Here is a 57,671-nt window from a genome sequence, read left to right on the forward strand (position 1 = left end):
GAGAAGCAGCGCGAGGAGTGGGAGCGCCAGTACGCCGAGGCGCAGACCCGCTTCGAGCAGCACCAGCAGCAGGTCATCAAGTCCCGCGAGGCCGAGGAAGCCGAGGACGCGGAGTCCGACCCGGTCCCGCACACACACGGTTCCCCGGACACGCACCTATACACGACTTACAGCCTCGGCAGTACGGACAGCCTGCCCAACGTGCGGCACTGACACGTCGGTAGGCGCCCGGCGCCTTGGTCGGCCGCCGCACTGCCGTGTCCTGCTCGCCCGCCCACGGAGCGGTGGTCGGGGCTCCCGTGTCAGCCCCGCTTGGCGCTGCGTCGCAGGAGTTCCGCCGCCATGTGTGCGGCCTGCGTGTCCGCCCTGCCGACGCCGTTGAGGACGGCGTGCGCGCGCAACGCGATGACCCTGTCCTGATGGGGGGCGTTTCCGTACAGGGCGTCGAGACGTTCCAGCGCCGTGGCGAGGAGGCGGCGGGCGTAGTCCTGACGGTGCGCCGCCTGGGCGGCACGCGCTGCCAGCAGGTCCAGGCGCGGCAGGACCGGCGCGTGCTGCCCGTACAGGCCGTCCACGGTGTTGCGGGCCTGCTGCAGGGTCTCCAACGCCATGACCGGGCGACCGGCGATGAGATGCGCGTACGACTCCAGGTGCGCCATCCGGATCTGCAGGTGCGGACGCTCGAAGCGCTGTCGCTCGCCGCGGCGCAGGCGAGCGATGCGATCGAGGAGTTCGACGGCTCGGGAGATCGCGCTGTCGTCCGACGGGTATGACATCCAGGGCCACGGGCCCCCGGTGGCGCTCTGGAAGAGCGCCTCGACGAGCAGTTCGGACGCCGACAGCCACAGGTCGAGACGAGCCGCGGGCGCCGGGCCCGCCGCAATCGCCTCAGGGCTTGTGGGACCGAGCCGGGCAAGCGCGGCGGTCGCGGCCTCGACAGCGCTGCGGGGTGACTGGAATCGGAACGGCAGCAGTTCCACGCGGATCAGTTCCAGCGAGCCGCGCAACAGGTCACCGGCGGCCGCCGCCAGGACGGTGCCGATCGTCTCGGAGTCGAGCGCCTGCATCGACTCCCAGGACGGCGGGTCGCCCAGATGCGCCGCGAGCCGGCCGAGGCCCGCTCGGACCCCGTCCAGGCGCCCCGCGGCCAGGTCGATCCGTGCACGTGCCAGCAGCCGCTCGGCGTATCCCATCCGCTCCCGCGCCGGGACGGTTGCTGCCTGAAGAGCCGCCTGTGCCTGGGTGAAGTCCCCCCTTCCGAGGTGGAGTTCGCACATCAGCAGATCGCTCTGCGCCGCGAGGTCGGTACGGCCGAGCAGCCGGGCGGCGTCTGCGGCCTCACTGCCCAGGCCATGGGCGACGGCGAAATCTCCCACGAGCATGCTGGTCCGCTGGGCGGCGACGAGCAGTTCGCTTCGGTAGGCCCCCAACGAGTGGTCGTCGCGATGCAGGCGTGCGACGTCCACGATGTCGCAGGCTGCGGCCCACATTCCCCTGATGCGGTAGTAGGCGTTCCAGCGCAGGGTGAGTTCGGCAGCGGCAGGCAGCAGGTGGGGGGCCGTGGTGCCCAGAGCGAGGCGATGCACCGCTTCGGACTGGGCTCGCAGGAAGATGTACGGCAGCCAGGAGACCTGGGTGACGTCGGGTTCGCGGCACATTCTCAGCAACAGGCCGAGCAGGGCGCGCCGGTATCCGGGGCCCTCGACGGGCGGCTCCGCCGGGGCGGGGTCCCCGGCGGTCGGCATGGCGACGCCGCGCCGGCGCAGTTCGGCCAGCAAGGCGACGTGGAGGCGGTCGTCGAGGCCGAGCACGTGGAAGACCCACCGCCCGAACTCCCCGTCCGCGAGGATGTCCTGGTCGCTCGGCAGAGGGTCGGGCAGCCGTCGGGTGTGTCCGCTCGGGTCCCAGATCCGTACGGTGCCGTCGCGTCCCCCTGTGGCGAGCCTGGGCCGGCCGTCGGCTGCGGTGAGAACAGCCAGGGCCAGGATCGCCGCCTCGTGGCCCAGGAGCGGCTCACCCAGCGGCGTTCCCGTCTCCGGGTCCCACAGCCGCACGGTCCGGTCGTCGCCCGCTGTCACCAGGCACACGCGGCCGTCGGGGAGCGTGAGCGGGGCGATGGCTCGAACCGGGGCGGTGTGGCCGACCAGGGGCCGCAGGGGTTCCCCTGTCTCGGGATCCCAGATCCACACGACCGCGCCGCTTCCGGCGGCGGCCAGCCGGATGTTCCCGTCGAGCGCCGTGTAGCCGCAGAGCGCCAGGGTCGCCCCTGGGTGCTCCGGCATGGGGAGTCCCACACGTCCGGTCGCGGGAGACCACAGGCTCAGCACGCCGTCCTCGTCGGCGACGGCGAGGAGACTGCGGCCGTCCCGGTCCAGGACGACGGCGGCGGCCTGGGCGGTCTCCGTCCGGGTCACCAGGGTTCGGTCGAACAGCCCAGCCGGTCCGCCGACGCGGACGCCGACCGCGTCCTGCGTGATCAGCAGGATTCCCGTCGGCGGGGTCGGCACGGCGGCCAGGACACGGGCGCGGCTGTGCCGGCCGAGCCGGTGGGGGCTGGCCGGGACGCGGATGCCGATATGGGGGGAGGCGCTCGTGCCCGTGCTGGACAGGACGACGGAGCCCTGCCTGGTGTCGGTGCGCCACACATGCCTGCGAGATTCATCGTCCGTCGCGGCCAGATACGCGTCGGCTCCCGCGTGGAAGGCCGCGAGCGCCACGATCTCCCGACTGCCGGGGACCGGAAGGGGGTCGTTCAGTCGGCCGGTCATCGGATCCCACAAGTGCACCAGACCGCCGTCGCGGCCGATGGCGAGCAGCCCTGGCGGGTCGAGCGCCGCCAGCGCCCGGACCGCTTGCCCACCGAAGGCTGCCAGTACCTGTACCGAGGCGTCCGGCACCGGGGGTCGCGGAAGCTCCGCCTCGGCCGAGGTCACCCGGTCGAGCTCGGCCAGGAGGGGGCGCGCAGACGACGCGGGCAATGCCTGGGCGAGTTCCTTGGCCACGCCGCGATGCCGGACGCCGGCACCGCCCAGCACGGCGACGGCGACTTCGGCGAACGGCAGGCTCTGCGCCGGCAGCCGCCACCGGGAGCCTGTGCTGTCGCCGCTGTCCGGCGCCGTCAGCGCGCGGAAGTCCAAGGTGCCGCCGAAGGTGGCGGCCACGTGGCCCGACACCTTCGCCAGCAGGTCGTGCAGGACGTGCAGGGACTGGCTGCGGGTCAGCTCGGCGAGCAGGAGCTGCCGCACGCCGGGGCGGAAGTCGTAGACCACCTCGTCCGGGTCGGCCGCGAGCCGGCGGCGTTCGAGGAGTCCGGAGACGAACAGTTCCGCCAGCTCCGTCTGACCCGATTCGGGCACCGTGGACGCCTGGATCAGCCGCATGACGGGCAGGCTCAGCGGCGCTGCCGCCAGATGGCAGGCCAGCCGGAAGGCGCCGGCGGAACACCCCGCGCGAAACCGTGTGACACGCTCCTCCGCGGATACGGCGGGCGCCTGGGCAGCTTCGGGACCGGGTTTCAGCGGCCTCGGCCGCGATGTCAGCGGGGATGCCAGCAGCCGCACTCCGCCGGGAGCCCGGCCGGCCAGCAGTTCGGCCCACGGGGCGAGCCAGGCTCCGTCGAGTTCCATCACCGGCAGCCAACGCGCCCCCGGACCGGGCTGGGCAAGGTCGGCGGGCATGCGCACGGCGTCCGGACGGAAGTGCGGGGTCTCGCTGACGGCGTCGGGGATCCGTGCGTCGACCCGCGTCGTGTGCAGGGCGGTGCGATGCCACAGGTGCTGCGGCAGAACCTGTAACGCCGCCGTGGGACGCGTGGCCGCCAGTTCGGCCAGTCCTTCCGGCAAGTCGCTGCCGTACCAGGCGGGGTTGACGCCGTCGGTGAGCAGGAAGAGCAGTCTGCGGCCCACCGGGTGTTCCAGGGGGCGTTGCCAGCGGCCCGACGTGGGCGGGGTGGGCTGCGCCCCCCTGCCCGGGTGCCGGCGGAAGGGGGCGAGGCGGGGCGCGGGGTGATCGGTGGCCAGGGACCAGCATCTGACCTCGGCGAATGCTCCGTGCCGCTCCAGGGCGGTCCACAGTTCGCCCGCGAGGCGGTGCCACACTGCCATGGTCGCGCCGGTATCGATCAGCAGGTCGACGGAGAAGCGCCGTCGGCCGGCCGCGCGCCACAACGGCAGCAGGAAGCCGGCTTCGCTGCTGGCCTGTGCGGTGGCCTCCTCGTCGAGCAGTGCGAGCTGTGCCGAGTCGATGGTCTGGCGTAGCGGACGAAGCGCCCTGGCCAGGGCGAGTTTGCCGGACAGCGCCGCGGGCCGGGGCACATGCACCAGGTCGGCCGGGCGGCCGACTCCTCCGATGGTGCCGTGGCCGATGGGATGGACGGATGCTCGGGCGTGTGAGGGGGGCGGGGGCTGCTTCGGCGCGCTCCGGGAGGCGCCAGGGGAGGCGCCCGAACTCTCGGGGGGAACGGGGTCGTAGGGCGCGATACCTCGTCCAGTGGACGGACCGGGTGGCGTGATGGAGCCCTCCGCGGGGAGGGACGGCTTGGGTCCGGCATGCCGTGGGGCCGCGTCCGGATGGGGGCCCGGGACGGCGCGGCCGGTGTCCGCCGCAGGCGGGTGCGACGGCGGCGCGGCGGCACCGGTGTGCGTCGTGAGTGGTTCTCTTCCGCTACCGGGATCCCGCGGGGGCTCCTGCGTCGTGGTGCCGGTCGGATCGTCCGGGGGCGGTCGCCTGGTTACGGCCGCGGGTGGGTCCCCGATGACGGCTGGCCTTGTCTGCACGCGTGTGGGTGGTGGCGGGGCGGGTCGCCCGGGGCGCCCTGCGGTCCCAGGCGTCGGATCCGTTCGCCTTCCAGCCGTAGCGCTCCCGTCTCGCCGGGCGGGCGCATCGGCGTTCGAGTGCGCTTCCGGCTGAGGGGCGTTCCGTCGCCGGCGACCGCGGCCCCGGCCGGTGTCGGCGTTCGGCCGGATCGGTGAAGGCCCGGTCGGTGGGGGCGGTTCGGTGTCGCCGGTCGAGGTGCTCTGCCCCGGTGCGAGGACCGTCTCCTGGGTGGACCGGTCGGCCAGGGTGGCCAAGCGGGTCGTGGGCACCTCCGGCGGTGCGTCGTCGTAGAGGCCCGCGACGTGGGCGATCCACAACACGTCGACGATCTCCTCGGGGAGCGGCCCGTCCCCGGTGGGATTGAGCAACCCGGCCAGGATGGCCCGCAGTTGTGGATCGGGCATGGCCGGTCAGCCCTGGTTCATGGGTCGCAGCAGGACGTTCTCGACCAGTCGGCGGTTCTGGGGCCACAGTCCTCTGCCCGCCATCAGCAGGGCGCTGAGGAGTTGGTCGTTGGCGAGGTCCGCCCCTTCCTCGTTCTGCCGGCGAGTGAACTCCTCGATGAGTTCGTCCATCGCCTCGTCCATACCGGCCCACGGTGTCGCCCCGTCCTCGCGCAGGTGTGCCTCGACGAGGGCACGCAGACGCTTGGGACTGGCGGCGCTCATCTCCAGCCGCAGACACCGACGAAGGAAGGCGGAGGGAAACTCCCGTTCGGCGTTGCTGGTGAGGATCACGAGGGGGAACTGGGCGCAGCGCACCGTGCCTGCGGTCACGGTGGCCATGCGGTGCGGGTCCGCGGTCATGACCTTCTGCGCTCCGGTGCCCAGCCGCGCCAGTTCGGGGATTTCGAACTCGCCTTCCTCGAAGACGTTCAACAGGTCGTTGGGAAGGTCGATGTCGCCCTTGTCGATCTCGTCGATCAGCAGCACCCTCGGGTAGCGCCACGGCAGCAGCGCCGTGCCCAGCGGACCCAGCCGCAGATAGTGGCCGATGTCAGGAGCGGTCCTCCGGTTGAGACGCTGCTCCACCACGCTCGTGCCGCTGCGGATCCCGGCGTCGTGCAGCCTGCCGATCGCATCGTAGGAGTACAGGCCGTCACGGAGCGTGGAACGGCTGGTGATGGGCCATTTCAGCACCGGGCCGAGCTGCAGTTCATGCGCGACCGCGTACGGCAGCGTGGACTTGCCCACACCGGGCTTGCCCGTCACCAGCAGGGGGCGGCGCAGGTGCAGCGCCAGGTTGACCAGATGGACCTCGTTGTCGTCCGCCGCGGCCGCCGCCTGGCCCGTCCGTCCCAGCCTGCGTGCCGTCGCACCGTCAGCGGGTTCCGGTGGGGGCTCGGGCAGGGCCGCGTGGTCGGCCGAGGTGCGTCGCGCCCCGTCGAACCTCCGCCACGCGGGTGCTTCGGGCAATTCCTCGATGCCCCGGTGAGGCACGCCCACGCCCCGGTAGATCCACCACTGCGGGCCCCGCGCGGGCGCCTGCGGTTCGCTGGTCATGTCATCCCCTCGAAAAGCGAGTCCTGTGCGGTGTGCACGCAGTACGGGTCGTCCCACAGCAGCGTGATGTGGCGGCCGACGTCGTCCTGGGGACGGTGACGGCTTTCTCTGCGGACCCAGAGGACCGCTTCCGGCAGTTCCGGCAGGGAGATCGTGTGGCAGCGGCGCAACGCGCTGACCAGCTCCTGGTGATCACCAGAGGTGCGGCGCCACAACAGGACGGGTACGCCCTCCATGAAGAGGGCGTCCTTGACCGCTGTGCGCGCGTCGGGGTGAAGCTCGTCGTAGGGGGCGATCAGGCCCAGGCAGGCGACGTCAGGGTTCTTCAGCAACCAAGCGGCCAGGTCGGCGGGCGACTGCAGTTCCCGCACCGGCCACTGGATCCCGGCGAGTGCGTCGCAGTCCTTTGCCGGTTCACCCTGCCGTGTCGTGCCGTCGCTCGCCGCTGTGTCCACGACGGTGTTTCCGTCGCGGTCTCCCGTCTGCGGCGCGAGGCTGTCCATCAGGCGGTCCCACCGGTGACGCCACGGTGCCGCGTTCATGTAGCGGCTGCGATAGCGCTCCAGCGAGCGCACGACGACCGGGAAGTGCTGCCCCAATGGGGTCTCGTTCGGGTCCAGTTTCCACAACTCCGCCTCGTAGCCGAGTAGTTCCAGTGGCAGGAGAACCTCGAAGCGGACATTGCCTGCGGCTCGGCCCACGTCCGCGGTCAGCTGCTCCCAGCCGACGAGATCCGCGAGTTCCTTGGCGGTCAACTCCCCGCGGGGCACGACCGCGGGCTGGGCGAGGACTCCGGCGGGTTGCAGGTCGGCCCCGGGCCGCTCCTGCCAGTAGTACGCGGCACGGAGCAGCAGGTGCTCGGCGTCGAGGTGGGCGGGTCCTTGGGGTTCGATACGGATCTGGACGATCAGCCGGCTGCCGGCCGGGGCGCGGGCCCCGTGCTGTGCCCGAGTGACCAGGCGCGCTTCCCCCAGGATCTTCGTCAGCTCGTGGGCCAGGGCCGGGGCGGAGTCGGAGAGTTCGTCCGCGACGCCGGCCAGGAACAGCCCCAGGGTGCTCAATCGGTCGGCTCCGTGCCGGTCCACGAGCCGCAACAGCGTGGTGGACAAGGTCGGCCGCTCACCGGTGGATGTGGTGACGGAGCAACGCGCCGCGCACCGCATCACGCGGCTCGGTGGCATCGATCGTTCGGCGTCCCGCCACAGTAACCGCACGGTGCGCAGCACCAGGTCGGCGACCGGCGTCTCGTCCTCCGTCAGCACCAGCACGACGAGTTCGATCCAGGGCAGGACCCGGGACGGGCCCGCCAACTGACTCAGCGCCGTGCACAGGTTCCGCAGGACGACCGTGGGATCGGGGTGTTCGTTGACCGCGCTCAATATCTTGCCGACGTGCTGGCGCGCCGACTGCCGCGCGGCCACGCCGGCGCCGAACCCCTCGGCCTCCGTGCCCGGGGTGCTCATCAGTTCCAGCAGGTCGTAGCGGAATTCCGGGACAGCGACGTCACTGCAGTCGAGGAGGAGTTCCGTCAGCAGGTGTTGTACCGGCAACGACAGGAACGGTGCCGTCCCATCCGAGCTCCCCCCTCGTTCCGCGCGGTTGGCCGTCCACCCTCGCCCAGTCGCGTACACGCCCTGTCTGCCTCGCCCAGCCGTCCTAGTTGTCCTGCCAGCCGCCGGCGGTCCGTGCCACGAGCTCTCTCAGACGTTCCAGCGCGCGGTCGTACGGTACGAGTTCGGTCATCGAGTTGTACAGCGCGCCGAAGGCCCGGCCCTGGGAGTCGTACCGGCTGCACTTCATGACGATCTGCAGGAGGTGCGGGCGAGTAGAGCTGCGCGATTCCACCTCGAAGGCGGACGGCAGTCGAAGGTGTTGACCCATCAACTGCAGGAGGTCGAAGCGGTAGTCGAGCCGGTGCAGATCGGGAAACGCCAGGAGCGCGTCGAGCCACTCGCTGTGGGTCGGCTCGTCCTCCGCCGCGGCCGGTGCGGCCGGCTGCGCCTCCGCGGGGGGCCGCTGCACTTCCGCGAGGGCCGGCTGCGGCGCAGCGCCGTGCCTCGTACCGGAAGGCCGGTCGTGTTCTGCCTCCTGGGGCTCGGTGACGGGCCTGGCCACTTGGACGAACGCGGCGCAGGCCCGGGCGGCCAGGTGCAGGAACCAACGGTGTTCGGCGGCCCACCTGTCGCGGGTGACGAACATCAAGGCGCCCGCCTGCAGAGCGAGGAGGTACTGCGGGTGCCAGTCGGTGAGGGTGTAGTCCCTGCCCCGGTACGAACGCCATGAGTCCGGGGCGGACATCAGCGACGTCAGCGTCGAGGCGAGCGCTCCGGGCAGCATCCCCATGTCCGGCTTCTTCGCCCAGTCGCTGACGAGCACCTCGATGAGTTCCTGCCGCGACCTTTCGCTGAGGTGCTCCAGGAAGTCGCTGACGAGGCAGAGCATGAGATGTACGGGATCACGAGTCAGTACCCCGGCGGGTGTGAAGCGCGAGAGGTCCACCAGGCGGTGTTCCTCCGGCACCAGTTCAGGTTTCGTCTCCACCAGGATGTTGCCGGGGTGCAGGTCGTAGTGGGCTCGGCCCAGAGAGACCGTGGGGGGCTTCAGACCGTTCAGCACCGAATGTTCCGACAGCAGAAAGGGGTTGGGCAGCCTGTCCTCGTGCCCGGTCACCCTGATCCAGGGACGCCCCGCGTCCCCACCCAGCAGTCGGGCCGCCGCCGCGTTGAGCGCGCCGCTGTCCGCGCGGTGGCCCAGGGCGTTGCGCAGGAAGCCGATGCCCGTCATCCGGTGATCGGCCCGCGGGTCCGGATTCCACTCCGTCAGCACCGACCGGATCACGGCGGCAGCGACTTGTCGCCGTGCGTCGGGCGAGGTCATACGGTCGAGCGGACTCAGCTCGTATCCCCGGCGTCCGTCGATCGCGATACGCAGGAACATCAGCCATGTGTCCCCGATCCGCAAGGGCGGGTATTCCTGACGGACCAGACGACGGTCGGGGAACACGAACGGCTCCGCTCCTCGGGAGTAGGCGGGCCCGCAACTCCAGGCGGCCTCCAAGTCATGGGGCTCGTCGACCGCGCCCTCCTCGGGTGCACAGAGCTTCAAGAGCAGCTTGTGCACGGGGTGCCGGGCGTCCCCGGTGTGATAGCAGAGCGCCAGCCGAGCCCCACTGCCACCGTCCGGCAGGACCTCCGCGAGGGTCAGCACGCATCTGTTGTTCTTCTGCCAGACCTCAAGGGCGGCGAACACCTCTTCGCCGAAGCAGCGGACGCCAGGTTCACTCATCGCACCAGTCTGACCGAGCATCATGCTTTCCGGGCAGGTTGTCACAAGATGCCATCGACCGTGGTGCTCCGCAGACGAGCACTGACGCCACGAGGGGGACGGCCCTGACGCCTTCTTCCGCCGCGCCCCGGGGCGCCCCGCTCGCCGGTCGCGGGGACAGCCGGCACGCGCCCTCGCGTCACGGCCTGGGCCGCAGAGGTGTGCGTTCGCCGGGGGGCGTGCCGGCGATGCCCGTGAGCAGGCGGGTGCAGACGTCGCGGAGCTTGAGGTTGGTCTGCTGGGACAGTCGGCGCAGCAGGTCGAAGGCTTGCTCCGCGGTGCACTGCTGTTGTTGCATGACGCTGCCGATGGCCTGGTCGATCACGCTGCGGGAGGCGAGCGCGGTCTGCAGTTCGCGGGTGAAGTCCTCCGCGTCGGCCAGTCGCTGCGCGAGGGCGATCCCGCCGCCTGCCTGTGCGGCGAACAGGGCCAGTATCCGGCGGTCCTCCTCGCGGAAGGCGTGGGGGCCGCAGGCGTAGAAGTTCAGCGCGCCCGCCGTGTGGCTGCGCACGGGGATCGGTACGGACAGCGAGCAGCGGATGCCCAGGTCGGCCGCGAACCGCGGATAGGTCCCCCACCGGGGCTCCTCCAGCACGTCCGGTACGTGCACGGTCTCGCCGGTCCGCAATGCCTGAAGACAGGGTCCGTCGTCCTGGCCGTACTGCTTCTCGTCCAGCTTGTCCGCGACGCCGCCGGTGCTGACGACGGTCAGCGGGCGCCGGTGTCGCTCGATGGTCACGCCACAGCCGTCGGCGCCCGAAGCGCTGACGGCGTCGTCGACCAGGTGCTGCAGGAACTCTCGCAACGAGGTCATTTCCAGCAGCCAGTCGATCATGTCCAGTGCGTAGTCTCTACGGTCGGGCCGATCCACCGCCCGACACCTCCCTCACATACATCTGACGGAACGGGTCGTTTTTCGCTTACCCGCTAACGCCTGTCGTTCGGCACGAACATTTCTGTGCGGCACGACACAAGGCGCCCGTGCGAGACGTCGATGCGATCGGGATGCCCGGCCTCGGGCCATGAGGCCGAGGCCGGGCGCTGCGGAACCCGGGTGAGGTCAGGCTGCCTGAGTCAGTTCGGCCTTGCCGAAGAGGAGGGCGAAACCCGGGGGGAGTTGGGCGATGACACGGGTGACGAGGTCGGGGCCGGCCAGCTGGGCGACCAGGGTGAGGACGGTGCCGGCGTCCCAGCGGGCGGTGGCCGGGGTGCCGCCGGTGCGCGCGGCGAGGTCCTTCACGAAGGCCCAGCCGGTGAGGTGTTCGGTGGCGGGGATCTGAGCGGTGAGGATGCGGGCCGCTTCGAAGGGCAGCCGGGCGGCGAGTTCGACGCGTTCGTCGCCGGTGACCTGGCGGCCCAGTGCGGACAGGACGTGACGAACGGAGGCCTCGGCCCTTTCACGAGTGGGGTACGCGCCTTCGTACCGCACCTTCTCCAGCAGCTGGTCGTAGGTCATGACCGGCTTGGTGCGGGCGGCTTCGGGCTCGGGGAACATCGGTGGCGGGTTGCCTTTCCGGTGCGGGTGTGTGCGGATCACGGAGTCATGGGCGCCTGATGCTGACGGCTCATGCCTGCTGCGGCGCGCCGAACAGCAGGTCGTAGTCAGGGGGAAGCTGGAGCAGGATGCGGCGCATGAGGTCCTCGCCCGCGGCCTCGGCGGCCACGCTGAGGACGGCGCCGACGTCCCATTTCGCGGTCTCTTCGGTGGCTCCCTCGATCCAGGCGGCGGTGGCGCGCACGAACCGTTCGGGGTCCAGCGGCTCTGCGGCCTGGAGGGGGTTCAGCAGGATGACGGCGTAGGTCTCGGGCAGCCGGGCGGCGAGTTCGGCTCGCTCCCCGCCCACGAGGTGGGCGCCGAGCAGGGCGAGAACGACGCGGGCGGCCCTGTCCGCCTCCTGCTGTGAGGGGTACTCGCCGCGTTCGGCGACTGCGTCGAGGAACGCGTCCCATCGCATGTGCACCATGCCCCCTTTCGACGGCAGGGCGTGCGGGGCCGGCCGAGGCGAAGCGGGGCCGGCCCTGCGCGTACCGGTCGGGATCAGCAGGCGTCGGTCAGCCGCTGATCTCCTTGCGCTCGGTGCCTGTGGCGCTGATCGAGATCTTGCGCGGCTTGGCTCGCTCGGCGATCGGGATCCGCAGCGTCAGGACACCTGCGTCGTAGTCGGCCTTGATGTGATCGACGTCCAGCGTGTCGGCCAGCATGACCTGGCGGGAGAAGACGCCGAGGGGACGCTCGGACAGCTCCATCTGCACGCTGTCGGCCTTCGTGACCGGGCGCCTCTCCGCCTTCACGGTCAGCATGTTCCGTTCGACGTCGATGTCGATGGCGTCCGGTGAGACACCCGGCAGATCGAGGGCGATCACGTACTCGTCGCCCTCTCGGTACGCGTCCATCGGCATCGGGGCGGGCCGTGACCATGTGCCGGACGTACCGAGGAGCTGCTGGGTGAGACGGTCGAGTTCACGGAACGGGTCGGTGCGCATCAACATCGGTGGACACCTCCAGTGCTTCCGGCAGTACCTGCCAATGCGCTTCACGTTGACTCCGTTGTAACATGTCATCGGAACGATGACAAATGGAATGTCGTCGAAAGGATGACGAAGCTCGCCTGGAGGTCTCATGGCAGCAGCCGAACGGTCCGACCGGCCCACCTGCGGCGGCCCGCCCGACGGTAAAGGGCCCGGCCCCGCCTCGTTCCTGGCCGCGGCCGCGGCCCTGAGCGCCATCGACGAGGCCGTCCACGCCGCCCACACCGCGCCCGCCGACGAGCCGCCCGGCACGGAGCCGGGGCCGGACCAGGTCCTGGCCTCCTTGTTGCTGCTGCGCGAGGTGCGCGAACGGCTCGCGGGCTGGGAGACGGGTTTGATCGAAACCGCCCGGGAAGCCGGCGCGAGCTGGGCGGATCTCGCCGGGCCACTGGGCGTGGCCAGCCGCCAGGCGGCGGAGCGCCGCTATCTGCGGTTGCGTCCCGGTGCCGCCGGCACCACCGGCGAGCAGCGCGTCAAAGCCACCCGCGACCGCCGAGCCGCCGACCGCTCGGTCACCAGCTGGGCCCGTGACAACGCCGCCGGTCTGCGCCGACTCGCCGGCGAGATCACGGCGCTCACGGATCTGCCCACCGCGGCCCGCCCCTTGATCCGCCGCATCGACGAGGCTCTCGCCGCCGACGACGCGGCCCATCTCGTCGGCCCCCTGACCGAGGCCCAGCACCACCTGCGCCCCGCCCATCCGGAGCTCGCCGCCCGCATCGACACCATCACCGGCCACACCGAGCGCGTCCGTCAGCACAGCGACGCACGGCGCCGCGAGCCTTGATTCCGCGTCCCCGGGTGTGAGTGCCACGTCGTCCGGATGGCTAGGCGCCACCTGACCGGGCAAGGCAACCCGTACCGCGTCGGGTTCGGCAGGGAGCGGCTCGTCCACCGGAGGCACCGCCGGTCGCTCACGGCCGGGCGACGCCGTCCTTGGGCACTTCGGCGAAGAAGGACTCCTCGTCCCAGCCCCGTCCCGCTTCCTTCTTCCCTTCGTCCCGGCCCAGTGCCTGCGGCGGGACGTCTCGGTCGCATGGTCAGCGCGGGGACCGCCATCATCACCAGCGCGGCATTCGCCAGCCGATGATGATGCGGAAGCCTCGCCTGCGGGGTGGGCCACGCATCGCAGTCATGAACACTTCCTTCCACGAATCGCTCGTACGGTGCGATTCGAGTGTTCTTGATGCCCTGTCAGCCGCCGAGAGTGATCGGTACTCGCCTGGACGGGAGAAGTACCTCAAGCCCCGGCGGCGAGATCGACGGTGGCCGGCTGGCTGCGGTGGTTGATGCCCAACTTGCGGTACGCGGCGGACAAGTGCACTTCCACGGTCTTCGTCGTCACGAACAACTGCTGGGCGATCTGCCGGTTGGTGAGTCCCGTCTTCGCCAGCTGCGCCGCCCGCGCACGCCGCCTGAACACAGCCGAGCTGCCCACGCAGAGCGCCGCGCCCACGCGGCTGAGTGGGTCGAGGACGCGCCGCCCGATTGTTCACTGGACCGAACACTCGTTTACCGACCGGGGACCCGCCTATGGTCAGTCGTCGAGTGTCCGGTAGACGGTGGTCCAGAAGTCCTGGTGGAGTCGGGGGGTGTCCGCGCAGTCCATGGCCGTCTGCGTCAGCAGAATCCCGGTGAGCCCTTCCGCCGGGTCGGTGTACGCCGTCGTGCCCAGGCCGCCGTCCCACCCGAACTGCTTCACGGACGCGAGGTCACGGCGATGAGTGCGCACCGCCATGCCGAAGCCGTAACCCCCGTGCCGTCCGAAGAGGTCGCCGAACTGGTCCTTCTCGACTTTCTGCTCCGGCGTCAGGTGGTCCATGGTCATCAGCTCGACCGAGGCCCGGGAGAGGACGCGCTCGCCTCCGTGCCTCCCCTTGTTCAGCAGCATGCGGTGGAACGCGTGGTAGTCGTCGACGGTGGAGACCAGACCGTCACCACCGGCCTCGAACACCGGCGGCCGGCTGTACTTACCGCCGACGGCCTCGTCCCAGGTCGTGAGCTCGCCGGTCTCCGGGTCGTGGGCATAGCTGGTGGGGAGCCGGTGCATCCGGTCGGCGGGCACGTGGAACCCGGTGTCCACCATCCCCAGTGGCTCGAACAGCCGCTCGCGCAGGAACTCCCCGAAGGATCGGCCCGCCACTCTCGAGACCAGGACCCCGAGCACGTCGGAGCCGACGTGGTACTGCCACCGTTCGCCGGGCTGGTACATCAGCGGAAGGGCGCCCAGCTGCTTGATCCATTCGTCCGGTCCGACCGTCGGCCAGTTCGCGGTCCCGTCACCGATGACGCCCCGCTCCCGGACGGCGACCTGGATCGGGTACGTGTCCGGCGGAGCCGGCACCAGACCGAAACCGAAGGTCAGGGTCAGCAGATCGCGCACGGTGATCGAGCGCCGGGCGGGCACGGTGTCGTCCAACGAGGCGTCGATCCGCGTCAGCACTCGCCGGTTCGCGAGCTCGGGCAACCAGGTCTCGACCGGGTCGTCCAGTCGCAGCCGGCACTCCTCGACCAGGATCATCACCGCCGCGGCCGTGACCGGCTTGGTCAGTGAGGCCATACGGAAGAGGGTGTCCCGACGCATGGGCGCACCACCCGGAGCGCCCCCAGGGCGTCGGTCACCGCGTGCAGGGCCGGCGAGGCCGCCCGCCTCCCTGCCGGCCCCACCGCCGTCCGTGGGTCCGCCCTCCGATCCACCGTGGAGTGCGCCGTCCGATCCGCCGCCCGAAGGGCCATCCGATCGAGCATCCGATCGACCAGCCGCATGCAGGGTGCCCAACGCCTCGACGTGCACCTGGTCGCCCCTGCCGACCAGGGCGACCAGTCCGGGAACCGCCCCGGACTCGACGTAACCGGCAAGCACCTCGCGCATCCGGTGCAGCCCCGCTCGCGAAAGCCCACCGTCCGCGCCGCCGCTCAGAGCCCAGTTCCCCCGCCCATCCCAGCTCACGGTCTGCCTGATGGCCTGTGACATGTCGCCGCCCCCTTGTGTTTACTTTGATCGCCGAGTGGTCGTCCGGCCTGCCCTTCAGCATTTCGCCTGGCTGGAGGGGGATCAACGGGAGATCACGAAAGGCCGGATAACCGGCCGCTTATGGATCGTGGTGCGTCGTCATGGCACCGAGGGGGACGGGACGGGACGGGTGGAGCTGAGGGACATCGAGATCTTCCTGACGCTTGCGGAAGAGCTTCATTTCGGCAGGGCGGCCCAACGGCTGCACGTGTCGCAAGCCCGGGTCAGCCAGGCCCTCAAGAAGCAGGAACGGGGCGTCGGGGCGCGGCTGTTCGAGCGCAACAGCCGAAACGTGCGGCTGACCCCGCTGGGCGAGCAACTGCGCGCGGACCTGCTGCCGGTCTACCGGGGGCTACAGGAGAGCGTGGAGCGGGCGAGGCTCGCCGCGCGGGGCACCACCGAGGTGGTACGCGTGGGCATGCTGCCCAGCAACGCCCACGATCTACGGCCCTACTGGGAGGCGTTCCGCGCCCGCCACCCGCAGTGGGCCCTGCGCATACGGCACAACCCGTTCGTCGACGCGTTCGGCCCGCTGCGGCGGGGAGAAATCGACGTCCTGGTCGCCTGGCTGCCCGTGGAGGAGCCCGACCTCACGGTGGGACCGGTCCTCTACACCGAGCACGCGGTGGCACTCGTCGCCCACGACCACGAACTGGCCGTGCGGCCGTCGGTCTCCCTGGAGGTCTTCGGCGATTTCGGCATTTGGCAGGGCCCGGACGGACCCGATTACTGGGCGGACGCCTTCACGCCCTTCCAAACCCCCAGCGGCCGCCCGATCGAACGCCACAGCCCGGTCATCAAGAGCCTGGACGACGTGTTCACCCAGGTCGGCGCCGGGGACGTCATCCACAGCCTGGGCGCCCACGTCACCCGGTACCACGCCCGCCCCGACATCGTCTATCTGCCCATTCACGACTGGCCAGGCCTGCGCTGGGGCCTGGTCTGGCGCAGCGACACCGAGTTCGCCCCCGTCCGGGCGCTTGCCCAGGTCGTGAGGGACTTGGGTACGGCGAGGCACTGAGAGCTCCCGCAGCGCGCGCCGGGCGGTGGAGCGTCGTGCCCGGGTGCCGGAGGGGCCGGCCGCGGGGGTCTCGGGAACGGAAGAGCCGCCTGCCGCCGGCGACACGTCCGCCGGCGCACCGGTCACCGTTCGGTCGTACTGGCGGGCACTGCCGTCCGGTGGGCTTGTCGTGGGCTGCATGAGGATCCTCGGAACGATCGGGGGTTGCCGGCCGCGGTCCAGTCGCCGCGCAACCGCTCCTGTCGGTCTACGGGCACGCGCCCGCCTCCGCGTCGGGGCCGCACCCCAAGGTTTCCGGCGCAGGTCTGATCGTCGCGGGCCCCTCGACGGGCCGACGAAGGCGAGCGGTCACGGGCGGCCTGTCTCCTGGCGGCGTTCAAAACGCCCTGCACTCGTGGCCCTTGGGTCCTGGCCGTCCGGCGGGAGCGGCGATGCGGCGTCGGCGAACCGCCAGGGCCTCACCGGCACGGGCCGCGCTGACGGGCAGCGGTCCGTCGGCCGGCGCCGCACCGGTTTCAGCTCACCGTCCCGGTGGGCATGCGAGACGTGTTCTGTTCCGTGGTCGACGCTCAGGGGGAGCCTTCGTGTCCGCAACCGGAAGTGATGCCACCGGAAGTGATGCCGCCGCCACCGCGGAGGGACGGGACGACGACACCCCGCTGCGGCGGGCCATCGGTCCCAAGCTGCTGATCCTGTTCGTGATCGGGGACATCCTCGGCACCGGCATCTACGCCACCACCGGCAAGGTCGCCGGCAAGGTCGGCGGGGCGCTGTGGCTGCCGTTCGCCATCGGCTTCGTCGTGGCCGTCCTGACAGCGGCCTCGTACGTCGAACTCGTCGGCAAGTACCCGAAGGCGGCCGGCGCGGCGCTCTACACCCAGAAGGCGTTCCGGGTCCCGTTCCTCACCTTCATCGTCGCCTTCATGGTCATGTGCTCCGGGCTGTCCTCGGCGAGCGCGGCGGCCCGCGCGTTCAGCGGCGACTACCTCGCGGAGTTCACCGGCTTCTTCCCGCCCACCCTCGTCGCCATCCTGTTCATCCTCGCCCTGGCAGCCCTGAACCTACGGGGTGTGTCGGAGTCGGTGAAGACCAACGTGGTCCTCACGGTGGTCGAGTTGACGGGTCTGCTCATCATCCTCACGATCGGCGCCTGGGCCGTCCTGTCCGGTGACGGTGAGCCCTCGCGGCTCGGCGACTTCCAGGCGGAGGGCACCGGCTTCGCGCTGATGACCAGTGTGCTGGGGGCGACGGCCCTCGGCTTCTTCGCCTTCGTGGGCTTCGAGGACTCCGTCAACATGGCCGAGGAGACCAAGGATCCGGTACGGACGTTCCCGCGGGCCATCTTCATCGGCGTCGCCGTCACCGGCACCCTCTACGTCCTGGTCGCCCTCGTCTCCTCGCTGCTCGTCGACCACCGCGTACTGGAAGGCTCCAGTGGCCCGCTGCTGGAGGTCGTCAAGGCCGGCGGACTCGACTTCCCGCCCAAGTTGTTCGCGTTGATCGCCCTGTTCGCGGTCACCAACTCCGCCCTGATCAACATCATGATGGCGTCGCGTCTGTGCTACGGCATGGCCAACGAAAGGATTCTGCCGCGGGCCATGGGCCGGGTGCTCCCCCGGCGCCGCACGCCCGTCGTCGGCATCGTCTTCGTCTCGCTGCTCGCCATCGGGCTGGTGTCCACCGGGGAGATCGAGGGCCTCGGTGACACCACGGCCTTCCTGCTCCTGTGCGTCTTCGCGGTGGTCAACATCGCCGTCCTGGTGCTGCGCCGTGACCGCGTCGAGCACCGGCACTTCCGTACGCCGACCGTACTGCCGGTGCTCGGTGCCCTCACCTCCCTGATCCTGGCCAGCCCGCTGTCCGACCGGCCCGCCGAGGTCTACATCCGGGCCGGTGTGCTGCTGGCGATCGGAATCGCCCTGTGGGGGCTGAACAAGGTGGTGCTGCGGGTGCGCGACGAGGCGTGACCGCGACCCGCTTCGCCGGACGCCCCGGTGGGGACGGCGGGTCAGGCCGCCGTCCATGGGCGCAGCTTCTCCGGGTTGAGCACCGCCCAGATCCGCTGGATCCGGTCGTCCGCGATGTCGAACGCCAGCACGGACACGGCGACGCCGTCCAACTGGGCCACCAGGCCGGGCTGACCGTTGACCGTGCACTCGACGACCACCACGTCGGGCACCGCCTTCGCCCGGTCCGCGAAGAACCGCGCGACCTGCTCGGCTCCCGCGACGGGGTGCAGGGCAGCGGGGACGATGCCACCGCCGTCACCGGTGGCCGTGGCGTCGGGGGCCAGCAGGCCGATGAGCGCGTCGATGTCCTTGGCTTCCCAAGCCTGCTTGAACGCCTTGACGATGCCGGCGCGCCGGGGCGCCGAGACCGCGGACGGCTGGGCCGCGCGGATCCGCCGGCGGGCCGATGAGGCCAGCTGGCGGCAGGCCGCCGGCGTACGGCCGACGATCTCGGCCACCTCGGCGAAGGAGTAGCGGAAGACGTCGTGCAGGACGAACGCCACGCGCTCGGCCGGCGTCATCGATTCGAGCACGACGAGGAAGGCCATGTTGACCGACTCGTCGAGGGTGATGCGGTCGGCCGGGTCGACGGTGGCGCCGGAGGACCTCCCGTTCATCCACTGGGTGCCGTCGGGCAGTGGTTCCGGGATCCATTCGCCCACGTAGTGCTCGCGCCTGGCCCGTGCCGAGCCGAGCAGGTCGAGACAGATGCGGCTGGTGACGGTCGTGAGCCAGGCACCGGGAGAGTCGATGCCTTCCCGTTGCTGCTGGGACATGCCGTACCAGCGGGTGTAGGCCTCCTGTACGACATCCTCGGCTTCGGCCAGGGAGCCCAGGAGCCGGTAGGCGACATTGATCAGCTGCCGCCGCTCCCGCATGATCACGCTCAGGTCGGGATCGTGTGTGCCGTCTCCCGGCCGGGACGGGGAAGGGGATGGGGTGGTCATGGTGGCGTGGGCTCCCTGGTTCGCGTCCGCTCTCCCCGGTTCGACGAGGCAGCCGCGCGGAAAGTGAGGTCGCGGCTTCACCTCACGTTCTGCGGCGCTGCGTCGTCGTACCGCCGAGACCGACACCATCCCGCAGGCGGCTTCCGCCCGCACCTTCCTGGAGCGATCAAGCATGACGACGACCACCCAGCTCAGCGCACTGACCGGCGACTACGTCCTCGACACCACCCGCACCCGCATCGGCTTCACCGCCCGGGCGATGATGATCAGCAAGGTGCGCGGGCAGTTCGACGTGTTCGAAGGGCGCGCGCACCTGGACGGCGCCACCCCCTCGAAGTGCACCGTGCAGCTCACGATCCGGGCCGCAAGCGTCCAGACCCGCAACGCCAAGCGCGACGACCATCTGCGCGGCACCGACTTCCTGGACGCCGTCGGCCACCCCACGATCACCTTCGTCTCGACGCGGGTGGAGCAGGTCGACGAGACCGGTTTCAAGGTCACCGGGGACCTGACCGTGCGGGGCATCACCAAGCCGGTCACCGTGGACTTCCGGCTGACCGACACCGCGAGCGGTGCCGCGAGCACCGGTCGCGTCCGTCTCACGGGCACCGCGACCGTCAACCGCAAGGAGTGGGGTGTCGACGGGGGCACGGGAATGGTCGGCGAGAAGGTGGCGCTGTCGTTCGACGTCACCGCCATCCGGCAGTCGTGACGGACGGGCGGTGAGGGCGCGGCTCCTCGCCCCTGAGCACGCTCGGCCGAGCGGCTCATGCTCCGACGGGCGCGGCCCCTCGTACACCGCTCACTGCTTGGCGCCGAACTTCTGCGTCCACCACGGCCCACCGGGACCGCTGTGGATGCCGATGCCGATGTCCTTGAACGAGCAGTTGAGGATGTTGGCCCGGTGACCGGGGCTGTTCATCCAGGAGTCCATCACCGCCTCCGGCGTCTGCTGCCCCTGGGCGATGTTCTCCCCGTATGTGGACCAGCGGTAGCCGGCCGCGGTGATGCGCTGCCCGGGGTCGGCGCCGTCCGGGTTGGTGTGGTCGAAGAAGTCGCGGGCGTCCATGTCCGCGGAGTGGCCCTGCGCTGCCTTGTTGAGCAGCGCGTCCTGCGCGAGCGGTCCGCACCCGGCGTCCGCCCGTTCCTCGTTCACCAGCGCGACCACCTGCCCGACGGTGTCCGTCGGGGCCGACTGCACCGGGGGCGCGCTGGGTGCGCTCCGGTTCGGACGGGTCGACGGGCGGGAGGTGGGCGTGGACTTCTTGGACGGCCGGGGCGTCTTGGAAGGGGTCGCCTTCTTCGACGGGGAGGCGGACGGAGAGGGCGACTTCGACGCCGACGGGGAGGTCTCGACGGCGCTGGATTCCGAGCTGTCCGCTACAGGGGCGCCCGCCGTCCGCGCGGTGGCGGGCTCCACGGTTCCGGTGCCGGGGTCGGGGTCGGTGTCGAGATACCAGAGTCCGCCGCCCGCCACACAGAGCGCCACCACGGCACCTCCGACGGCCCGGCGCCGGACACGCCGTTGCCGACGGGCCTCTCCACGGGAGACCGGACGACCGTGCGCGGACCCCCGCCCCGCACCCGCACCCGCGCCGGCATCGGCACCCGCACCCGTCCCCGCACCTGAATGACTCACGGACTCGGTCAGCGGGGAGGCCGAGCCGACCGGGGCCATCGGATCGGCGGCACCCAGCACTCCCTCCAGGAGGCCGGGCGTCGCCGCGACCAGCGCGAGACCGGCCAGGAGCCCTTCAGCCGGCATCAGTCCGCTCCACAAACCGGAACAACGGACACAGTCGCGGGCATGCCGGGCTATTCGCTTGCGCCACAGGGCCGACGGCCGGCCGTCCCAGGCCGCCAGCACGCCCCGCAGTTCCTCGCACGGCGGCTGTGCGTCGAGCGCCCGTACCACCACCCGGGCCGCCTCCAGCTGCGCCTTCATCCGCTGCACCCGGACCGCCGTGTGCTGCGGCGACAGCTCCAGAGCGGCCGCGACCTCGGCGCGGGTCAGCTCACCGGCGCACTCCAGCCACCACAGCGACAACAGCCCCCGGTCGTCCGGCTCCAGCCAGCGGGTGGCGCGTGCGGTCTCCTGCCGCTGGCCGGACAGCTGGAGCTGCACCATGGTCAGGTCCACGAAGTCGGCACCCGGATCCGCGAGCTCCGCCGCCTCCTCGACGGCCCCCGGAGCCGACTGGCGGTCCTGCCAGTGCGCCCGGACCTGGTTCATCGCGATCGCCACGAGCCAAGAGCGGAAGCTCTCGGGGGCACGGAGCGAGCCGAGCGCGTCGAGGGCCCGCAGCATGGTCTCCTGCACCACGTCGTCGACGTCGACGGAACCGTTCAGAGCCCTGCCCACGACGTTGTAGACCAACGGGAGGTACGCACCGACCAGGGCGTCCTGAGCCCCCGGCTCGCCGCTGCGGGCAGCGATCACCAGTGCTGTCAGTTCCCTCGTGCGCTCTGCACTCATCAAAAACTTCCCTGTCCTCGACGCCGAACGATGCTGTCCGATACCTGGGAGATCGATCAGGAAGCCGCAGATAACAGTTCTTCGGACGCTTGTTCCACGCGAGACTCACGGGATGAACGGGACGGCGCAATGGAGAACGTCACACCGAAGGGCCCTGGGCACCGGATCGTTGACATATGGGCTGCATGTCCTGATCGACCCACTTACCCCGAAGTGCAATGCCCAGCCCGGCCGGGTCCTTCGACGGCACCGCCCCGTCCACGCGGACCGCTCGCCGTTCAGGCGCGGCAGCGCAGCATCTCCAGCGGTGGGCGGGTGAGGAGGTCCGCCCAGAAGTCCTCACCGAAGTCGCGGACCCCGGCGTCGGACACCCGCAGCGGGACCCACTCCACCTCCCTGAAACCGGCCGCCCGCAAGCTCTCCTCGTACACCTCGCGGCGCGGCACCGTGGAGACGATGGTGATCGGCTCCGGGTCGAGCAGTGCGGTGACCCGCACCCGCGGCCCCGTCCCGCTCTCCTCGCCGGTCGGCTCGCAGCGGAAGCCGTACCGCTCCAGGGAGGGACAGTCGAACCCGTAGTCGGGCTTCTGGCCGAGCACGAAGAACTCCCCGCCGGGCACCAGGCTCCGGTGGATGTTGCGGCACATCCTCTCCATCGCGGCCCGGTCCTCGGCGTAGTTGAGGCACTGCACCCCCACCGCGATGTCGAAGGGCCGCTCCACAGGCCGCAGTTCGGCCACGTCACCGACCTCGTAGCGCACCCCCAGCGGGGCACGCTGCTCGATCCCCCGAGCGGCCGCGATCATCTCCGCGGAGATGTCGACACCGAAGACGTCCCCGGCGCCGCGCCGCTTGAACTCCCGGCTGTAGAAGCCGGTGCCGCAGGCCGCGTCGAGAACCGACTTGCCCCGCACGTCCCCGACCATGCCCAGGAAGCTCGGGACCTCCCCGTAACGTATCAACGGCAGGGACTTGAACCCCTCGAAGGCCTCGCCGATCTCGTCGTACTGCTGCACGCTCATGCTGTTGCCCCTCGTGTGCCTCGTCCGGTACGTGACCACACCGGCCCGGCGAGGGGACGGCTCGTCGGGCCGTGGTCGTGGCAGCGAGTCTGCTCCGCCCCCGACCGGCAGCCGTACTGGCCGATGACACAGAGAAGTCGGCCGGACGACCACCGATCACCCAAGGCCATCGCGCAGCGGTCCCCGGGGCCGGGCACGTTCGAGGCTTGCCGTGACCGCCGGAATAACAGGCTGCCGCGACGCCGTCCCGTGGCTACCATCGAGCGCATGATCACGCCTTCGCCCCAGCAGCCGATGATGCCCCGCCGACGGGGCTGCTGAGCACGGACGCGTACCGAATCCGAGGCCCCGGGACGAGGCTTCGGATCGTGTGCGATCAGGCCTCGCCACCCGGCAGGAGGACCGATGACCGCACGACGCCACTACATCACCACCACCATTCCGTACGTCAACGCCCGTCCCCACCTGGGCTTCGCCCTGGAACTCGTCCAGGCGGACACGTTGGCCCGTCACCACCGTCTGCGAGGCGGGCAGGTCCGGTTGCTCACCGGAACCGACGACAACTCCCTGAAGAACGTCCTCGCCGCCGAAGCGGCCGGCGTCGACGTGCAGTCGTTCGTCGACCGGAACGCCGATGCCTTCGCCGCCCTGCACGGCCCTTTGTCGCTCTCGTTCGACGACTTCATCCGCACCAGCAGCGACCCGCGCCACCGGGTCGGGGTGGAACGGCTGTGGCGCAGGTGCGCCGAGGCGGGCGACCTGTACCGCAAGGAGTACGAAGGTCTGTACTGCGTCGGCTGCGAGCAGTTCTACACGCCCGGTGAACTGGTCGACGGCAGATGCGTCGAGCACGGCACCGAACCCCGACTCGTCGCCGAGGAGAACTGGTTCTTCCGGCTGTCCCGCTACGCCGACCGGCTCCATGAGCTGATCTCCAGCGGCGAACTGCGCATCGAACCCGCCGCCCGCCGCAACGAGGTCCTCGCCCTCATCGAGGGCGGTCTGCACGACTTCTCCGTCTCCCGCTCCCACCGTCGCGCCCGCGGCTGGGGCATCCCCGTGCCCGATGACAGCGGCCAGGTCGTCTACGTGTGGTGGGACGCCCTCGGCAACTACGTCACCAGCCTGGGATACGGCACCGGTGACAGCGCCTACGACCAGTGGTGGGGAGCCGGTGAACGCCGCGTCCATCTGGTCGGCAAGGGAGTGGTGCGCTTCCACGCCGTGTACTGGCCGGCCATGCTGCTGTCGGCCGGACTTCCGCTGCCCACCGACATCCTGGTCCACGACTACCTCACGATCGACGGCCGCAAGATCAGCAAGTCCGCCGGGACCACCGTCGACCCGGCTGCGCTGGCCGCGGCCCACGGCACCGACGCGGTGCGCTGGTGGCTCCTGCGCGAGGTACCCCGGGTCGGCGACGCGGACTTCACCCCCGATCGCCTGATCGACCGTGCGGACGCGGACTTCGCCGGCGGGCTGGGCAACCTCGTCCACCGCGTCGTGACCATGGTGCACCGCTTCCGGGACGGAACAGTCCCCGCCCCTGTCCCGGTGCCGTTCGGCGAACGGGAACTGGTGGACGTCTACGAGAAGGTGCCCGGCCTGGTCGATGCCGCCCTGGCCGACTTCGACTTCCGGCGTGCCACCGGAGCCGTCTGGAGCATCGTGGAGGAAGCGAACCGATGCGTCGACGCCACCCGGCCCTGGGAACTGGCCCGAAAGGCGCGGGAGGGCAGCGGCGAGGCAGCGCGTCGGCTCGACGCCGTCCTCCTCGACCTGATCACCGCGTGCCGTGTGCTGGCCGACGAACTGCGCCCCTTCCTCCCCGATGCAGCCGGGCGGATCGCCGAGCGGCTGACCCCGGTCGGGGGACGTCTGCCCGCGCCCCAGCCGCTCTTCACTCGCCTTCGGCCCTGACCGTCGCGCAGCGGGCGAGCGGAAACCACCTGCGCCGACATCCGACAACGAGGTGTCGGCGCAGGTGGGCACCGGGTTCGCCCCTCAGCCGGGCAGGTCCGAGTCGCCGCCGAGGTTGGCGACCATGCGGCGCAGGACGTTGATCGTGGTCACGAAGTCGGCCGTGTCGATGCCTTCGTGTATCCGCCGGTGCACCCGCGCGTTCCGTTCCCTGGCTCGTACCCGACCGGCCTCACCGGCCTCGGTCAACGTCATGCCCTCGGCGTCCTCCACCAGCCAGCCACGGGCGACGAGGTCGTCGAACACGCCGTTGAAGTCGATCCCGAGGTCCTCCCACCGCGTCAGCCGCTCGATCAGCGTCGCACGCGTCCATCTGCCCGGATCCCCCGCTACATGGTTGAGCGTCCACCAGTGCGGCTGGGTGAGCCCCTCCACCGCCAACTGCTCGCGCAGCGCTCCGACCACGAGCCGGTAGGCCTCACCGCTCCATGCGCCGATGGGCTGCGCGGCCAGTTCCTCCTGCGTGTACTCCTTGACCGACATGTTCGGTACCCCTTTCCGGTCCGATCACCAGGACACGGCCAACCTAGAACCTCAAGTCCACTTGAGATCAAGGGAGTTGAGATGCTCAGCTCACGGCCCCGGCGGAACGAGCCGGCACGCGCGAACCGGCCGGGAGTGATCCCTCACGCATCTGTGTGCCGACCATGGACCGACCGCCTCGCCAGGGGTGAGGGTGAGCGGCATGAACGATCACCGCATGGCGGACCACGACCCCGGCGGTTGCGCCGACGCCGCTCCCGGCCACCCCGCGCACCCGGGCGCGCCACCGGGCGAGGAGGCCGGTGAGGTCCGCCGGTTCTGGGAGCGGCTGGGCCTTCCCGGGCTGGTCGACGTGCACACGCACTTCATGCCCGAACGCGTCCTGCGCAAGGTCTGGGGCTACTTCGATGCACTCGGACCTTTGACCGGTGGCGTTGAGTGGCCGATCACCTACCGCAGGGAGGAGGCGGAACGGACCGCCCTGCTCAGGGAGTTCGGCGTTCGGGCCTTCACCTCGATGCTCTATCCGCACAAGCCCGGCATGGCCCGATGGCTGAACGGCTGGGCGGCCGACTTCGCCCGCCGCACCCCCGACTGCCTCCACACCGCCACCCTCTTTCCCGAGCCCGGCGTCGACGCTTACGTCCGGGAGGCCGTCGAGGCGGGCGCGCGCGTCTTCAAGGCGCATGTGCAGGTGGGGGCCTACGACCCGGCCGACGAGCTGCTCGCGCCGGCCTGGGGACTGCTGGCCGAGGCAGGGATCCCGGTCGTGATCCACTGCGGCTCGGGACCCGCCCCCGGCAAGCACACCGGCCCCGAGCCGATCACCCGGGTGCTGGCCCGCAATCCCCGGCTGCGCCTGGTCGTCGCCCATCTGGGGATGCCCGAGTACGAGGATTTCCTCGGCCTCGCCGAGCGGTACGAGGAGGTGCGGCTGGACACGACGATGGCCTTCACCGACTTCACCGAGGGGCTCATGCCGTTCCCCCGCCGGGCCCTGCCCCGGCTGGCCGGACTGCGCGAACGCGTCCTGCTCGGCTCCGACTTCCCCAACATCCCCTACCCGTATCTGCAGCAGCTGCAGGCCCTGGAACGGCTGGAGCTCGGAGAGGCGTGGCTGCGGGCGGTGTGCCACGACAACGCGGCGAAGCTGTTCGGCCTGTGACGGTCACCCCGCGGCCGTCCACGCCGGCCGCTGCGGCTCGGCCGGGTCCACCAGCAGCTCCTGACCGCGCAGGATCAGCATGTCGGCGAGGAGGCATGTGACCTCGCCGTCGGCGTCCCGGCCGATCCACACCGGGTAGGAGCCGTCTCCCATCCCGCTCGGGTAGACGATGAGGTTGGCTCCGGATTCCGGGTCGTCGAGGACGACGATGCCGTCGGTGTCGTCCTCGTCCGGGAGGGTGTTCTCGCCGCCGGTGAGCGTGTCGGCCGCCACCGCGTCGACGAAGCAGCCGGTGCCTGTGTCCACGCCGAAGCCGTAGAACTCGCCGTCCCTCAGGGTCCGCGGGTCCTCGCCGGGGCGCAGGGCCATCTCCCAGGTGACCGTCGGCTCGCCGGAGACGAGGAGGCGCGCGCCCGTGAAGTCCTCCATGTGCAGCGACTTGCCCCAGTGCTCGGTCGGGTAGGACGCGGTCGCGATCTGCACGGGGTGGGCGCCGGGCGGGACGGTGACGGTGAACGGAACGCCGGGGTCGATCCAGCCCGGGTCGCAGGCCACGACCCGTCCGGTGGGCAGCCGGAGCGTTCCGGCGTCGATGACGCGCTCGACGACGTACGGGCCGGTCGCCTGGGAATCCGGCGGGGTGAACCGGGTGCCGGGCGTGAACATCTCGGCGAGGTGGCGAGGGCGCAGGGGGCCGGGCGGGCACCACGCGGGGGCGGCCGCAGGAGTGTTCTCCCGGTTCTCCGCCGGGCCGTCCTGGTCGGGCGTCTCCACCGGGGCTTCTGCCAGGGTGAGTTCGGGCAGCGGCCCACCGGCGGCAAGGGCGACCGCCCATCCCCAGTCGCCGAATGCGGGGGCCGGCATCCAGCGCTGCTCGTCCGGCACACGGGCGAGGGTGTGCAGGGAAGGGCCCCTGACGCCCTGGGGTTCGGAGATCTTCCCACCCGTGCCGTCCGGGTAGAGGTCGATGAGAACGCGGCCCGCCTCGTCGGCGAACTCCTCCATGTCGGCGGAGTCGTATCGCCATTCGGCGATGTGGCGGCAGAAGAGCCGGTCGGGTTCCAGGCGGCGCAGGTCGAACTCGCGGGTGCGGCGGCCCTGCTCGTCGTACGCCCAGACCCCCAGGTAGTCGTGCGCCCAGGCGATGTTCAGCACGGCGATCGGCTGAGGACGCTCCCGGTCGCGCAGCACCACGGCGTACTGCTCGCCCGCGGCGTCCCGGCTCGCGGCGCGTTCCCGGCTGAGGGGTCCGAGGACCGTACGGGAGGCGGCGTCCCAGTCCTGCCCGTACGTCACGTCAATGATCACGTTGATCTCAGCGCCGACAGGACCGGACCTGTCACAGGGGGCTCCTGTCCCCCTGTTCCCTGTCCCCCTGTTCCCTGCCCCCCCTGTCCCCTGCCCTCCAGTCCCACTCCCCTCCTGTGCTTCCGCCCTTCGGACCGTCCCGTGCCATGGGCCGGTGCGTGTGCCGGACGGTCGGTCGCCGCGGCGGTCCGCTGCTCGTCGACGCTCCGGCAAGTCGTGAGAATCGCAACGTCCGTGCGGTGCAGGGGGGTTTCGGGGTGGGTATCAGCATCGGATCCGGGGGTGCCGGGTAGGGCGGATGCGACGGGGGCGGTACGAGTGGCAAGAGAGGTATGGAGCGGCAGCGCCGGGATAGGGGCGGCTGACGCGGTGTTCGAGTTGACGAGACGTCTCATCGACAACTTCCGGGACAACCCGCCGATGACACCGCTGGTGGTGCTGCAGGCCGCCGAGGAGGACGGCACCGGCACTCTGGACCGGCGGGTCGCGCAGATCGTGGAGTTCGTCCGGCAGGGCCATCAGCCGCGGGGGCTGATCGCCAAACGGCTGGACGGCGCGGGTGGCGCGGACGCGTACTCCTCGGCGATCGACATGGTCCGCCAGTTGTGCGAGCACCCGTGGGACAACCAGAACCAGTCGCAGTACAAGCCGTTCGGCTTTCCGCGCTCACGGCTGCTGCGCGCCATCGAGCAGGCCGCGCCGGAGGTCGGCGGGGACGTGAGCACGGTGTGGTCGGCCGCTCAGCGCCGCGAACGGCTGATGCGGCGGCTGGCCGAGCTGCGCTGGCGGCCGGGGCGTGACGCGGACGGCGCGGACGGGGAGAGCCGTGTGTCGGCGCTGACCGACACCGTCGGCGCGGTGGTGAACCCGTCCGGCTTCGTGGGGGCGATGTTCATCGCCTGCCTGAGTGTGCTGCTCGGTGAGGGCGGCTGGCAGACGGCGGCGTGGGGTGGCGGCCTGGCGCTGGCGGCGTTCGGTGTGGCGCACCTGCTGGCGCGCAGCGCGCCGCCGTTGCTGTGGCTGCGCAGGGCCAGCCGGTGGTTCGCGACGACCACGTTCCTGGCGCCTTCCAGCGACCGGCCGGAGGCCGCCGAGTGGTCCCGGTGGCGGCCGACGAAGTCCTGGGAGACGATCCGCGGCCGGGCCTTCGCCGTGGCGCAGCAGGTCGTCGCCGCGGAGGCGGGCGATGCGATGGCCCGTCAGTTCCACTTGGAGCTGCGGGTGCTGGCGCTGCTGGAGGATCTACGGGAGAACTTCCGGCCGCGGACGCTGGATCTGCGCCGCCGCAAGCGCACGGTCCCGCCCGTGGTGTATCTGCCGTGCGCCACCGAGGACGACGGCGGCCTGCTGTTGCTGCGGGCAGTCAGCAATGTGCGCAGCCGCCGCAGCGAGATGGACCCCTTGCTGGTTTTGGCCGCGATCCCGGCGGCCGAGCGGTTGCGGCCGCCGGGTTCCGAGGGGCCGGGGCGGCTCGCCGCGGCCCGGCCCGGCGGGCCCGAGGGAGACGATCCGGAGCGGGCCTTCGGCGCGGACGCCAGGTACCAGGAGTGGGTGAACCACCTCAACGTCGGCCAGTCCCCCGGGCGGTCGGCCGCGTTGCCGTGGATCCTGTGGATACCGCTGTCCGCCGAGGAGTTGCGCCGTCGGCACTCCGCACAGCACTCCACCGCGCGCATCCGCCGTACGGCCGTCTGGCTGCTGTGGTCCAGGCCCTGTCTTGCGGTGGTCCTCGCCATCGGCCTCGTCCTCGGTTTCCTGGGCAACCGGTGGATGGCCCAGCGCTACTGCGAGGGCCGGCTGGTCGGCTCCAACACGGACTCGGTGCTGGTGGGCGGCGAGTGTGTGGGGGTCGCGACCGGGAACGTACGGCTGGCGGCGGGCAACGGCCTGGAACTCTACGGCGCCGGCAAGGGCATCACCTTCGACGCCGTCGAGCAGGCGATCAGGGCCGAGAACGCGAGGATCGGCCCCCAGGACAAGTACGTGACGATCGTCTACGCCGGCCCGGTCACCGCGGCGGAGGAGTCCGGCACCCGCAAGGGCCTGGAGGAGATCACGGGTGTGTACCTCTACCAGCACTACGCCAACGTCAGCACCCACCAGCCGACCAAGATAAGAGTCCTGCTCGCCAACGCCGGCGAGAACATGCTCCAGGTGCTGCCCATGGCCCGGCACATAGCGGAACTGGCCCGGCGTGACCGGTCGGTCGTCGGGGTCGTCGGACTCGGGCGCGACACCACGGAGAGCGATGACGCCGCGGAGATCCTCAAGGGCGCCGGCCTGCCCGTGGTGAGCACCACCAACTCCGGCAGCCATCTGGCGCGGAAGCTGTCGAACTGGTTCGGTCTGGCCGCCACCGACGAGGAGGAGGCGAACGCACTGCTCGTCGTCGCCCGGCAGCTCGCCCGGCGCGAGGACGGTTCCCGGGCGGTGGTGCTGGCGCGCAAGGTCGGCAGCGAGAAGGACTTCTACACGACCGAACAGGCCAGGGTGGGCAAGCAGATGCTGAACCGGGCCGGGTTCGTCCCGCTGCCCTCCCGCTCGTACCGGCTGAGCCCCAACGGCGAACCGGAACTCACCGAGCCCGTCGAGGACATCTGCGCCGGCGACCCGGTGCCCAGGGCCCTGTACTTCGCGGGCAGAGTGGAGGACGTCCCCAACCTGATGTCCCAACTGGGCTCCACCCCGGGTTGCTCCGGCCGGGACATCACCGTGTTCACCGGCGACGACCTGGCCAAGAGCAACTACGACGAGGGGGAGAGCCTGCGCATTCCGTCCGAGGTCACCCTCTACCACTTCGCGCTGGCCCCGATGGACCTCGTCGGCGCGACCGGCTTCTACCAGGACGCCCACCGCGTGCTCGGCGACCTGCTCCCCTCGGGCGCGGCGGCCCCGCTCGCCGACCCGGCCCGGCCCTGGAACGACGCCCTCTTCTCCAGCGGCCAGACGGTGCTGTCCTACAGCGCGACCGCGGTGCTGTACCGGGCCTCGAAGAACGGCGACGCGCCGCAGACCGCCCCGGAGACCTGGGCCGATCTGCGCTGGCGTCCGAACCCGAACCTGCCGGTCGGCACGGTCAGTTTCGCCGGCAGCCAGCCTTACGCCGACCAGCGGGGGCACGGATACAAGATCGTGCGGGTCACCTACCGCGGCCACAAGGTGCGTTCGGTGACCGTGTGCGGCCGGCCGGCCGGCAGTGAGCAGCCGCTGTCCCCGCCTCCGGGCCGTGCCGGCGCCGACCCGGACACGGTGTGCCGCGAGGAGTGATCCGGCTGTCCGTGGGGGCGGTCCCTGAGTATCGGTGCGTCCGACCCGGGGACCGCCCCGCCCCACCGGTTCAGTGCCCCGGTGAACCGAACTCCTTGCGGGTGTCCACCGGGTCGCCGAACAGCTGCCACCGCTCGCCCTTGAAACGCATCAGCTGCATCGTCTCGATCGGGAAGGCGTCACCGGCACCGGTGGCGAGCGTGACACCGGGCAGCAGCATGCCGACCTCGACGTCCTTCAGGTCGCGCACCGCGTCCCGCAGCCCTTCCCTGGTCGGGCACTTCATGGCGTCCAGCGCTTTGTGGAGGCTGGAGGCCGCGGCCCAGCCGTAGGCGTGGAACTGGTTGGTCGGGTCGGCGTCCGGCGCATACGTGCGCAGCGCTTCCTTGTACGCCTTCATCTCCGCGTCGTCGGCCCACTGCGGGTCGGCGGGATCCTTGAAGTACGTCGCCGAGACCACGCCCTGCACGTTCTTGAAACCGACGGGCTTGAGCACGGCGGCGGACGAGGACACGTTGTTGACGATGTGCAGCGGGTTCCACTCGGTGTTCTTGGCGTCGGCGGCGAGGGCCTGACTGCCGAACTTGGGGGTGGTGACGTCGAGCAGGACGTCCGCCCCTGAGCGGGCGAGGCTCGTCATCTGTGCCGACACGGACGGGTCGGTGACCTCGTAACTCTCCTCGGCGACCACCTTGATGCCGCTGCCCGCGACGGCCTCCTTGAACCCGCCGAGCAGGTCCTTGCCGAAGTCGTCGTTCTGGAAGAGGACCGCGACCTCGGCCTTGGGCTTCTCGTCCTTGAGGTACTTGGCGTACACCCGGGCCTCGGACACGTAGTCGGGCTGCCAGCCGATGGTCCAGGGGTGCTTGTCGTCCGTGCCCCAGACCGAGGCGCCCGTGGCCACGAAGGGCTGCGGCACCTTCTGCTTGTTCAGGTAGTCCCACACGGCCGCGGTGGACGGGGTGCCCAGACTCTGGAACACGGCGAACACCTTCTCCCGCTCGACGAGTCTGCGGGCCTCCTCGACCGCCTTGGGCGGCTGGTAGCCGTCGTCGCGGACGACGAACTCCACCTTGCGGCCGTCTATGCCGCCCTTGGCGTTGACGTGCTTGAAGTAGGTGTCCACGCCCGTGCTGATGGTGCCGTACGCGGAGGCCGGCCCCGACAGCGGGTAGATGCCGCCCAGTTTGACGGTCTTGTCGGTGATGCCGGTGGTCTGCTGCCCCTTGCACGCGCCGTCGGCGGCGGTGCCGTTGTCGTCGTTCCCGCGTCGGCCGCTGCAGGCGGTGGCGAGGAGCAGGGCGGCGGACACGGCCGCGGCCGCCCGCAGGGCTGTCGTCTTGTGCATGTGGCTCATTCCTTTTCCGTGCGGGGCGGGGTGCCCACGGGTTCGGCATCGGCAGGTGCGGGATCCGCGGGAGAGGGAGGCGCGGAGGACTCGGGCGGAGGCTTGACGTCGGCTGCGGGCTCGGGCCCGGCGTTACGGTCGGAGCCGGTCGCGGTGCGTGTCAGCCGGCCGGCCGCGGTGCTGCGGACGCGGCCCGCCAGACCGGCCAGTCCGGTCGGGGCCACGAACATCGCCACGATGATCAGCAGGCCGAACACCACTCCGGGCGCCGCGTCACTGATGTCCTGGGCCACGCTCGGCACGTACATCACGAACGCCGCCCCGAGCAGCGGCCCGTACAGCGAGGCGAGCCCGCCGACCACCAGGCCGGCCAGCAGTGTGATGGACAGGACGAAGCTGAAGGAGTCGGGTGAGACGTAGCCGATGACCCACGTGTACACACAGCCGGAGACCCCGGCGAACAGGGCGCTCCATGCGAAGGCGAGCGTCTTGTGCAGGGACAGCCGTACGCCCATGACCTCCGCCGCGCTCTCGTTGTCGCGTACGGCGAGCAGGGCCCGGCCGACGCGGGAGCGCAGCAGGTTGCGGGCGAGCAGCAGGGCCACCGCGGCGACGGCGAGGGCGACGAAGTACATCCACTGGTCCTCGGCGAGGCCGCTCCACGCGGGCGGCTGGACCTTGTCCACGGTCAGGCCCATGGAGCCCCCCGTCACCACCTCCAGCCGTTTGAGCAGGGGTGGCAGGAAGACGGCGAACGACAGGGTGACCAGGGCCAGGTACAGCCCGCGCAGTCGCAGCGCGGGGATGCCGAATCCGAGGCCCAGCAGGAAGCACCCGGCGGCGGCGACCGGCAGAGTGACCAGGTGGCCGGTGTCGTACCGGTCGAGCATGACCGCCGCGGTGTAGGCCCCGGCCGCGAAGAACGCGCCGTGGCCGAGGGAGATCTGCCCGCCGAAGCCCACCAGCAGGTTCAGTCCGGCCAGGGCCACGGCGTACACCAGCACCATGGTCAGCTGGAAGACCTGGAACGGGGCGAAGTAGAACGGGGCGCCGACGGCGGCCCCCGCCGCGAGCAGGGCGGTGAGCGCGAGGCGCAGGTGCCGGGCGCGGCCGGTTGCGCGGGTGGCGGTGATCGTGCTCATGCGCGTTCCACCGCCGCCCGCCCGAACAGGCCCTGGGGCCGCACCAGCAGCACCGCCAGGATGATCACCAGGGGTACGCCCACCTTCAGGTCGGCGCCGATGACGTCGACGTACGCCCCGGCCAGCGTTTCGGCGACGCCCACGAGCAGGCCGCCGACGACCGCGCCGACCGGGCTGTCGAAGCCTCCGAGGGTGGCCGCGGCGAACGCGTAGATCAGTACGCCGCCCATCATGTTGGGCTCCAGGAACAGCAGCGGGGCGACGAGCACCCCCGACACCGCGCCGACCGTCGCGGCCAGCCCCCAGCCGAGCATCAGGACCCGGCCGACGCGGATGCCCGACAGCCGGGCGGAGACCGGGTTGCACGCGACGGCTCGCATCACCAGGCCGACGGAGGTGTGCTGGAACAGCAGGTACAGCAGGCCCATCACGCCGGCCACGACCGCGATGATCCCGAGCGTCGACCAGTCCATGCGTACTCCGGCCAGCTCGGTCCCTCCGTCGGGGAAGGGCTGCGGGAAGTCCTTCACGGTGAACGACCAGATGAGGCCGGCCATGGCGTTGACGAAGATGAACAGGCCGACCGTGACGATGACGACGGTCAGTTCGGGCGCGCCCTGCACGGGACGGATGACGATCCGTTCGATCAGCATGCCGCCGGCGAAGGACACCGCCAGGGTGAGCGGCAGCGCCAGCCAGAACGGCGTCCCCGAGGCGACGAGTTGCCAGGCGACGTAGGCGGAGATCATGGCGAGCTCGCCCTGCGCGAAGTTGACGATCCCGGTGAACCGGTGGATCAGTACCAGGGCCAGCGCCAGTGAGGCGTACACCGCGCCGGAGCCGACCCCTTCCACCACTTGCTGGAGCACTTCGGTCACGGTGCTCACCCGCCCGTTCCGGTACGGACGGAGACACCGAGGTACACCTCGGCGACCTGCCCGTCCTCGCGGATCCGGTCGGCCGGCCCGGACAGCACCAGACGGCCGGCCTCCAGTACATGGGCCCGGTGCGCGATGTCCAGCGCGAGCTGAGCGTTCTGCTCGACGACGACCACGGTGGTGCGTTCCTCCTCGTTGACGGCACGGACGATCTCGAACAGCTCGCGGGTGACCAGCGGCGCGAGGCCCAGCGACGGCTCGTCCAGGAGCAGCAGCGAGGGCCGCAGCATCAGTGCGCGGCCGATCGCGAGCATCTGCTGCTCGCCGCCGCTGAGGCTGCCCGCGGCCTGCCCGGACCGCTCGCGCAGCTTGGGGAAGTAGCCGTAGATCCGTTCCAGGTCGGCTGCCACGGCGGCGCGCTCGGCACGGCCGCGCCCGACGTGACGGGTGCGCGGATGGGCGCCGACCCTCAGGTTCTCCTCGACGGTCAGCTCGTTGAAGGTGCCCCGGCCCTCGGGCACGTGGGCCACACCGAGGCGGGCGGCCTGCTCCGGCGAGCGCCCCAGCAACTGCGTGCCGGACAGGGTCACCGAGCCACGGCCGCGGAGCATCCCGCACAGGGCCCGAAGCGTCGTCGTCTTGCCCGCTCCGTTGGGTCCGAGGATCGCGCACACCTCGCCGCGTGCGACGCGGAAGTCGAGACCCTGGAGCACCCGGGCCTGGCCGTATCCGGCGTGCAGACCGCTCACGTCCAGGAAGTCCGGCTCCTCGCTCTCGGTGCCGGGCACGGTGGTGGACTCGCTCACGCGGGCACCCCCAGGTAGGCCTCGATGACGGCCGGGTGGCGCTGGATCTCCTCCGGCGGGCCCTCGGCGATCTTGCGGCCGAAGTCGAGGCACACCACCTTGTCGCACAGGCCCATCACGAACCCCATGTGGTGTTCGACCACCACCAGCGTCAGATCGTGGTCCTGGCACACCGCCCGGACCAGATCCGCGAATTGACCGACCTCGCCGTGGCTGAGGCCGTTGACGGGTTCGTCGAGCAGCAGCAGCCTCGGCCGTACCGCGAGCGCACGGGCGAGCTCGACCCGTTTGAGGGTTCCGAACGGCAGCCCGGACGCCGGATGGTCGGCGACCTCCGACAGGTCGAGCCGCCGCAGCAGGTCGTCGGCATGGTCACGCAGTTCCGCCTCCTCCCGCCGGACGCGGGGCAGCCGGAGCGCCGCGGCGACGTGTCCGGACCGCCCCCGGCTGTGGGCGCCGACCATGACGTTGTCCCGGACCGTCAGCCGGGGGAACAGCCCCAGGTTCTGGAAGGTGCGGGCGATGCCGCGACCGGCGACGGCGTGCGGCGGCAGGGCGAGCAGATCCTCACCCTCGAACCGCACCGATCCCGCATCCGGGGTGCAGCGCCTGGTCAGGCAGTTGAACAAGGTGGTCTTGCCGGCTCCGTTCGGCCCGATGAGCCCCACGGCGGTGCCCGGCTCGACGGTGAAAGCGACACCGTCCAGCGCCGTGATCCCGCCGAAGCGCACGGTGATACCGTCGACCGCGAGCATGAGTGACGCCCTTTCCGAGGTCCTGGGGGGGGTGGGCGAGCGTCACAGTAGGTGGGGGCGTTCACCCCACACATTGGGTGCGAGCACCCAACTTCGCCGGCCCCGGCTTGTGCGCCGCGCCCAAAGCCCCGGGAACACCCCGCGCCGAGCCTGTTGACGGGACACGACGGGACGGCGACGATCTGCGACATGCCACGCGGCCCCGCCTTGGGCGCTCCCGCACTGTCCGCACCGCTCCACCGGGAGCGCAGGCGGATCCTGCGCGCTGTCCACGACCGGATCGAGGACGTCGCCGAGACCGCGGTGGCGGTGATGCGCACGGAGATCCCGTCGTACGCGCTGCAGGACGAGCAGTTCTTCGACGACGTACGGGACCAGGTGCTCACCCACTATCGGATGCAGCTGGCCGCGCTGGCCGGCGACCGGGACTTCGCCCCCGAGGACCTGGTCTTCAGCCGCGCGGCGGCCATGCGCAGGGCACGCGCGGGCTTCGCACTGGAGGACTGGATCAGCGCCTTCCGGGTGGGCCGGCAGGTGCTGTGGGACGCGCTGCTGAACTGCGCGGGGACGTCCGCCGAGGCACAGCAGGCCGCCCTGTCCCTCGTCACACCGCTGATGCGGTACGTCGACTACGCCAGCACGCACGCGGCGCAGGCCTATGTCGAGTACCAGCAGCACGTCGTGGCGGACGCGGACCGGGAGCGCCGGGACCTCCTCGACCAGCTGCTCGCCGGTGCGGCTCCGGCACGCGGTCCGCTGCTCGCCGCGGCACAGGCGTACGGCATCGGTCCGCACTCGGCGATGATGGCGGTCGTGGCGGTGTGCGTCGGCGACACCCGCACCGGGGACCTGACCCTGGCCGAGCACGGGTATGCCGCGAGCGCGTCCATCAGTGTCGCCGGGCCCTGGGCCGGCCGCACGCTGGTGGTGGTCCGCCACGGCGAGGTGGTGGCCGTGCCGGTGGTCCGTGTCGGCATGGAGGCGGAGGACATCTGCGCCCACTTCGAGGCCGTGCAGAAACGGCTCGCACGGGAAGGGACCATTCTCTCCATGGGCATCAGCACCGTCGCCCGGGGTGCCGGCGAACTGCCCCGCGCGTACCAGGAGGCGCGGGCCGCTCTGGACCTGGTGCCGCACGGGGGCGGTGTCGCGGCACTGCCTCGGCTGTCCCCGTTCGACTACCTGGCGCTGCGCGCCGACGACCTCGCCCGCCAGTTGGTCGATCCCCGGGTGCGTGCGCTGCTGGAGGAGGACCGCGGGCGCGGCGACACCTGGGTCGCCACCATCCGGGCCTTCGCGGAGGCGGACCTCAACCTGCGGCTGGCCGCCGACCGGTTGCGGATACACCACAACACGGCGCAGTACCGCCTGCGCCGGATCGAGGAACGCACCGGACTCAATCCGCGCCGGATCGCCGACCTGGTGGAACTACTGGTCGCCCTCGCCATCCGTGACGGCGCCGCAGGAAGTGGGGAGCGCCCGTGAGCGCCAGCATCGAGCCCACCGGAACCGGGACGGCGTCACGGCCACCGCAGGACCAGGCGGGGCCGCACGGCTCGGTCCGCCACACCCTGCTGGAGACCGCGCTGGAGGTGTTCACGGAGCGGGGCTACGCCGAGGCCGTGCTCACCGAGATCGTGGTGCGCTCCGGCCTCCCGATGGGCAGCCTCTTCCAGCACTACGGCGGGAAGCAGGGGCTGTACCTCGCCCTGTGGGAGGAGTTCCGCGAGGAGCAGGAGCGTCGGACCGCGGCCACCCTGGCAGCCGCCCGCGAGTGTGGCGTGGACGACCCGGTCGCCCTCTTCGTGGCGGGCGCGAGGGCGTACCTGGAGGGGGCCTGGGCGAACCGGCGGCTCGCCGGGCTCTTCGCCGAAGACGACGGTCCGGCGGGCTTCGACGTCCTGCGCCGCCAGTGGGACCGGGCGTGGGTACGGCGCAACGCCCGGCTCCTCGAAGTCGACGAGGAGCGCCGCGCCGGCCGGGTCCGGGTGCGGGTGCTGACCACCGTCATCGGCGGGGCGGCACGTGAACTGGGCGACTGCGCGGACGAGGGAGAGGCCCGGGAGATCGTGGACGAGGTGTGCGGCATCCTCACCCACCTGTCGACCGCGTCCGGCGGCGGCTCGGCGGGATAACGCGGTGTTCTCGCTGTGTATGCTCGTCGCTGTTCGTGTCGACGGAATCGAGAAGAACCGGGAGGTGGGGTCGATGACCGCGCTCGAGGCCACCGTGCGCAGTGCCCGGGTCTCCCTCACGTCCCGGGCCGTGGCCTGACCACGTCCCGTCCGCTCCGGCTGAGAGCGTGAGCTCGCCGGGCGACCACACGAACACCTCTGCAGAACGGATCTTCATCCATCATGCGCAATTGGATCACGCGCGCTGAGACCAGCGCCGACATCCCCGCCGTCCGTGACATCCTCCTGGCCGCGTTCGAGACACCTGCGGAGGCCGACCTAGTCGACGCGCTGCGCGCCGACTCCTCGTGGATCGAGGGCCTGTCCGTGCTGGCCACGGACGACACCGGCCACCCCGTCGGTCACGCGCTGCTGACCCGCTGCCACATCGGCGACACCCCGGCCCTGTGCCTCGCCCCGTGCGCCGTCCGGCCCGAGCTGCAGAACAGCGGCGCGGGCTCGGCTGCCGTCCGCGCCGCCCTCGCCGCGGCCAGGGCCATGGGCGAGCACCACGTCGTCGTCCTGGGGCACCCGGCGTACTACCCCCGGTTCGGCTTCACCCGCGCCTCCGCCCACGGCATCGGCGTGACCATCGACGTACCCGATGAGGCCCTGATGGCCCTCAGCCTGGACGCCGATCACCCGCTGCCCGCCGGAACCGTCCGGTACGCCGCCCCGTTCGGCATCTGACCCACCGCGGTGCGGGGCGCGGCACAGCGCCCCGCACCGCCACCCGCGTACCGCTGCCCCGGCCGGGCCTGGCCGGTCCCGGACTCGCTACTCCGCCGCAGCAGCTGTCGCGGGAGCTCCACACGTGCCCGACCCAGGCGATGCCGAACCCCGCTGAGTACCTCATATCCCCGCGGACATGCCTGCCGGGCGGCGTTTCTTGGCCCAACCGGAACCTTCGGGCCAGGCTTTTGTTGTCGCACGACAACTGAGTTAACCTTCACGGGATTTTCTCAACCGGCCGGTGCCGTGAACAGCGGAAACGCGGACGGTGAGGGGGCCCTTCGCGGCCCGGCGCGGTTCCGAGTCCCCGGTGCGGGGGCTCTTGGGGAGCGGAACGAGGGTGCGCATGACCAGCAAGATGATCGACGTCGTCGACGTGTCGCCGGGCGAGCAGGAGCTGCGGCAGCTGCTGGCCGGACTGACCGCCGTACGCGACGGCGACTTCGGCACTCGGCTGCCGGCCGATGGCGAAGGCCTGCTCGGTGACATCGCCACGGTCTTCAACGGCATGGTCGACCAGCTGTCCGTGTTCACGTCGGAAGTCACACGGGTGGCGCGCGAGGTCGGGACCGAGGGCACCCTGGGCGGTCAGGCCGAGGTGCCGGGCGTCTCGGGCACCTGGGCCGACCTGACCGACTCGGTCAACGCGATGGCGGGCAACCTCACCACCCAGGTGCGCGACATCGCGCAGGTGGCGACCGCGGTCGCCAAGGGTGACCTGTCGCAGAAGGTCGACGTTCCCGCCCGCGGCGAGATCCTGGAGCTGAAGGAGACCGTCAACACGATGGTCGACCAGCTCTCCGCTTTCGCCGACGAGGTCACCCGCGTCGCCCGCGAGGTCGGCAGCGAAGGCCGCCTCGGCGGACAGGCCCAGGTGCCCGGCGTCGGCGGTGTGTGGCGGGACCTGACGGATTCGGTCAACTTCATGGCGGGCAACCTGACTTCTCAGGTCCGCAACATCGCCCAGGTGACGACCGCGGTCGCGCAGGGCGACCTCTCCCAGAAGATCACCGTGGACGCCCGCGGCGAGATCCTCCAGCTCAAGAACACCATCAACACGATGGTCGACCAGCTCTCCGCCTTCGGCGACGAGGTCACCCGCGTCGCCCGCGAGGTCGGCACCGAGGGCCGCCTCGGCGGACAGGCCGACGTCAAGGGGGTGAAGGGCACCTGGCGGGACCTGACGGACTCCGTGAACTTCATGGCGGGCAACCTCACCGCGCAGGTCCGCAACGTCGCCCAGGTGGCGACGGCCGTCGCGCAGGGCGACCTCTCCCAGAAGATCACCGTGGACGCCCGCGGCGAGATCCTGGAACTGAAGACCACCATCAACACGATGGTCGACCAGCTGTCCGCCTTCGCTGACGAAGTCACCCGCGTCGCCCGCGAGGTCGGCACCGAGGGCAATCTGGGCGGCCAGGCGATCGTCCGGGGCGTCTCGGGGACCTGGAAGGACCTGACGGACAACGTCAACGTGATGGCGTCGAACCTGACCGGTCAGGTCCGCTCGATCGCCAAGGTGGCCACGGCCGTCGCGCGCGGTGACCTGTCCCAGAAGATCACGGTCGAGGCCAAGGGCGAGGTCGCGGCCCTGGCGGACGTCATCAACACGATGGTCGACACGCTGTCCGCGTTCGCGGACGAGGTGACCCGCGTGGCCCGCGAGGTGGGCACGGAAGGGCGCCTCGGAGGCCAGGCCCACGTGCCCAACGTGGCGGGCACCTGGAAGGACCTCACCGACAACGTCAACTCCATGGCCAACAACCTCACCGGACAGGTGCGCAACATCGCCCTGGTGACGACGGCGGTGGCCAACGGCGACCTGTCGAAGAAGATCGACGTCGACGCGCGCGGCGAGATCCTGGAGCTGAAGACCACCATCAACACGATGGTCGACCAGCTGTCGTCGTTCGCCGCCGAGGTCACCCGCGTCGCCCGCGAGGTCGGCAGCGAGGGCCGGCTCGGCGGGCAGGCGGAGGTCGAGGGCGTCGAGGGCACCTGGAAGCGGCTGACCGAGAACGTGAACGAGCTCGCCGGGAACCTCACCCGTCAGGTCCGTGCGATCGCCGAGGTCGCGAGCGCCGTCGCCGAGGGCGACCTGACCCGCTCGATCACCGTGGAGGCGTCGGGCGAGGTCGCCGAACTCAAGGACAACATCAACTCCATGGTGGAGTCCCTGCGGGAGACCACGCGGGCCAACCAGGAGCAGGACTGGCTGAAGACCAACCTCGCCCGGATCTCCGGGCTGATGCAGGGCCACCGGGATCTGCCCGTCGTCGCCGAGCTCGTCATGGACGAACTCGCGCCCCTGGTCTCGGCGCAGTACGGCGCCTTCTACCTCGCCGAGGACTCCGAGCGCGGACCCGAGCTGCGGCTGGTGGGCTCGTACGGCTATCCCGACGACGTCGACCGGCCCGACCGCATCCGCGTCGGGCGCTCCCTGGTCGGGCAGGCCGCGCGCAACCGCCGTCCCATCACCGTGGAGGAGCTGCCGCCGGGCTATGTGACCATCTCCTCCGGTCTCGGCCAGGCCGTGCCCAGCGCCCTGACGGTGCTGCCGATCGTCGTCGAGGACCAGGTGCTCGGTGTCATCGAGCTGGGCTCGGTCACCCGCTTCACCCAGATCCACCAGGACTTCCTCGCCCAGTTGATGCCGACCATCGGCGTCAACCTCAACACCATCGTGGCCAACGCCCGCACGGACGAGCTGCTGGACGAGTCCCAGCGGCTCACCGCCGAGCTCCAGGCCCGGTCCGAGGAGTTGCAGGTCCAGCAGGACGAACTGCAGCGTTCCAACGCCGAGCTGGAGGAGAAGGCCTCCCTGCTGGCCTCGCAGAACCGTGACATCGAGGCCAAGAATCTGCAGATCGAGCAGGCACGGCAGGAACTGGAGACCCGCGCGCAGGAGCTGGCGCTGGCCTCGAAGTACAAGTCGGAGTTCCTGGCGAACATGAGCCACGAACTGCGCACCCCGCTCAACAGCCTGCTGATCCTGGCCCAGTTGCTGGCCCAGAACCCTTCACGCAACCTCACGCCGAAGCAGGTCGAGTACGCGGGCATCATCCACTCGGCGGGCTCGGACCTGCTGCAGCTGATCAACGACATCCTCGACCTGTCGAAGGTCGAGGCCGGCAAGATGGACGTCGCTCCCGAGCGCATCCCGCTGCGCCAGCTGCTGGAGTACGTCGAGGCGACGTTCCGGCCGATGACGACACAGAAGAGCCTGGACTTCACGGTGGCCACCGCGCCGGGCACCCCCGCCGATCTGCTCACCGACGGCTCCCGGCTGCGGCAGATCCTGCGCAACCTGCTGTCGAACGCGGTGAAGTTCACCGAGCAGGGCCGGGTCGAGCTGCGCATCGAACCCGCCGCGGACCAGGAGGTCCCGGTGGGCGTCCTGCGCGGCGGCCCCGTCGTGGCCTTCCGTGTGAAGGACACCGGCATCGGCATCCCCCAGCAGCAACTGGAGACGATCTTCGGGGCGTTCCAGCAGGCGGACGGCACGACCAGCCGCAAGTACGGCGGGACCGGCCTCGGTCTGTCGATCACCCGGGAGATCGCCCATCTGCTCGGCGGCGCCGTCACCGTCGACAGCACCCCGGGCCAGGGCAGCACCTTCACCCTCTACCTCCCGGTGACGCGCGCGGACTTCGAGGACCTGCTCGACGGGGGCGGTGTCCAGACGGAGCAGCCGCACGCCACCGCCCCCGAGCTCCCGTCGAAGGCCTCCGCGGAGACCGCTTCCGTCAGAACTCCCGAGCAGCGCAGGCGCCGCCTGCTCGTCGTGGAGGGCCGCCCCCGTGGGCTGCTCACCCTGGTCGCCGAGCGCGCGGTGGCCGACATCGTCACCGACCCGCACGACCCGCTCGGCGAGATCGACGTGATCACGGCGGTCGGCGCGCAGGAAGCGGCGAGCACACTGGCCGCCGAACCGTGCCACTGCGTGGTCCTGGAACTCGACATGCCCGACGACGAGGGCGCGCGTCTGCTGCAGGCCATGGAGGGCGATTCGGCGCTGGCGAGTGTCCCGGTGCTCGTGCACACCGGGCACCACGCCGACCTGGCGCAGGAGCAGTCGCTGCGCTCCCGCGCGGACGGCCGCCCGCTGGACTTCCTCTCCAGCCTGGACGAGCTGCGCGAGCGCATCACCCTGCACCTGTCCGCCGAGGAACCGGGGGACGTGTTGTCCCTGGTGCGGGGCGAGGAGCCACAGCGCTCGATGACGCAGATCGTCGACGACTCCTTCCGCGGGCGCACGGTGCTCGTGGTCGACGACGACGCGCGCAACCTCTTCGCGTTGAGCGGGGCGCTCGAACTGCACGGCTTCCGTGTGCTGCACGCGGACAACGGCCGCAGGGGCATCGAGACGCTGCTCGCCCACGAGGAGGTCTCGCTGGTCCTGATGGACGTGATGATGCCCGAGATGGACGGCTACGCCGCCACCGCGGAGATCCGCGCTATGCCTCAGTACGCGAACCTGCCGATCATCGCGGTCACCGCCAAGGCCATGCCCGGCGACCAGGAGAAGAGCCTGGCGTCCGGAGCCGACGACTACGTCACCAAGCCCGTCGACACCAACGACCTCATCAGCCGCGTCCAGCACTGGCTGTCCGTATGAGCGGCAGCCGCGCGACCGCGCGCGTCGGGCGACCGCCCGGCGTTCTCGGACGCCCGAGCCGAGAAGCAGGGCAACTGTGAGCAATCCCCATCAGCCGACCGAGCCGGAGAGCCGCGGCGCTGCGGTGTCCGACGACCCGCCTGCCGAGGACCCGGCCACGGGCGGGGAACTCCTGCCCGCCGACCGGCCGACCGCGGTCCCCGCCGCCCGCGGGGGCGACGACCGGGCCGGGGACGGTGTGGCGGCCCACGACAAGGAGGGTCACCCCTCCCCCGTCGGCAGGCTCGCGGCGACCGTGGACCGGTTGCGCCAGGAGGTGCGGGCGGCCCAGGCGGAGGCGGACGGGCGGGCCCTGATCGAGCTGGCCAAGGGCATCCTGGTCGAGCGGCTCGGGTGCGGGCCGGCTCAGGCGGCACGGCAACTGGCCGAGCTGACCGAGCAGGCGGGCATGACACCGCTCGAATTCGCCGTGGATGTCATCAACCAGGCTTCGCGTGACCGGCTCTCCGAGGTGACGACGGCTTTCCTCGCGGCCACGGTGGGTGTCGGCGACGCCGTCGAGGCACCGGCGGGCGTCTCCTCCGCCGTACGGTTGCGGGCCGCCGAGAGCGGGGCTCTGGCCGCCCACGACGCCCAGGCCGTGGCCGACTCCCTGATGGAGCACGCGCTGCGGCCGCTCGGTGCGGAAGCCGTGGCCATCTGGGCGCTGGGCGGTGACGGTTCGCTCACCCTGGCGGGCAGTGCCGGGTTCTCGGCCGCCGAAGCACGGCGCTGGCGCCATGTGCCGCCGGGTGTGGCGACCGTGGCGCGTCGCGGCCTCGGCGAGCGGACGGGCCAGTGGATCGACTGTCTGTCGGCGACCGGGCTGCCCTCCGTCGGCCAGCACCACTACCCGGACGGCGGCCGGGTCGCCGTGCCCGCCGGGACCGGGGGCCGGATCCACGGCGTGCTGGAGATCGTCTGGCCGAAGCCGCTGGAACCGCAGCCCCCGCAGATCGTCCGCCAGGTGGAGGCCCTGGCCGAGCTGTGCGCGCACACGCTGGAGACCTCCGCCGCGCGCCACCCCGACGACGAGGTGCGGCAGGCCGTCCTGCCGGACGTCGCCGAGCTGATGGACCTGGCCGACGGTCTCCACGACCCCGCGCTGGTGCTCGTCCCGCACCTGGACTCCACCGGCGAACTGGTGGACTTCCGCATCCACCACGTCAACAGCCGCTTCCTCGACCCCACCGGGCGGCCGCGAGGCGTGGTCAACGGCTCCCTGCTGCTGGAGGCGTACCCGCTGGTCGCCGGTGAGAGCGAGCTGTTCGAACAGATCGAGCGGGTGTACGCCACGGGTGAGCCGTTCCGCGCCCACCGCATGCGGCTGACGGCACTGGTGGACGACGTCCCGCTGGCGGCGGTCGCCGACATCAACATCAGCCGGCACGGTGGCAGCGTCCTGCTCATCTGGCGCATAGAGGACGAAGCGGCACGGCTGGCGAGCCTGCTGCAGCACGCCCAGCGCCTCGGGCGCATCGGCGGCTTCGAGGAAAACGTCCTCACCGGCGAGATCACCTGGAACGTCCAGCTCTACCACCTCTACGGCAGGCCCACCGCCGACGCACCGATCCCGTTGGAGGACCTGCCCGCCCACGCGCACCCCGATGACGCGGTCGCCATCGGCAAGTTCCTGCGCACGCTGCTGCACCACCGGCGCCCGGCGTCCACGGCTTTCCGGCTGCAGCGGCCCGACGGGGTGACCCGGCACATCCGCGTGGTGGCCGAGCCGGAGCTCGACTCCGACGGCCGGCTGTTCGTCGTACGGGGCGCGTACCAGGACGTCTCCTCCCACCACTGGACGGAGGTCGCGCTCGCCGCCACCCGCGACCAGCTCGCGCACACCGAGCAGCAGGCGATCGAACGGGCGCGGCTCGCCCTCCAGCTGCAGCACGCGATCATGCCCCCGGAGCAGGGCCCCCTGGAGGCCCCCGGCCTGCGCGTGGCCGTCCGCTACCGGCCCGCGGAGACCCAGCAGCTCGTGGGCGGCGACTGGTACGACGCGGTCGTCCTGCCGTCCCGGCTGGTGCTGCTGTGCGTGGGGGACGTCGCCGGACACGGCATCGAGGCGGCCACCAGCATGGTGGTCCTGCGCAACGCGCTGCGCGGCCTCGCGGTGACGGGTGCCGGACCGGCCCAGCTGCTGGCCTGGCTCAACATGGTGGCCCACCATCTGACGGGCGGGGTCACCGCCACCGCGGTCTGCGGCTTGTACGACCCCGACCGCCGCACCCTGCGCTGGGCCAGGGCCGGCCATCTGCCGCCGGTCCTGGTGCGCGACAGCGAGGCGACTCCGCTGCCTTTGGTCAAGGGCCTGCTGCTCGGCGCTCTGCCCGAGGCGACCTACGAGGAGCACGAGGTCCAACTGGCCGTCGACGACACGCTGCTGATGTACACGGACGGTCTGATCGAGCGCCGTGACCGTTCCGTGGAGGAGTCGCTGACCCAGCTGCTGGCGGCTGCCCGCAAGGTCCCGCCCACGCTCGAACAGCAGCTGGACCGTCTGCTCACCTACAGCAGGTCCGACACGGACGACGACACCTGCATCGTGGGTGTGCGGGTGGCATGAGCGCGACGCCGGTGGTGACGCGGGACGGTGGTCCGTTCGGGCGGTGATAGCCACATCACAGGTCTGTGCGGGCGAAAGCAGGGCACCTGAACTCCGACTTCACCTACGGAGAAGGAGTAGCGAACGTGGCGAAGGACCTCACCCCCAAGTACACGGTGCCGGGCATCGAACGCGAGGCGGCCGGTCGGCTCATCGACGTCCTCCGCCTGCGGCTGCACGCCCTCAACGACCTCCACCTGACGCTCAAGCACGTCCATTGGAACGTCGTGGGACCCCACTTCATCGCGGTGCACCAGATGGTCGACCCGCAGGTCGACCGGGTGCGTGACATGGCCGACGACGTGGCCGAGCGCATCGCGGCGCTCGGTGGGGTCGCGCAGGGCACGCCCGGCTCGCTGGTCGCCGAGCGGACCTGGGACGACTACTCGATCGGCCGTGAGGACGCGCTCGCTCACCTCGGTGCCCTCGACATCGTCTACACCGGTCTGATCGAGGACGTCCGTGCCGCGATCAAGGTCGTCGGGGAGATCGACCCGGCGACGGAGGATCTGCTCATCGAACAGCTGCGGGACCTCGAACAGTTCCAGTGGTTCGTCCGGGCCCACCTGGAGAACGCCGGCGGCGCACTGACGACGGCTCGGGCGGACACGGAGCAGGGTGCCGCCAAGGCCGCCAAGGGGTGACCGGCGGAGGGCTTCCCGGCCGGGTGTCGGATATGTTCCCGATCCATGACTCAGTACGTGGGGCCGCTGGAGCTGGTCGACGACCGGTGGGTGATCGGGGATCCGACACGGAAGGAAGGCTTGTACGTGGTGCTCACCCCGGTGGGGCTGGAGCACCGTCGGCGCGGGGAGCCGGCACCCCTGCTGACCGTCCCGTGGTCCCGGTTCCTGGAGCTGAGGGTGCGTGCCGCCTACAGGAGGTGGCAGCTCACCCCCCTCGGGGCGCTCGCGGGAGCGGCTCAGCCGGGCGCCGACATGGGACGTGACGGCTGCTCGCTGCAGGGCATCGTCCGGCATCCGTACGACCTGTGGAAGGTGCGGTACACGCACCACCTGCGCACCTACCGGGCCGGCCACGTCATCGTGCTCAAGGCCCTGTTCGACCAGCTCACCGAGGCGAAGGCGCTGGACCGGCTCGGCGATCCCGGGTGGCTGGGCGAGGCGGTCGCCGAGCTGTCGTCGTACACCTCCTGGTACGCCCCGAGGGGCAACCGTCTGGTGGCGGCGACCCTGCGGCGCCTCGGCACCTGAGCAGTCGTCCGTGACACGGCGACCCGGGGTGGTCCCTGCGGCGGCGCCTCGGGCTCAGGACCGCACACGGTAGGTCAGGTGCGTGACCAGGCTCGCCGCCCGCGATCCCACCTGCTCCAGGTTCAGGGGCGGGACACCCTCGAACAGCCGCGTGCCGGCGCCGAGCGTGAGCGGCACGATGTGCAGCCGCAGCTCGTCGACCAGGCCGGCGGCGAGGTACTGGTTGACGGTGGTCGCGCCGCCCTGGATGCCGACGTCGCCGCCGTCGGCCGCCGCGCGGGCCTGTGCCAGCGCCGACTCGATCCCGTCGGTGACGAAGAAGAACGTGGTGCCGCCGTCCATCGGCTGCGGCTCGCGCGCGTGGTGGGTGAGCACGAACACCGGCGCGTGGAACGGCGGGGAGTCGCCCCACCAGCCGTTCCACCGCCGATCCCACGCGCCGCGCACCGGGCCGAACATGTTGCGCCCCATGATGAAGGCGCCGGCGGCACCGAGCCGTTCCACCTCGGCCCGGTTCTCGTCGGGAGTGTCGAACATCCAGGCGTGCAGCCGCTCGCCCGTGCCGTCACCGCCGTCGTCGCCGAACGGGCGCTCCTCGGTCTGGCCGAGCCCGGCCGAGTACCCGTCGACCGAGATCGTGATGTCGCAGATCACCTTGCCGATGTCTCCGGTCATGGGCCCAGCATGCCGCAGTCCGGCCCCGGTGGCCGGTCACGTCAGGAGCGACGGCCGCTTCCCCCGGGCGTCGTCGGCATCGGCCTTCGCGGCGGCCCGGCCGGTCCGGCTCGGCCACCAGGCCACCCGCCCGAGGTCCCGGGCCAGTGCCGGCACCAGCAGGGAGCGCACCACCAGCGTGTCGAGCAGCACGCCGAACGCGACGATGAAGGCGATCTGGACGAGGAACGCCAGCGGGATGACGCCGAGCGCCGCGAAGGTGGCGGCCAGGACGACCCCGGCGGAGGTGATCACCCCGCCGGTGGCGACCAGGCCGCGCAGCACGCCCTGGCGGGGACCGTGCCGCAGGGTCTCCTCCCGTACGCGGGACATGAGGAAGATGTTGTAGTCGACGCCCAGGGCGACCAGGAACACGAAGCCGTACAGCGGAACGGACGGGTCCGTGCCCGTGAAGCCGAACACGTGGGTGAAGACGAGCGCCGAGATGCCCAGCGTGGCGAGGAAGTTGAGTGCCACGGTGGCCACCAGCAGCACGGGCATGAGCAGCGACCGCAGCAGCACGGTCAGGATCAGCAGGATGATGGCGAGGACGACGGGGACGATGAGGGTCCGGTCCCGTTCGGCGGTGCGCAGCGTGTCGTACTGCTGGGCGGTGTAGCCGCCGACGAGGGCGTCGGCGCCGGGTACCGCGTGCAGGGCGCCGCGCAGCCGCTCGACGGTGTCCTTGGCCGCGTCGCTGTCGGCGGCTGCGCGCAGGGTGACGTCGACGCGGACGCGGCCGTCCACGATCAGCGGGGCGCCGCCGAGGCGTCCGGAGGCGCCCACCGCAGCGGCCGAGGCGACGCCGTCGGTCGTACGGGCCGTGGTGACGACCCGGTCCAGACGGTCGGCGTCGGCGATGACCACGGTCGGGTTGCCGGAGCCGCCCGGGAAGTGCTCGGCGAGGGTGCGCTGGGCGGACACCGAGGGTGCGTCGTTGACGAAGGTCTCGTCGAGCGGGACGCCCCTGGAGGTGAGGGTCGGCGCGAAGGCGGCGCAGGCCAGCAGCCCGGCGAGCGATACCGCCCACACCGTGCGCGGTGCCCGGTCGACGAGGGCCGCGACCCGGCGCCAGACACCGCTGCCGCCGGCACGGCCTTCGGTGGTAGGGGGCTTGGCGGGCCAGTAGGCGGCAGGGCCGAGCAGCACCAGGGCCGCGGGCAGGAAGGTGAGCGAGCCGACCACGGCGGCGGCGATGCCGATGGCCCCCACCGGTCCGAGGGCCCGGTTGTTGGTCAGGTCGCTGAGCAGCAGGGCCAGCAGGCCCGCGGCGACGGTCGCCCCACTGGCCACTATGGCGCCCCAGGACTGCCGCAGCGCGGCCCGGGCGGCGGCGAACCGGTCGTCGTGCCGGGCCAGTTCCTCCCGGAAGCGGGCGCTGAGCAGCAGGGCGTAGTCAGTGGCCGCGCCGATCACCAGGATCGACAGGATCCCCTGCACCTGGCCGTCGACACGGACCACGTCGCGGTCGGCGAGCGCGTAGACGACGGCGCAGGCCAGCCCCAGGGAGAAGACCGCACCGAGGATGATCAGGAAGGGCAGCAGCACGCTGCGGTAGACGAGCAGGAGGATGGCCAGGACCGTCACCAGGGCGACGGTCAGGAGCAGTCCGTCGATGCCGGCGAAGGCGTCGGACAGGTCTGCCTGGCTCGCGGCGGGGCCGGCCAGCACCACCGTGGTGCCGGGAACGCTCTCGGCGGCCGTGCGGATGCTCTCCAGTGCGCCGGGCAGGTCCTCGCCGAGGTTCGGGCGCAGGGGTATGACGCCCTGCAGGGCCTCGCCGTCCTCGGAGGGGATCGCCGGTGAGATCCGGCCCGCCACTGCGGGGGCGTTCGCGAGGGAGGCCAGCGCGCGTGCGGCGGCGTCCCGGCGGTCGGTCACCGCGGCCCCGTTCTCGTCGGTCCAGACGACGACGGCGGGCAGTGTCTCCTTCTGCCGGAACGCCCGCTGTGCCTCGACGACCTCGGTGGACTCGGCGCTGCGCGGCAGGAAGGCGGCCTGGTCGTTGGTGGCGACCTCGCCGAGCCGGCCGGCGAAGGGCCCGAGGGCTCCGCCGATGCCGAGCCAGGCGATGAGCAGGAGGACGGGGACGAGCCGGCGGGCCCGCCGTGCGGTGAGGGACATCGTTCTCCGGTTGCGGTGTGAGGTGCGGGAGGAGGGAACAGGCGTATAGCTCGACAATAAAGTATCTCAATCATCGAGCTAACTGCCTGTCGGCCGGTCCTCGTGGCCACCCATGCTTCCGCCGCGCCGCGACCGGCGGATGCATCCGAACGGCGGTTCGCCGATCAGGGCCTGAGCCGGCCCATCTCCTCGTTCATCGCGGCCAGGAAGCGCAGCACGGTCGCCAGTTCGTCCTCGGTGAAGCCCTCACGCGCCGCCTGGGTCGCCTGTGCCAGCGGGCGGAAGTACGTGCGGGCGGCCGACCTGGCGTCGGCCGCGTACTGCAGGTGCACGACCCTGCGGTCGGCGCTCTCCCGGACCCGGCGGATGTGTCCGGCGCGCTCCAGCCGGTCGACGCACGCGCTGACCGCGCCCGAGGTGAGCCCGAGGTGCTGCCTGAGGCGACTCGGCGTCATGGGCTCCTCGGCGTCCAGGATCGCCGCGAGTGCCTGGACGTCGGTGGCGTGCAGGCCGTGGTCGCCCGCGAAGCCGTGCACGAGGCGGTTGATCTCACCGTTCATACGGCGCAGTTGCACGGCGAAGTCCTGGAGGTCACCGCCCGCGCGCCCCCGCTCGGGCACCGCCCGACCGGCCGCCGTCTCCCCCGCCCTGCGCTCGGGGTCTTCTCTTCCTGCCACGCGAGCAGCCTATAGAAGCCGCCGCATCCGAGACGGCGCGGCCGGTGGAAGTAGTGATCGACCGGTGGAAGCAATGAGCACGGGGAGCGCGGCCCGTCCGCCGGCGCTCCTTCCTGCCGGAACCGCTCGCTTTCTCGTCTCCTCCTGGAGTGCGCGCCATGAACGTCTCAGTCGTCCTGTTCACCTCCGACCTGCGGTTGCACGACCATCCGCCGCTGCGGGCCGCGGGCGACGGCAACGGGCAGATCGTGCCCCTGTTCGTCCGGGACCGTGCCGTGGACACCGCCGGTTTCGCCGTTCCCAACCGGCTGGCGTTTCTCGCCGACTGCCTGCGCGACCTGGACGGGGCACTGCGGGAGCGGGGCGGGCGGCTGATCGTCCGCTCCGGCGATCTCGTCGAGCAGGTGTGCCGGGTGGTGACCGAGGCGGACGCCGACGAGGTGCACATGGCGTCCGAGGCCAGCGCGCACGCCCACCGCCGTGAACGGCGACTGCGGCGGGCCCTCGAAGCACAGGGGTGCCGCCTGCACGTCCACGACACGGTGACCACGGTGGTGGCACCGGGTGGCGTGACGCCGGCCTCCTCCGACCACTTCGCCGTCTTCACGCCGTACTTCCGGCAGTGGTCCGGGCAGCACCTGCGCGGCGTACTCGGCGCGCCGCGCGTGGTGCGGGTCCCGGACGGGGTGACCTCCGAGCCGCTGCCCTCCCGCGCGGACCTGCGGGGTCTGTCGGAGGGCCTGGCCCCGGGCGGCGAGGCGGCGGGCCGCAGGCGGCTGTCGCACTGGCTGCGCGGCGGCGTCGCCGCGTACGAGGACCGGCACGACGACCTGGCCGCGGACGCCACGTCCCGTCTCTCACCCCACCTGCACTTCGGGACCCTCTCCCCCGTCGAGGTGGTGCACCGGGCGCGCGCGGCCGGGGGGCCCGGCGCCGAGGCGTTCGTACGGCAGGTGGCCTGGCGTGACTTCCACCGCCAGGTCCTGGCGGCCCGGCCGGACGCCGCCCACCGCGACTACCGCACGCGGGGCGACCACTGGCGCTCGGAACAGGAGGCCGAGGCGGACGTGGCGGCCTGGAAGGAGGGCCGTACGGGTTACCCCGTGATCGACGCGGCGATGCGTCAACTGCGTCACGAGGGATGGATGCACAACCGTGCCCGTCTGCTGACCGCGAGCTTCCTGACCAAGACCCTGTACGTCGACTGGCGGGTCGGCGCCCGCCACTTCCTGGACCTGCTGGTCGACGGTGATCTGGCGAACAACCAGCTCAACTGGCAGTGGGTCGCGGGAACCGGAACCGACACCCGGCCCAACCGGGTCCTCAACCCGCTCATCCAGGCCAAGCGGTACGACCCCGACGGCGGCTACGTCCGGCGCTGGGTGCCCGAACTCGCGGGTCTGGACGTCCCCGCGGTGCACGAACCGTGGAGGCTGACCGGCCTGGAGCGCGCCGAGATCGACTACCCCGATCCGATCGTCGACCTCGCGGCCGGCCTGCGGCGGTTCCGCGAGGCCCGCGAGCGCGCCTGACCGGCCGTCACCGCGGCTACCGGCCCAGGTCGGGGGCTACCGGCCCAGGTCGCGCAGGACCTCACGTGCCGCCCGGGCCCCGGAGGCCATCGCGCCCTGCACCGAGCCGGTGGCCCGATGGTCCCCGCACACGTAACGCCGGCCCGCGAAGCGGGAGGTGCGGCTCAGCGGCTGGGGCGGCCGCATGACGGGCAGGGCCGCGGCCACGGTACGCACGGCCAGCAGGTCCCAGTCGCCGGTCCCGGCGCGGTATGCCTCGGCCAGCGCCTCGCGCACCGCGTGTTCCCGGCCGTCGGCGTCCGCGCCGAGCACAGAGGTGCAGACGAGCGCCGCGCCGGAAGGTGCGTAGCCGGGGACCACCTCGCTGAGGACACAGGTGTTGAGGAAGCGCAACCGCGCGTCCACGAGGAGCGTCGGCTCGCCGAGCGGGGAGCGCGGGGCGACGTGGTAGTAGCTGGTCACCGCGCGGTAGGCAGGTACTTCCAGTCCGGGCAGGAGAGTGGCCGCCGCTTCGGGACCCGTCGCCACCACCACGGCACGCGCGGCGAGTTCCTGACCGGCCGCCGTGGCCACCGCGTCGTCCGTCAGCGAGGTCACCGGTGTCTCCAGGTCCACGGTGCCGGTGGGCAGCCCTGCGGCGAGGGCCGCGGGCACCGCCCCGATGCCGGCGGCGGGCAGGCAGAGCGTGCCGCGCAGCATGCTGCGCCAGACCAGGTGGAAGAAACGGCTGGACGTCTCCAGTTCGTCCTCCAGGAACACCCCCGACAGGAACGGCCGGAGCACGGCCTCGACGAACTCCTCGGAGAGCCCGGCGTCCGCCAGCGCGGTGCGGGTGGCGCGGTCCTGCGAGCGCTTCACCAGGCGCACCGGAGCAAGCATGTCCCGCGCCGACAGGACGCCGAGGGCCAACAGGTCGCGGGGCCCCGCGAGGCGGCCCGGTACCAGATCGGGCAGGGCACTCGGGCGGCGCGTGGGGTCACTGAAACGCAGACGCCCGCGGTCGCCGTGGACCAGGAAGCCCGGGGTGAACGGACGCAGCCTCAGGTCCCGCAGCCGCAGTCGGCGGCGGAGCTGCGGGTAGGAGGTGTTGAACACCTGAAAGCCGCGGTCGATCACGAAGCCGTCCACGCGGTCGGAACGCATGCGCCCGCCCACGCCGTCGGACGCCTCCAGCACACGCACGTCCAGCCCGGCCGCGAGCAGGTCCTGCGCGCAGGCCAGGCCGGCCACCCCCGCGCCGATCACGATCACGTCGGTGCTCGCCCGGGACCCGGACACGGCGTTCTCCCTCGCTGTCGCACACCGGGCGTGCCGGTGGCCCTCGCTCGTGCGCCGCGGCGCACCCGTCACCGTTCGATTCCCCATCCGCGCGCCCCTTGGATGCGTCCGCGCCCCGGTTCACCCGGCCTGCCCGGTCGCCCCGCCCGGTCGGCGCACCCGCCTACTCGACGGCCCCTCGAAGCCGACCGGCGTCGGCGAGGACGTCCAGCGCGTCACGCAGGCTGGACGGCCTGAGCATCCCGGCGGCGGAACGCCCGGCCCACCCGCTGCCCCCGAGGAGCACCAAGGGCTGGCTGCGAGCCCCTCGAACGCCCCACTGGGCAGCGGCGACATGCCGGGCCAGGGGCAGGCTCGCCGTGGACCGGGCCTGCGCCCACAGGACCACGGCGGCCGGCCCGATGCGCTGCACCGCCGCGGTGAGCGCCTCGACGGGTACGGCCGCGCCGAACATGCGCGTGGAGACGCCCTGTTCGCTCAGCGCCGCGTTCAGGGCCTCCAGGGGAAGCGTGTGCTGCTCACCGGGGACACAGGCCAGGACGACCGGTCCGGAGCCGTCCCCCTGCCGGGCCACCGACCGTGTGCAGCGCCGCAGCACGGACGAGACGTGCCACGACAGCAGGTGCTCGACCTCGACGTAACGGTCCCCGGACGATGCCCACTTGCGGCCCACCGCGTGCAGCGTCGGCACCATCACCTCCTGCCACGCCACCACCACTCCGTGCCGGTCGACGGCGGCGGCGAGCTGGTCATCCACCGCGGGCGCGTCGAGCCGTACGGCGGCGCGTGCCAGCCCCCGGCACTCCTGACGCACGTCCCCCAACGGCAGGGCGCCGGCCGCGTGTGAACGACGTCCTGCCGGGGCGGCGGCGGGCGGGGCCGAGGGGCCCGGCGGCCGGGCCGCGTCCGACGGTCCGGGGCGGTCCTCGGGTGCCTCGGGTGCCTCGGGTGCCTCCGGCGAGGGGGGCTGGGGCGAGGGGGGCCCGGGTGCGACAGCCTCGGGTGCGACAGCCTCGGGTGCGGCAGCCTCGGCCCGGAGGCCGGAGCCGCCCTGCTTGGCCACCCGGGCGGCCTCGGCAGGCGGGACGCCTGCCGAGGTGAGCCGGCACATCGTCTCCAGGACCGCCACGTCCTGCGGGCTCCACCGCCGGTGCCTGCCGCCGCTCTGACCTGCGGGGCCGATGCCGTAGCGGCGGTCCCAGGAGCGCACGGTGGTGGGCGACACCCCGATCCGGCGGGCCACGGCCCCGGTGGCCAGCGGTGCCTCGGGGACCGGGGCGGCGGGCGCGGGGCGGCCGCCCGCGCCCTTGCCGCCGTTCCTGCCGTTCGCGCCCCCGTCGGTCGTGCCGCTGCCGCTGCCGCGAGGAGCGCTTCCCACTGCAGATCCGTCCATGTCTCCAGTATATCGATGCAGAAACGATGCGAGTTGTCCGAGCGCGAGAACCGCACGCACGATGGCAGGACCTGGAAGTCCGAGACGTCCCCATCCGCCCGGCAGCGGGAACCACCGACCGCCGAGCTCCGGGACGGATCCGGTCCGAGCGAGGAGCCGTCCGATGAATCCGCAGCACAGCACTCCTTTGTGGATGCCGGCCGAGGAAACCTACGGCGACGAGGAGCTGGCGCGGGGCCTGGTGGCCGGCGACGAGGCCTGTCTGGCCGCCGCCTACCGCCGCTGGTCGGCGATGGTGCACACGCTCGCCTGGCGTTCCCTCGGGGACGCCAAGGAAGCCGAGGACGTGGCCCAGCAGGTCTTCCTCGGCGTCTGGCGCGGACGCCACGGCTTCCGGCCCGAGCGCGGCACCCTCGGCGGCTGGATCGTGGGCATCACGAAGCGCAAGATCGCCGACGCCCTCGCCGCCAGGACCCGCCGCAGCGACCTGATCGCCTCGGCCGGCTCGACGCCGGAGCTGTCCGACGGCGCCGTCGGCCGGCCGGAGGCGGCCCTGGACCGGGTACTGGTCCGGCACGCGCTGGCCGGACTGCCGGCACCGCAGCAGCGGGTCCTGCGACTGGCGTTCTTCGAGGACCTGACGCAGACACAGATCGCCGAGCGCACCGGGTGGCCGCTGGGCACGGTCAAGAGCCATGCGCGGCGCGGGCTGCACCAGCTGCGTCGATGCCTGCAGCCGGAACTCGTGGGCTGAGACCCCCGGCAACCGGCTCCTCGCTCAGACCGGTGCGTAAACGCTGCACAAACGCTGCACAGAGGAATCGACAGAAGTCGGGCTGCACGGTGGACCCGGAACCCTCACCCTGGAGCAGCGAGGACACCGACCGAAGCGGTGGCTACGGAAGTGGGGCGCAGTGGACGACGAAGAGCGCGAAACGATCCGGGACCGGTTCCGTGAACTGGTGAACATGACGCCGGCCGAGCTGGAGAAGTGGCTGGAGACCGACGAGTCTCGGAGCGCCGGCCAGCACGCGGACGGCGGGGAGTCGACCGGTCATGCCTCCGGTCGCCGCATCGTGGGGATCCTGAGGACCAAGAAGGGCGACCTGTCGGACGACGACTACGCGCACATGCGCAAGGTCGACGGTTACATCGGCCGTCATCTCGCCCAGCGACCCTCGGGTGACGTGACGGACACCCGCTGGCGCCACTCCTTGATGAACTGGGGACACGACCCACTGAAGTGACACCGGCCGCTCCCGGACGGCGCGGTGCGGCCGGTGCGCTCACCCGCTCACCCACCCGGCCATCCCCCTCAGCAGCGCGCTGCGCCCGCGCCGGGGTACCGTCCACAGGGTCTGACCGCGCACCCCCCACCGCTGCAGCAGGGCGTTGGCGGCCAGGAAGCCCGTGGTCGCCGCGCGTTCCATCAGCGCCACGGGCAGGTCGGTACGCACCACGTCCCCGGCGACCACCACGCGCGGGTCCGGCGTGCGGACGGTGGGCCGGTCGCCGTAGCCGCCCACCGGGAACAGCGGGCAGTCGTCGCGCCACTCGTGGCGGACGTCGACGACACGGGCCGGACGCGTCTCCGGGTACACCCACCCCAGGTGCTCGACCAGGCGCTTCTCCTCGACCTCGCGGACCGCTCCCGGCGGCAGCGCATAGGCGTGCAGTTCGACGACGGACCCTCCCGTGCGGTGCGCCCAGCGGGCCGCCTCGTCCTCCCAGCGCTCCAGCACGCTGACGTTGTCGAGGCTTCCGAAGCCGCTGGTGCCATGGAAGCCCGGCCGGTGCGGCGCGACGGGCCGGTCCAGCCACAGCCGGGTCACCAGGAAGGGCGGGGCGTTGCGCAGCCGCGCGATGCGTTCCCGCCACGCCTCGTCCCCCAGCCGGCCGGAACGCGCGACGAGGCGACGCAGACCGGCGGGGTCGAGGGCGAGGACGACGCTGTCGTGGCGCCGCTGGTCCCGCTCGGTGACGACCTCGAAGCCGCCGTCGCCCCGGGGGGTGATCCGCTCGACGGCGGTGCCGACGCGGACGTCGGCGCCGTGCGAGCCCAGGTATGCGGCCAGCGGGTTCCACAGGGCGGCCGGGAAGGGCGCCTTGGGCACGTCGAACAGCAGCCCTTCGGCCGAGCCGAGGAAGTAGATGTGGAACATCAGGGCCATCTCCGCCGCCGACAGCTGCCGCGGGTCCGCGAAGAAGCTGCGGGAGAAGACCTCGAACGCCAGATGGCGGGCCCGTTCGGGGAAGCGGACCGCTTCGAGGAGATCGTGGGCGCTGGTGTCGTCAAGGCGTGCGTACACCTCGGGGACGCGGACGTCGAGCAGCGGCAGGGCCGCGACCGGATCCAGCGCGCGAAGGTCCCGCAGGCCGAAGGAGGGGCTCAGGGCGACGAATCCGAGGGCGCTCAGCGGCGGGGTGCGCGGGACGTGCCGGAAGCTGTCGCGCAGTCCGCTGCCGTGGAGCAGCGGGTAGTCCGGCAGGCCCGTGAGCCGCTCCAGTCCCGGATCGGTCCGGCGCAGCAGGCCCCGCAGGTTGTAGTACTGGCGGAAGAAGGCGTGGAAGCCACGGCTCATGGTGACCGTGGTGCCGTCCCGCAGTGCGGTCGGCCAGCCGCCGACGCGTCCGCCGAGGTAGGGCTGCCGCTCGTAGAGCGTCACGGCGACGCCGCGTTCGGCCAGGGCGGTCGCCGCGGCCAGCCCGGCGATGCCGCCGCCGATGACCGCGGTGCTGGGAGGGGGGCCGTCGACGCGCTTCGTGCCCGCGGGCGCC

43 protein-coding genes and 1 pseudogene (1 of these 44 running past the window's edge) are annotated in these 57,671 nt (G+C 71.6%); 18 read left to right on the plus strand and 26 right to left on the minus strand.

All coding sequences use genetic code 11. The annotated features are described in order from the left end of the window. Positions 1–213, plus strand: a pseudogene (gene rpsA, locus ACFYNL_RS19270) (30S ribosomal protein S1); the annotation flags it as partial. An 89-nt stretch (positions 214–302) separates the two neighbouring features. Here the strand turns inward: rpsA and ACFYNL_RS19275 are convergent. The 8 genes from ACFYNL_RS19275 to ACFYNL_RS19310 all read right to left on the minus strand — a co-directional run bounded on the left by ACFYNL_RS19275 (position 303) and on the right by ACFYNL_RS19310 (position 12,131). Then, positions 303–5,219: an SAV_2336 N-terminal domain-related protein gene (locus ACFYNL_RS19275; protein ID WP_388804658.1), complete on the minus strand. Its 4,917-nt coding sequence runs from the start codon at positions 5,217–5,219 to the stop codon at positions 303–305. Between the two features lie 6 nt (positions 5,220–5,225). Continuing rightward, the gene (locus ACFYNL_RS19280) at positions 5,226–6,317 is read right to left on the minus strand and encodes an AAA family ATPase (RefSeq protein ID WP_388804661.1); all 1,092 of its coding nucleotides are present in this window, start codon (positions 6,315–6,317) and stop codon (positions 5,226–5,228) included. Beyond that, positions 6,314–7,867: a hypothetical protein gene (locus ACFYNL_RS19285; RefSeq protein WP_388804664.1), complete on the minus strand. Its 1,554-nt coding sequence runs from the start codon at positions 7,865–7,867 to the stop codon at positions 6,314–6,316. Before ACFYNL_RS19285 ends, ACFYNL_RS19280 begins: the two co-directional genes overlap by 4 nt. A gap of 106 nt (positions 7,868–7,973) precedes the next feature. Beyond that, positions 7,974–9,602, minus strand: a complete 1,629-nt coding sequence (locus ACFYNL_RS19290) for a hypothetical protein (RefSeq protein ID WP_388804667.1) — start codon at positions 9,600–9,602, stop codon at positions 7,974–7,976. A 178-nt stretch (positions 9,603–9,780) separates the two neighbouring features. Beyond that, entirely contained in the window at positions 9,781–10,476 is a 696-nt protein-coding gene (locus ACFYNL_RS19295; protein WP_388804670.1) for a GAF and ANTAR domain-containing protein, read from the minus strand. 225 nt (positions 10,477–10,701) lie between these two features. Next, a complete protein-coding gene (locus tag ACFYNL_RS19300) occupies positions 10,702–11,136 on the minus strand; it encodes a DUF2267 domain-containing protein (RefSeq protein ID WP_388806216.1) in 435 nt (144 codons plus the stop codon). A 70-nt stretch (positions 11,137–11,206) separates the two neighbouring features. Then, positions 11,207–11,596, minus strand: coding sequence for a DUF2267 domain-containing protein (locus tag ACFYNL_RS19305; RefSeq protein WP_388806218.1), 390 nt, complete (start codon positions 11,594–11,596; stop codon positions 11,207–11,209). Between the two features lie 97 nt (positions 11,597–11,693). Next, positions 11,694–12,131 (minus strand): Hsp20/alpha crystallin family protein, encoded by a 438-nt coding sequence (locus ACFYNL_RS19310; RefSeq protein ID WP_388804673.1) that lies wholly within the window; start codon positions 12,129–12,131, stop codon positions 11,694–11,696. Between the two features lie 130 nt (positions 12,132–12,261). Between ACFYNL_RS19310 and ACFYNL_RS19315 the strand changes: the two genes are divergently transcribed. After that, on the plus strand, positions 12,262–12,957 hold the full coding sequence (locus ACFYNL_RS19315; RefSeq protein ID WP_388804675.1) for a type III effector protein: 696 nt from the start codon (positions 12,262–12,264) through the stop codon (positions 12,955–12,957). A 453-nt stretch (positions 12,958–13,410) separates the two neighbouring features. On the opposite strand, the gene ACFYNL_RS19320 is transcribed toward ACFYNL_RS19315, so the two are convergent. Together ACFYNL_RS19320 and ACFYNL_RS19325 are read right to left on the minus strand one after the other, a co-directional pair. Continuing rightward, a complete protein-coding gene (locus tag ACFYNL_RS19320; RefSeq protein WP_388804677.1) occupies positions 13,411–13,608 on the minus strand; it encodes a response regulator transcription factor in 198 nt (65 codons plus the stop codon). 99 nt (positions 13,609–13,707) lie between these two features. Beyond that, positions 13,708–15,042, minus strand: a complete 1,335-nt coding sequence (locus ACFYNL_RS19325; RefSeq protein ID WP_388804680.1) for a serine hydrolase domain-containing protein — start codon at positions 15,040–15,042, stop codon at positions 13,708–13,710. A gap of 229 nt (positions 15,043–15,271) precedes the next feature. Between ACFYNL_RS19325 and ACFYNL_RS19330 the strand changes: the two genes are divergently transcribed. Further along, positions 15,272–16,204, plus strand: coding sequence for a LysR family transcriptional regulator (locus ACFYNL_RS19330; protein ID WP_388804683.1), 933 nt, complete (start codon positions 15,272–15,274; stop codon positions 16,202–16,204). A gap of 659 nt (positions 16,205–16,863) precedes the next feature. Beyond that, positions 16,864–18,171: an APC family permease gene (locus ACFYNL_RS19335; RefSeq protein ID WP_388806220.1), complete on the plus strand. Its 1,308-nt coding sequence runs from the start codon at positions 16,864–16,866 to the stop codon at positions 18,169–18,171. 41 nt (positions 18,172–18,212) lie between these two features. On the opposite strand, the gene sigJ is transcribed toward ACFYNL_RS19335, so the two are convergent. After that, positions 18,213–19,160 (minus strand): RNA polymerase sigma factor SigJ, encoded by a 948-nt coding sequence (gene sigJ, locus ACFYNL_RS19340; RefSeq protein ID WP_388804686.1) that lies wholly within the window; start codon positions 19,158–19,160, stop codon positions 18,213–18,215. Between the two features lie 172 nt (positions 19,161–19,332). Between sigJ and ACFYNL_RS19345 the strand changes: the two genes are divergently transcribed. Next, complete coding sequence (locus ACFYNL_RS19345) at positions 19,333–19,872, plus strand: YceI family protein (protein ID WP_388804689.1); 540 nt, start codon at positions 19,333–19,335, stop codon at positions 19,870–19,872. 90 nt (positions 19,873–19,962) lie between these two features. On the opposite strand, the gene ACFYNL_RS19350 is transcribed toward ACFYNL_RS19345, so the two are convergent. Beyond that, positions 19,963–21,636, minus strand: a complete 1,674-nt coding sequence (locus ACFYNL_RS19350) for a sigma-70 family RNA polymerase sigma factor (protein WP_388804692.1) — start codon at positions 21,634–21,636, stop codon at positions 19,963–19,965. Between the two features lie 278 nt (positions 21,637–21,914). Then, positions 21,915–22,658: a class I SAM-dependent methyltransferase gene (locus tag ACFYNL_RS19355; RefSeq protein WP_388804695.1), complete on the minus strand. Its 744-nt coding sequence runs from the start codon at positions 22,656–22,658 to the stop codon at positions 21,915–21,917. A gap of 405 nt (positions 22,659–23,063) precedes the next feature. Here ACFYNL_RS19355 and metG point away from each other — a divergent pair, with 405 nt between their 5' ends. After that, on the plus strand, positions 23,064–24,578 hold the full coding sequence (gene metG / locus ACFYNL_RS19360; protein ID WP_388804698.1) for a methionine--tRNA ligase: 1,515 nt from the start codon (positions 23,064–23,066) through the stop codon (positions 24,576–24,578). Between the two features lie 84 nt (positions 24,579–24,662). Here the strand turns inward: metG and ACFYNL_RS19365 are convergent, their stop codons facing one another. Further along, complete coding sequence (locus ACFYNL_RS19365; protein ID WP_388804701.1) at positions 24,663–25,121, minus strand: MarR family transcriptional regulator; 459 nt, start codon at positions 25,119–25,121, stop codon at positions 24,663–24,665. Between the two features lie 202 nt (positions 25,122–25,323). Here ACFYNL_RS19365 and ACFYNL_RS19370 point away from each other — a divergent pair, with 202 nt between their 5' ends. Beyond that, positions 25,324–26,286, plus strand: coding sequence for an amidohydrolase family protein (locus ACFYNL_RS19370; protein WP_388804704.1), 963 nt, complete (start codon positions 25,324–25,326; stop codon positions 26,284–26,286). 3 nt (positions 26,287–26,289) lie between these two features. Here ACFYNL_RS19370 and ACFYNL_RS19375 read toward each other — a convergent pair whose 3' ends face one another. Beyond that, positions 26,290–27,594: a DUF4241 domain-containing protein gene (locus ACFYNL_RS19375; protein ID WP_388804707.1), complete on the minus strand. Its 1,305-nt coding sequence runs from the start codon at positions 27,592–27,594 to the stop codon at positions 26,290–26,292. A gap of 318 nt (positions 27,595–27,912) precedes the next feature. Here ACFYNL_RS19375 and ACFYNL_RS19380 point away from each other — a divergent pair, with 318 nt between their 5' ends. Next, positions 27,913–30,861: a hypothetical protein gene (locus ACFYNL_RS19380; protein WP_388804710.1), complete on the plus strand. Its 2,949-nt coding sequence runs from the start codon at positions 27,913–27,915 to the stop codon at positions 30,859–30,861. 70 nt (positions 30,862–30,931) lie between these two features. On the opposite strand, the gene ACFYNL_RS19385 is transcribed toward ACFYNL_RS19380, so the two are convergent. The 5 genes from ACFYNL_RS19385 to ACFYNL_RS19405 are packed head-to-tail and all read right to left on the minus strand — an operon-like array spanning position 30,932 to position 35,790. Then, complete coding sequence (locus ACFYNL_RS19385) at positions 30,932–32,209, minus strand: ABC transporter substrate-binding protein (RefSeq protein WP_388804713.1); 1,278 nt, start codon at positions 32,207–32,209, stop codon at positions 30,932–30,934. 5 nt (positions 32,210–32,214) lie between these two features. Then, entirely contained in the window at positions 32,215–33,351 is a 1,137-nt protein-coding gene (locus tag ACFYNL_RS19390) for a branched-chain amino acid ABC transporter permease (RefSeq protein ID WP_388804716.1), read from the minus strand. Continuing rightward, positions 33,348–34,229 carry a branched-chain amino acid ABC transporter permease gene (locus ACFYNL_RS19395; RefSeq protein WP_388804719.1) on the minus strand — a complete coding sequence of 294 codons (882 nt, stop codon included), beginning with the start codon at positions 34,227–34,229 and terminating at the stop codon, positions 33,348–33,350. The genes ACFYNL_RS19390 and ACFYNL_RS19395 overlap by 4 nt, the downstream gene beginning before the upstream one ends. 5 nt (positions 34,230–34,234) lie before the next feature. Further along, the gene (locus tag ACFYNL_RS19400) at positions 34,235–35,035 is read right to left on the minus strand and encodes an ABC transporter ATP-binding protein (RefSeq protein ID WP_388804722.1); all 801 of its coding nucleotides are present in this window, start codon (positions 35,033–35,035) and stop codon (positions 34,235–34,237) included. After that, complete coding sequence (locus tag ACFYNL_RS19405) at positions 35,032–35,790, minus strand: ABC transporter ATP-binding protein (RefSeq protein WP_388804725.1); 759 nt, start codon at positions 35,788–35,790, stop codon at positions 35,032–35,034. Before ACFYNL_RS19405 ends, ACFYNL_RS19400 begins: the two co-directional genes overlap by 4 nt. A gap of 189 nt (positions 35,791–35,979) precedes the next feature. Between ACFYNL_RS19405 and ACFYNL_RS19410 the strand changes: the two genes are divergently transcribed. The 7 genes from ACFYNL_RS19410 (at position 35,980) to ACFYNL_RS19440 (ending at position 47,175) form a co-directional block, all read left to right on the plus strand. Continuing rightward, positions 35,980–37,275, plus strand: a complete 1,296-nt coding sequence (locus tag ACFYNL_RS19410; protein ID WP_388804727.1) for a PucR family transcriptional regulator — start codon at positions 35,980–35,982, stop codon at positions 37,273–37,275. Next, positions 37,272–37,925 carry a TetR/AcrR family transcriptional regulator gene (locus tag ACFYNL_RS19415; protein WP_388804730.1) on the plus strand — a complete coding sequence of 218 codons (654 nt, stop codon included), beginning with the start codon at positions 37,272–37,274 and terminating at the stop codon, positions 37,923–37,925. Before ACFYNL_RS19410 ends, ACFYNL_RS19415 begins: the two co-directional genes overlap by 4 nt. A gap of 222 nt (positions 37,926–38,147) precedes the next feature. Then, complete coding sequence (locus ACFYNL_RS19420; protein WP_388804733.1) at positions 38,148–38,654, plus strand: GNAT family N-acetyltransferase; 507 nt, start codon at positions 38,148–38,150, stop codon at positions 38,652–38,654. Positions 38,655–39,042: 388 nt separating this feature from the next. Continuing rightward, positions 39,043–43,314, plus strand: coding sequence for a HAMP domain-containing protein (locus ACFYNL_RS19425; protein WP_388804736.1), 4,272 nt, complete (start codon positions 39,043–39,045; stop codon positions 43,312–43,314). A 76-nt stretch (positions 43,315–43,390) separates the two neighbouring features. Continuing rightward, a complete protein-coding gene (locus ACFYNL_RS19430; RefSeq protein ID WP_388804739.1) occupies positions 43,391–45,922 on the plus strand; it encodes a SpoIIE family protein phosphatase in 2,532 nt (843 codons plus the stop codon). Between the two features lie 125 nt (positions 45,923–46,047). Beyond that, entirely contained in the window at positions 46,048–46,605 is a 558-nt protein-coding gene (locus tag ACFYNL_RS19435; RefSeq protein WP_388804742.1) for a Dps family protein, read from the plus strand. 45 nt (positions 46,606–46,650) lie between these two features. Further along, positions 46,651–47,175: a hypothetical protein gene (locus ACFYNL_RS19440; RefSeq protein ID WP_388804746.1), complete on the plus strand. Its 525-nt coding sequence runs from the start codon at positions 46,651–46,653 to the stop codon at positions 47,173–47,175. A 54-nt stretch (positions 47,176–47,229) separates the two neighbouring features. On the opposite strand, the gene ACFYNL_RS19445 is transcribed toward ACFYNL_RS19440, so the two are convergent. From ACFYNL_RS19445 to ACFYNL_RS19455, 3 genes are all read right to left on the minus strand, one after another. Next, entirely contained in the window at positions 47,230–47,850 is a 621-nt protein-coding gene (locus ACFYNL_RS19445; protein ID WP_388804749.1) for a dihydrofolate reductase family protein, read from the minus strand. Between the two features lie 36 nt (positions 47,851–47,886). Continuing rightward, positions 47,887–50,013, minus strand: a complete 2,127-nt coding sequence (locus ACFYNL_RS19450; RefSeq protein ID WP_388804752.1) for an MMPL family transporter — start codon at positions 50,011–50,013, stop codon at positions 47,887–47,889. Positions 50,014–50,177: 164 nt separating this feature from the next. Continuing rightward, entirely contained in the window at positions 50,178–50,690 is a 513-nt protein-coding gene (locus ACFYNL_RS19455) for a MarR family winged helix-turn-helix transcriptional regulator (RefSeq protein WP_388804755.1), read from the minus strand. Between the two features lie 158 nt (positions 50,691–50,848). Here ACFYNL_RS19455 and ACFYNL_RS19460 point away from each other — a divergent pair, with 158 nt between their 5' ends. Beyond that, a complete protein-coding gene (locus tag ACFYNL_RS19460; RefSeq protein ID WP_388804757.1) occupies positions 50,849–52,222 on the plus strand; it encodes a cryptochrome/photolyase family protein in 1,374 nt (457 codons plus the stop codon). Between the two features lie 36 nt (positions 52,223–52,258). On the opposite strand, the gene ACFYNL_RS19465 is transcribed toward ACFYNL_RS19460, so the two are convergent. Then, the gene (locus ACFYNL_RS19465; protein WP_388804760.1) at positions 52,259–53,500 is read right to left on the minus strand and encodes an NAD(P)/FAD-dependent oxidoreductase; all 1,242 of its coding nucleotides are present in this window, start codon (positions 53,498–53,500) and stop codon (positions 52,259–52,261) included. Between the two features lie 163 nt (positions 53,501–53,663). Next, positions 53,664–54,893: a MerR family transcriptional regulator gene (locus ACFYNL_RS19470; protein ID WP_388804763.1), complete on the minus strand. Its 1,230-nt coding sequence runs from the start codon at positions 54,891–54,893 to the stop codon at positions 53,664–53,666. A 163-nt stretch (positions 54,894–55,056) separates the two neighbouring features. Here ACFYNL_RS19470 and ACFYNL_RS19475 point away from each other — a divergent pair, with 163 nt between their 5' ends. Both ACFYNL_RS19475 and ACFYNL_RS19480 read left to right on the plus strand, forming a co-directional pair. Next, on the plus strand, positions 55,057–55,647 hold the full coding sequence (locus ACFYNL_RS19475) for a sigma-70 family RNA polymerase sigma factor (protein ID WP_388804765.1): 591 nt from the start codon (positions 55,057–55,059) through the stop codon (positions 55,645–55,647). Positions 55,648–55,807: 160 nt separating this feature from the next. Then, positions 55,808–56,140, plus strand: coding sequence for a DUF3140 domain-containing protein (locus ACFYNL_RS19480; protein ID WP_388804767.1), 333 nt, complete (start codon positions 55,808–55,810; stop codon positions 56,138–56,140). Positions 56,141–56,179: 39 nt separating this feature from the next. Here the strand turns inward: ACFYNL_RS19480 and ACFYNL_RS19485 are convergent, their stop codons facing one another. After that, a protein-coding gene (locus tag ACFYNL_RS19485) for an FAD-dependent oxidoreductase (RefSeq protein ID WP_388804769.1) crosses the window boundary here: on the minus strand, positions 56,180–57,671 show its 3' portion. The gene runs 65 nt beyond the window's last position; 1,492 of the gene's 1,557 nt are visible here — the last part of the coding sequence; the start codon falls outside the window, past its right edge — the gene reads right to left on this strand; its stop codon occupies positions 56,180–56,182.

The sequence above is a fragment of the Streptomyces sp. NPDC007808 genome (genome assembly GCF_042868655.1).
In the GTDB taxonomy this organism is placed as follows: Bacteria; Actinomycetota; Actinomycetes; order Streptomycetales; family Streptomycetaceae; genus Streptomyces.

Bases quoted from the DNA above. Each gene is read 5' to 3' on its own strand.
- ACFYNL_RS19275 (WP_388804658.1), bottom strand. From the start codon at position 5,219: ATGCCCGATCCACAACTGCGGGCCATCCTGGCCGGGTTGCTCAATCCC.
- ACFYNL_RS19280 (WP_388804661.1), bottom strand. From the start codon at position 6,317: ATGACCAGCGAACCGCAGGCGCCCGCGCGGGGCCCGCAGTGGTGGATC.
- ACFYNL_RS19290 (WP_388804667.1), bottom strand. From the start codon at position 9,602: ATGAGTGAACCTGGCGTCCGCTGCTTCGGCGAAGAGGTGTTCGCCGCC.
- ACFYNL_RS19295 (WP_388804670.1), bottom strand. From the start codon at position 10,476: ATGATCGACTGGCTGCTGGAAATGACCTCGTTGCGAGAGTTCCTGCAG.
- ACFYNL_RS19300 (WP_388806216.1), bottom strand. From the start codon at position 11,136: ATGTTCCCCGAGCCCGAAGCCGCCCGCACCAAGCCGGTCATGACCTAC.
- ACFYNL_RS19305 (WP_388806218.1), bottom strand. From the start codon at position 11,596: ATGCGATGGGACGCGTTCCTCGACGCAGTCGCCGAACGCGGCGAGTAC.
- ACFYNL_RS19310 (WP_388804673.1), bottom strand. From the start codon at position 12,131: ATGTTGATGCGCACCGACCCGTTCCGTGAACTCGACCGTCTCACCCAG.
- ACFYNL_RS19315 (WP_388804675.1), top strand. From the start codon at position 12,262: ATGGCAGCAGCCGAACGGTCCGACCGGCCCACCTGCGGCGGCCCGCCC.
- ACFYNL_RS19325 (WP_388804680.1), bottom strand. From the start codon at position 15,042: ATGCGCGAGGTGCTTGCCGGTTACGTCGAGTCCGGGGCGGTTCCCGGA.
- sigJ (WP_388804686.1), bottom strand. From the start codon at position 19,160: ATGACCACCCCATCCCCTTCCCCGTCCCGGCCGGGAGACGGCACACAC.
- ACFYNL_RS19345 (WP_388804689.1), top strand. From the start codon at position 19,333: ATGACGACGACCACCCAGCTCAGCGCACTGACCGGCGACTACGTCCTC.
- ACFYNL_RS19350 (WP_388804692.1), bottom strand. From the start codon at position 21,636: ATGAGTGCAGAGCGCACGAGGGAACTGACAGCACTGGTGATCGCTGCC.
- ACFYNL_RS19355 (WP_388804695.1), bottom strand. From the start codon at position 22,658: ATGAGCGTGCAGCAGTACGACGAGATCGGCGAGGCCTTCGAGGGGTTC.
- metG (WP_388804698.1), top strand. From the start codon at position 23,064: ATGACCGCACGACGCCACTACATCACCACCACCATTCCGTACGTCAAC.
- ACFYNL_RS19365 (WP_388804701.1), bottom strand. From the start codon at position 25,121: ATGTCGGTCAAGGAGTACACGCAGGAGGAACTGGCCGCGCAGCCCATC.
- ACFYNL_RS19370 (WP_388804704.1), top strand. From the start codon at position 25,324: ATGAACGATCACCGCATGGCGGACCACGACCCCGGCGGTTGCGCCGAC.
- ACFYNL_RS19385 (WP_388804713.1), bottom strand. From the start codon at position 32,209: ATGCACAAGACGACAGCCCTGCGGGCGGCCGCGGCCGTGTCCGCCGCC.
- ACFYNL_RS19390 (WP_388804716.1), bottom strand. From the start codon at position 33,351: ATGAGCACGATCACCGCCACCCGCGCAACCGGCCGCGCCCGGCACCTG.
- ACFYNL_RS19405 (WP_388804725.1), bottom strand. From the start codon at position 35,790: ATGCTCGCGGTCGACGGTATCACCGTGCGCTTCGGCGGGATCACGGCG.
- ACFYNL_RS19410 (WP_388804727.1), top strand. From the start codon at position 35,980: ATGCCACGCGGCCCCGCCTTGGGCGCTCCCGCACTGTCCGCACCGCTC.
- ACFYNL_RS19420 (WP_388804733.1), top strand. From the start codon at position 38,148: ATGCGCAATTGGATCACGCGCGCTGAGACCAGCGCCGACATCCCCGCC.
- ACFYNL_RS19425 (WP_388804736.1), top strand. From the start codon at position 39,043: ATGACCAGCAAGATGATCGACGTCGTCGACGTGTCGCCGGGCGAGCAG.
- ACFYNL_RS19440 (WP_388804746.1), top strand. From the start codon at position 46,651: ATGACTCAGTACGTGGGGCCGCTGGAGCTGGTCGACGACCGGTGGGTG.
- ACFYNL_RS19445 (WP_388804749.1), bottom strand. From the start codon at position 47,850: ATGACCGGAGACATCGGCAAGGTGATCTGCGACATCACGATCTCGGTC.
- ACFYNL_RS19450 (WP_388804752.1), bottom strand. From the start codon at position 50,013: ATGTCCCTCACCGCACGGCGGGCCCGCCGGCTCGTCCCCGTCCTCCTG.
- ACFYNL_RS19460 (WP_388804757.1), top strand. From the start codon at position 50,849: ATGAACGTCTCAGTCGTCCTGTTCACCTCCGACCTGCGGTTGCACGAC.
- ACFYNL_RS19470 (WP_388804763.1), bottom strand. From the start codon at position 54,893: ATGGACGGATCTGCAGTGGGAAGCGCTCCTCGCGGCAGCGGCAGCGGC.
- ACFYNL_RS19475 (WP_388804765.1), top strand. From the start codon at position 55,057: ATGAATCCGCAGCACAGCACTCCTTTGTGGATGCCGGCCGAGGAAACC.